General features: G+C 52.8%; 64 protein-coding genes and 1 tRNA gene. 29 read left to right on the top strand and 36 right to left on the bottom strand.

The features are described from left to right. Positions 1–258: 258 nt before the first annotated feature. On the top strand, positions 259–426 hold the full coding sequence (locus tag PMI17_RS25550) for a hypothetical protein (RefSeq protein ID WP_007891491.1): 168 nt from the start codon (positions 259–261) through the stop codon (positions 424–426). A gap of 99 nt (positions 427–525) precedes the next feature. Here PMI17_RS25550 and PMI17_RS18610 read toward each other — a convergent pair whose 3' ends face one another. From PMI17_RS18610 to PMI17_RS18590, 5 genes are all read right to left on the bottom strand, one after another. Beyond that, positions 526–1,026 (bottom strand): molecular chaperone Tir, encoded by a 501-nt coding sequence (locus PMI17_RS18610; RefSeq protein ID WP_007891490.1) that lies wholly within the window; start codon positions 1,024–1,026, stop codon positions 526–528. Between the two features lie 147 nt (positions 1,027–1,173). After that, positions 1,174–2,010, bottom strand: a complete 837-nt coding sequence (locus PMI17_RS18605; protein WP_007891489.1) for a macro domain-containing protein — start codon at positions 2,008–2,010, stop codon at positions 1,174–1,176. A gap of 326 nt (positions 2,011–2,336) precedes the next feature. Then, a tRNA-Asn gene (locus tag PMI17_RS18600) sits at positions 2,337–2,412 on the bottom strand. A 103-nt stretch (positions 2,413–2,515) separates the two neighbouring features. After that, on the bottom strand, positions 2,516–3,292 hold the full coding sequence (mtfA, locus tag PMI17_RS18595) for a DgsA anti-repressor MtfA (protein WP_007891488.1): 777 nt from the start codon (positions 3,290–3,292) through the stop codon (positions 2,516–2,518). A gap of 203 nt (positions 3,293–3,495) precedes the next feature. Next, complete coding sequence (locus PMI17_RS18590) at positions 3,496–4,170, bottom strand: hypothetical protein (protein WP_007891487.1); 675 nt, start codon at positions 4,168–4,170, stop codon at positions 3,496–3,498. 570 nt (positions 4,171–4,740) lie between these two features. Here PMI17_RS18590 and PMI17_RS18585 point away from each other — a divergent pair. Further along, positions 4,741–5,439, top strand: coding sequence for a phosphohydrolase (locus PMI17_RS18585; protein WP_007891486.1), 699 nt, complete (start codon positions 4,741–4,743; stop codon positions 5,437–5,439). A gap of 76 nt (positions 5,440–5,515) precedes the next feature. Continuing rightward, positions 5,516–5,764 carry a hypothetical protein gene (locus PMI17_RS18580; protein WP_007891485.1) on the top strand — a complete coding sequence of 83 codons (249 nt, stop codon included), beginning with the start codon at positions 5,516–5,518 and terminating at the stop codon, positions 5,762–5,764. Between the two features lie 41 nt (positions 5,765–5,805). On the opposite strand, the gene PMI17_RS18575 is transcribed toward PMI17_RS18580, so the two are convergent. From PMI17_RS18575 to PMI17_RS18565, 3 genes are all read right to left on the bottom strand, one after another. Next, positions 5,806–7,407 carry a methyl-accepting chemotaxis protein gene (locus PMI17_RS18575; protein WP_007891483.1) on the bottom strand — a complete coding sequence of 534 codons (1,602 nt, stop codon included), beginning with the start codon at positions 7,405–7,407 and terminating at the stop codon, positions 5,806–5,808. A 124-nt stretch (positions 7,408–7,531) separates the two neighbouring features. Next, positions 7,532–8,932 (bottom strand): DNA (cytosine-5-)-methyltransferase, encoded by a 1,401-nt coding sequence (gene dcm, locus PMI17_RS18570; protein ID WP_007891481.1) that lies wholly within the window; start codon positions 8,930–8,932, stop codon positions 7,532–7,534. A gap of 83 nt (positions 8,933–9,015) precedes the next feature. Further along, complete coding sequence (locus tag PMI17_RS18565) at positions 9,016–10,899, bottom strand: hypothetical protein (RefSeq protein WP_007891479.1); 1,884 nt, start codon at positions 10,897–10,899, stop codon at positions 9,016–9,018. A 410-nt stretch (positions 10,900–11,309) separates the two neighbouring features. On the opposite strand from PMI17_RS18565, the gene PMI17_RS18560 reads away from it, so the two are divergent. From PMI17_RS18560 to PMI17_RS18545, 5 genes are all read left to right on the top strand, one after another. After that, complete coding sequence (locus tag PMI17_RS18560) at positions 11,310–11,786, top strand: very short patch repair endonuclease (RefSeq protein WP_007891477.1); 477 nt, start codon at positions 11,310–11,312, stop codon at positions 11,784–11,786. A 70-nt stretch (positions 11,787–11,856) separates the two neighbouring features. Beyond that, positions 11,857–12,129 carry a hypothetical protein gene (locus PMI17_RS18555; RefSeq protein WP_007891476.1) on the top strand — a complete coding sequence of 91 codons (273 nt, stop codon included), beginning with the start codon at positions 11,857–11,859 and terminating at the stop codon, positions 12,127–12,129. A 14-nt stretch (positions 12,130–12,143) separates the two neighbouring features. Next, positions 12,144–13,046, top strand: a complete 903-nt coding sequence (locus tag PMI17_RS18550) for a DUF808 domain-containing protein (RefSeq protein WP_007891475.1) — start codon at positions 12,144–12,146, stop codon at positions 13,044–13,046. A 44-nt stretch (positions 13,047–13,090) separates the two neighbouring features. Further along, positions 13,091–13,225 carry a hypothetical protein gene (locus PMI17_RS25795; protein WP_255348773.1) on the top strand — a complete coding sequence of 45 codons (135 nt, stop codon included), beginning with the start codon at positions 13,091–13,093 and terminating at the stop codon, positions 13,223–13,225. Between the two features lie 181 nt (positions 13,226–13,406). Then, complete coding sequence (locus PMI17_RS18545) at positions 13,407–13,586, top strand: YodC family protein (protein ID WP_007891473.1); 180 nt, start codon at positions 13,407–13,409, stop codon at positions 13,584–13,586. Between the two features lie 46 nt (positions 13,587–13,632). Here PMI17_RS18545 and PMI17_RS18540 read toward each other — a convergent pair whose 3' ends face one another. The 3 genes from PMI17_RS18540 to PMI17_RS18530 all read right to left on the bottom strand — a co-directional run bounded on the left by PMI17_RS18540 (position 13,633) and on the right by PMI17_RS18530 (position 16,270). Then, entirely contained in the window at positions 13,633–14,853 is a 1,221-nt protein-coding gene (locus PMI17_RS18540; protein WP_007891472.1) for a glycosyl transferase, read from the bottom strand. A 26-nt stretch (positions 14,854–14,879) separates the two neighbouring features. Further along, a complete protein-coding gene (locus tag PMI17_RS18535; protein WP_007891471.1) occupies positions 14,880–15,677 on the bottom strand; it encodes a mannosyl-3-phosphoglycerate phosphatase-related protein in 798 nt (265 codons plus the stop codon). 359 nt (positions 15,678–16,036) lie between these two features. Continuing rightward, positions 16,037–16,270, bottom strand: a complete 234-nt coding sequence (locus PMI17_RS18530; RefSeq protein ID WP_007891470.1) for a DUF2525 domain-containing protein — start codon at positions 16,268–16,270, stop codon at positions 16,037–16,039. A gap of 313 nt (positions 16,271–16,583) precedes the next feature. Here PMI17_RS18530 and PMI17_RS24960 point away from each other — a divergent pair, with 313 nt between their 5' ends. Beyond that, positions 16,584–16,742, top strand: a complete 159-nt coding sequence (locus PMI17_RS24960) for a YqaE/Pmp3 family membrane protein (RefSeq protein WP_007891469.1) — start codon at positions 16,584–16,586, stop codon at positions 16,740–16,742. 68 nt (positions 16,743–16,810) lie between these two features. Continuing rightward, on the top strand, positions 16,811–17,005 hold the full coding sequence (gene dsrB / locus PMI17_RS18520; protein WP_007891465.1) for a protein DsrB: 195 nt from the start codon (positions 16,811–16,813) through the stop codon (positions 17,003–17,005). Positions 17,006–17,138: 133 nt separating this feature from the next. On the opposite strand, the gene PMI17_RS18515 is transcribed toward dsrB, so the two are convergent. From PMI17_RS18515 to fliF, 15 genes are all read right to left on the bottom strand, one after another. Continuing rightward, on the bottom strand, positions 17,139–18,842 hold the full coding sequence (locus tag PMI17_RS18515; protein WP_007891463.1) for a methyl-accepting chemotaxis protein: 1,704 nt from the start codon (positions 18,840–18,842) through the stop codon (positions 17,139–17,141). A 263-nt stretch (positions 18,843–19,105) separates the two neighbouring features. Next, positions 19,106–19,741, bottom strand: coding sequence for a transcriptional regulator RcsA (rcsA, locus tag PMI17_RS18510; RefSeq protein ID WP_007891461.1), 636 nt, complete (start codon positions 19,739–19,741; stop codon positions 19,106–19,108). 630 nt (positions 19,742–20,371) lie between these two features. Then, positions 20,372–21,160 (bottom strand): flagellar biosynthetic protein FliR, encoded by a 789-nt coding sequence (gene fliR / locus PMI17_RS18505; RefSeq protein WP_007891459.1) that lies wholly within the window; start codon positions 21,158–21,160, stop codon positions 20,372–20,374. Next, positions 21,160–21,429, bottom strand: coding sequence for a flagellar biosynthesis protein FliQ (gene fliQ, locus PMI17_RS18500; protein ID WP_007891455.1), 270 nt, complete (start codon positions 21,427–21,429; stop codon positions 21,160–21,162). The genes fliR and fliQ overlap by 1 nt, the downstream gene beginning before the upstream one ends. 40 nt (positions 21,430–21,469) lie before the next feature. Further along, positions 21,470–22,201: a flagellar type III secretion system pore protein FliP gene (gene fliP, locus PMI17_RS18495; protein WP_036621820.1), complete on the bottom strand. Its 732-nt coding sequence runs from the start codon at positions 22,199–22,201 to the stop codon at positions 21,470–21,472. 2 nt (positions 22,202–22,203) lie between these two features. Then, entirely contained in the window at positions 22,204–22,596 is a 393-nt protein-coding gene (gene fliO, locus PMI17_RS18490) for a flagellar biosynthetic protein FliO (protein WP_007891451.1), read from the bottom strand. A 2-nt stretch (positions 22,597–22,598) separates the two neighbouring features. Further along, positions 22,599–23,009 (bottom strand): flagellar motor switch protein FliN, encoded by a 411-nt coding sequence (fliN, locus tag PMI17_RS18485; protein ID WP_007891449.1) that lies wholly within the window; start codon positions 23,007–23,009, stop codon positions 22,599–22,601. Beyond that, complete coding sequence (gene fliM, locus PMI17_RS18480; protein ID WP_007891447.1) at positions 23,002–24,009, bottom strand: flagellar motor switch protein FliM; 1,008 nt, start codon at positions 24,007–24,009, stop codon at positions 23,002–23,004. The genes fliN and fliM overlap by 8 nt, the downstream gene beginning before the upstream one ends. A gap of 4 nt (positions 24,010–24,013) precedes the next feature. After that, positions 24,014–24,499, bottom strand: coding sequence for a flagellar basal body-associated protein FliL (gene fliL / locus PMI17_RS18475; RefSeq protein ID WP_007891445.1), 486 nt, complete (start codon positions 24,497–24,499; stop codon positions 24,014–24,016). Positions 24,500–24,629: 130 nt separating this feature from the next. Further along, complete coding sequence (locus tag PMI17_RS18470) at positions 24,630–25,895, bottom strand: flagellar hook-length control protein FliK (RefSeq protein WP_007891444.1); 1,266 nt, start codon at positions 25,893–25,895, stop codon at positions 24,630–24,632. Beyond that, complete coding sequence (gene fliJ / locus PMI17_RS18465; RefSeq protein WP_007891443.1) at positions 25,892–26,335, bottom strand: flagellar export protein FliJ; 444 nt, start codon at positions 26,333–26,335, stop codon at positions 25,892–25,894. The genes PMI17_RS18470 and fliJ overlap by 4 nt, the downstream gene beginning before the upstream one ends. 19 nt (positions 26,336–26,354) lie before the next feature. Continuing rightward, positions 26,355–27,719, bottom strand: a complete 1,365-nt coding sequence (gene fliI, locus PMI17_RS18460) for a flagellar protein export ATPase FliI (RefSeq protein ID WP_007891442.1) — start codon at positions 27,717–27,719, stop codon at positions 26,355–26,357. Continuing rightward, on the bottom strand, positions 27,719–28,420 hold the full coding sequence (fliH, locus tag PMI17_RS18455; RefSeq protein WP_007891441.1) for a flagellar assembly protein FliH: 702 nt from the start codon (positions 28,418–28,420) through the stop codon (positions 27,719–27,721). Before fliH ends, fliI begins: the two co-directional genes overlap by 1 nt. Beyond that, complete coding sequence (fliG, locus tag PMI17_RS18450) at positions 28,413–29,405, bottom strand: flagellar motor switch protein FliG (RefSeq protein WP_007891440.1); 993 nt, start codon at positions 29,403–29,405, stop codon at positions 28,413–28,415. Before fliG ends, fliH begins: the two co-directional genes overlap by 8 nt. Next, positions 29,402–31,126, bottom strand: a complete 1,725-nt coding sequence (fliF, locus tag PMI17_RS18445; protein WP_007891439.1) for a flagellar basal-body MS-ring/collar protein FliF — start codon at positions 31,124–31,126, stop codon at positions 29,402–29,404. Before fliF ends, fliG begins: the two co-directional genes overlap by 4 nt. A 233-nt stretch (positions 31,127–31,359) precedes the next feature. Here fliF and fliE point away from each other — a divergent pair, with 233 nt between their 5' ends. The 3 genes from fliE (at position 31,360) to PMI17_RS18430 (ending at position 33,281) form a co-directional block, all read left to right on the top strand. Then, positions 31,360–31,671: a flagellar hook-basal body complex protein FliE gene (gene fliE / locus PMI17_RS18440; protein ID WP_007891438.1), complete on the top strand. Its 312-nt coding sequence runs from the start codon at positions 31,360–31,362 to the stop codon at positions 31,669–31,671. Positions 31,672–31,948: 277 nt separating this feature from the next. After that, positions 31,949–32,317, top strand: a complete 369-nt coding sequence (locus tag PMI17_RS18435; protein WP_007891437.1) for a hypothetical protein — start codon at positions 31,949–31,951, stop codon at positions 32,315–32,317. 256 nt (positions 32,318–32,573) lie between these two features. Then, a complete protein-coding gene (locus tag PMI17_RS18430; protein WP_007891435.1) occupies positions 32,574–33,281 on the top strand; it encodes a YnfC family lipoprotein in 708 nt (235 codons plus the stop codon). A gap of 45 nt (positions 33,282–33,326) precedes the next feature. On the opposite strand, the gene PMI17_RS18425 is transcribed toward PMI17_RS18430, so the two are convergent. Both PMI17_RS18425 and PMI17_RS18420 read right to left on the bottom strand, forming a co-directional pair. Continuing rightward, the gene (locus tag PMI17_RS18425; protein ID WP_007891430.1) at positions 33,327–34,538 is read right to left on the bottom strand and encodes a diguanylate phosphodiesterase; all 1,212 of its coding nucleotides are present in this window, start codon (positions 34,536–34,538) and stop codon (positions 33,327–33,329) included. 120 nt (positions 34,539–34,658) lie between these two features. After that, the gene (locus tag PMI17_RS18420) at positions 34,659–35,306 is read right to left on the bottom strand and encodes a S24 family peptidase (protein ID WP_007891428.1); all 648 of its coding nucleotides are present in this window, start codon (positions 35,304–35,306) and stop codon (positions 34,659–34,661) included. Between the two features lie 144 nt (positions 35,307–35,450). Here PMI17_RS18420 and PMI17_RS18415 point away from each other — a divergent pair, with 144 nt between their 5' ends. The 4 genes from PMI17_RS18415 (at position 35,451) to PMI17_RS18400 (ending at position 37,142) form a co-directional block, all read left to right on the top strand. Continuing rightward, positions 35,451–35,840, top strand: a complete 390-nt coding sequence (locus tag PMI17_RS18415) for a hypothetical protein (RefSeq protein WP_007891426.1) — start codon at positions 35,451–35,453, stop codon at positions 35,838–35,840. Then, entirely contained in the window at positions 35,821–36,150 is a 330-nt protein-coding gene (locus tag PMI17_RS18410) for a hypothetical protein (RefSeq protein ID WP_007891424.1), read from the top strand. Before PMI17_RS18415 ends, PMI17_RS18410 begins: the two co-directional genes overlap by 20 nt. Before the next feature lie 82 nt (positions 36,151–36,232). Further along, positions 36,233–36,721: a hypothetical protein gene (locus PMI17_RS24540; RefSeq protein ID WP_052013367.1), complete on the top strand. Its 489-nt coding sequence runs from the start codon at positions 36,233–36,235 to the stop codon at positions 36,719–36,721. 154 nt (positions 36,722–36,875) lie between these two features. Continuing rightward, positions 36,876–37,142, top strand: coding sequence for a hypothetical protein (locus PMI17_RS18400; protein WP_007891410.1), 267 nt, complete (start codon positions 36,876–36,878; stop codon positions 37,140–37,142). Between the two features lie 20 nt (positions 37,143–37,162). On the opposite strand, the gene PMI17_RS18395 is transcribed toward PMI17_RS18400, so the two are convergent. Then, positions 37,163–37,402 carry a DinI-like family protein gene (locus PMI17_RS18395; RefSeq protein ID WP_007891408.1) on the bottom strand — a complete coding sequence of 80 codons (240 nt, stop codon included), beginning with the start codon at positions 37,400–37,402 and terminating at the stop codon, positions 37,163–37,165. A gap of 62 nt (positions 37,403–37,464) precedes the next feature. Between PMI17_RS18395 and iraP the strand changes: the two genes are divergently transcribed. Continuing rightward, complete coding sequence (gene iraP / locus PMI17_RS18390; RefSeq protein WP_007891406.1) at positions 37,465–37,758, top strand: anti-adapter protein IraP; 294 nt, start codon at positions 37,465–37,467, stop codon at positions 37,756–37,758. A 195-nt stretch (positions 37,759–37,953) separates the two neighbouring features. Here iraP and PMI17_RS18385 read toward each other — a convergent pair whose 3' ends face one another. The 3 genes from PMI17_RS18385 to PMI17_RS18375 all read right to left on the bottom strand — a co-directional run bounded on the left by PMI17_RS18385 (position 37,954) and on the right by PMI17_RS18375 (position 41,263). Beyond that, a complete protein-coding gene (locus tag PMI17_RS18385; RefSeq protein ID WP_007891405.1) occupies positions 37,954–38,277 on the bottom strand; it encodes a DUF6388 family protein in 324 nt (107 codons plus the stop codon). A gap of 140 nt (positions 38,278–38,417) precedes the next feature. Then, positions 38,418–39,707 (bottom strand): sugar ABC transporter substrate-binding protein, encoded by a 1,290-nt coding sequence (locus PMI17_RS18380; protein ID WP_007891404.1) that lies wholly within the window; start codon positions 39,705–39,707, stop codon positions 38,418–38,420. Between the two features lie 11 nt (positions 39,708–39,718). Continuing rightward, positions 39,719–41,263 (bottom strand): methyl-accepting chemotaxis protein, encoded by a 1,545-nt coding sequence (locus tag PMI17_RS18375; RefSeq protein WP_007891402.1) that lies wholly within the window; start codon positions 41,261–41,263, stop codon positions 39,719–39,721. A 220-nt stretch (positions 41,264–41,483) separates the two neighbouring features. Between PMI17_RS18375 and yedD the strand changes: the two genes are divergently transcribed. Continuing rightward, positions 41,484–41,945: a lipoprotein YedD gene (gene yedD, locus PMI17_RS18370; protein ID WP_007891400.1), complete on the top strand. Its 462-nt coding sequence runs from the start codon at positions 41,484–41,486 to the stop codon at positions 41,943–41,945. Positions 41,946–42,060: 115 nt separating this feature from the next. Here the strand turns inward: yedD and fliT (PMI17_RS18365) are convergent, their stop codons facing one another. From fliT (PMI17_RS18365) to fliD, 4 genes are all read right to left on the bottom strand, one after another. Further along, a complete protein-coding gene (gene fliT / locus PMI17_RS18365) occupies positions 42,061–42,354 on the bottom strand; it encodes a flagellar protein FliT (RefSeq protein ID WP_007891398.1) in 294 nt (97 codons plus the stop codon). A gap of 137 nt (positions 42,355–42,491) precedes the next feature. Next, positions 42,492–42,854, bottom strand: coding sequence for a flagellar protein FliT (gene fliT, locus PMI17_RS18360; protein WP_007891394.1), 363 nt, complete (start codon positions 42,852–42,854; stop codon positions 42,492–42,494). Next, positions 42,854–43,264 (bottom strand): flagellar export chaperone FliS, encoded by a 411-nt coding sequence (fliS, locus tag PMI17_RS18355; RefSeq protein WP_007891391.1) that lies wholly within the window; start codon positions 43,262–43,264, stop codon positions 42,854–42,856. Before fliS ends, fliT (PMI17_RS18360) begins: the two co-directional genes overlap by 1 nt. Positions 43,265–43,273: 9 nt before the next feature. Next, on the bottom strand, positions 43,274–44,713 hold the full coding sequence (fliD, locus tag PMI17_RS18350) for a flagellar filament capping protein FliD (protein WP_007891389.1): 1,440 nt from the start codon (positions 44,711–44,713) through the stop codon (positions 43,274–43,276). Positions 44,714–45,115: 402 nt separating this feature from the next. Here fliD and PMI17_RS18345 point away from each other — a divergent pair, with 402 nt between their 5' ends. From PMI17_RS18345 to PMI17_RS18300, 10 genes are all read left to right on the top strand, one after another. After that, positions 45,116–45,949: a flagellin gene (locus PMI17_RS18345; RefSeq protein ID WP_007891386.1), complete on the top strand. Its 834-nt coding sequence runs from the start codon at positions 45,116–45,118 to the stop codon at positions 45,947–45,949. A gap of 71 nt (positions 45,950–46,020) precedes the next feature. Further along, positions 46,021–47,226 (top strand): flagellin lysine-N-methylase, encoded by a 1,206-nt coding sequence (fliB, locus tag PMI17_RS18340; RefSeq protein ID WP_007891383.1) that lies wholly within the window; start codon positions 46,021–46,023, stop codon positions 47,224–47,226. A 259-nt stretch (positions 47,227–47,485) separates the two neighbouring features. Then, entirely contained in the window at positions 47,486–48,454 is a 969-nt protein-coding gene (locus PMI17_RS18335) for an HNH endonuclease signature motif containing protein (protein ID WP_007891381.1), read from the top strand. 143 nt (positions 48,455–48,597) lie between these two features. Continuing rightward, positions 48,598–49,320: an RNA polymerase sigma factor FliA gene (locus tag PMI17_RS18330; RefSeq protein WP_007891379.1), complete on the top strand. Its 723-nt coding sequence runs from the start codon at positions 48,598–48,600 to the stop codon at positions 49,318–49,320. A gap of 51 nt (positions 49,321–49,371) precedes the next feature. Continuing rightward, complete coding sequence (fliZ, locus tag PMI17_RS18325) at positions 49,372–49,875, top strand: flagella biosynthesis regulatory protein FliZ (RefSeq protein WP_007891377.1); 504 nt, start codon at positions 49,372–49,374, stop codon at positions 49,873–49,875. Positions 49,876–50,006: 131 nt separating this feature from the next. After that, positions 50,007–50,993: a D-cysteine desulfhydrase gene (locus PMI17_RS18320; RefSeq protein ID WP_007891374.1), complete on the top strand. Its 987-nt coding sequence runs from the start codon at positions 50,007–50,009 to the stop codon at positions 50,991–50,993. A 216-nt stretch (positions 50,994–51,209) separates the two neighbouring features. Then, a complete protein-coding gene (tcyJ, locus tag PMI17_RS18315; protein ID WP_036621803.1) occupies positions 51,210–52,010 on the top strand; it encodes a cystine ABC transporter substrate-binding protein in 801 nt (266 codons plus the stop codon). Continuing rightward, positions 52,010–52,678, top strand: coding sequence for a cystine ABC transporter permease (gene tcyL, locus PMI17_RS18310; RefSeq protein ID WP_007891363.1), 669 nt, complete (start codon positions 52,010–52,012; stop codon positions 52,676–52,678). The genes tcyJ and tcyL overlap by 1 nt, the downstream gene beginning before the upstream one ends. Beyond that, positions 52,675–53,427, top strand: a complete 753-nt coding sequence (tcyN, locus tag PMI17_RS18305) for an L-cystine ABC transporter ATP-binding protein TcyN (RefSeq protein WP_007891358.1) — start codon at positions 52,675–52,677, stop codon at positions 53,425–53,427. The genes tcyL and tcyN overlap by 4 nt, the downstream gene beginning before the upstream one ends. Before the next feature lie 236 nt (positions 53,428–53,663). Then, positions 53,664–54,752, top strand: coding sequence for an acyltransferase family protein (locus tag PMI17_RS18300; protein WP_007891357.1), 1,089 nt, complete (start codon positions 53,664–53,666; stop codon positions 54,750–54,752). Positions 54,753–54,820 lie beyond the last annotated feature (68 nt).

Raw genomic sequence — 54,820 nt, 5'->3', positions numbered from 1 at the left:
ACCTTAGCCCGGCCGCCGGCTTTACACATACTGAAACTGCCATAGGCTTAGCGGGCGGAACCCCCGCGGAGCCAGTGCGCTGCTTAACTGACGAGCATTACGCCATAAATGGCGACTTTACGGTTGTCTAAAGGGTGCGCTGTTATGCGCACTTTTTTTATATGCATAACCTGGCAAAGAAGCGCACAACTAATCATTTTGGTTATATCTCTGGGTGAGGTTTACTGTCAGCGTCAATCATTTTTGGAGAAGCTGGCAATGAAACACCTCTTGCAGCAGTGGTTTAACCAACTGGTCAATGGCGAGAAGCCGCGTGCAGAAGAGCGCGAATTCGATCTTAGCAACCATATCGACCTGCTGATTCCCATCAGCCAACTGTATGGCGTTGAATTCCATCCATCGGTGTATCGCTACTATGAGAGATGAGCGCCTACACCATGTAATACGCTACAGCTACTGGAATGAGCTGTGCGCTGAGGAATAAAAAACCCGCTGTTAGGCCAGCGGGTTTTTTTATAGCGGAAATTAATTGAGCGCGTTTTTAACCGCGAGGTAATCCCAACCGTGGGTTGAGCGCATAGCGGTATGCGTTCCGACACCCTTTAAGACGTCAGGACATTTGGATTTATTAATTGTGGTTGCATTGTACAGAACGATGATGTTTAAGTCGTCCTTCAAGGCTTTATCGCATTCATACTCAATATAACTTCGATGATCTACTGAGTATCCCCGGTCACATTGACTACTTAGACTATTGTAGCTATCACAGTATCGACAGCCGCCACTCCGTGCTGCCTTGGTATTGTTTCCGACGATGAGGACAAATGTTTTTGAGGCATTTAAGCGTGTTGCAAGGGACGATTTTATATTGCAATTTAAACTGCTATCTCTGGCTTGTGTTATATCGTGAGCGTCGGTGAAAGAGAAGTCCCAGTATTTGCTCTCATTCCAGGTATGTAATTGTTCAATGGCATCCTGATCGCCATCCCATTCACCCGCAATGTATGTTTTGGTACGGTATATCATGGTTTGTCACTCCTTTGTTGTGAAAAATCCTGCCTATACTTCAGTTGAAAGATGTCCCTTGTGTAAAGTCTTTTTCTCGACTTAAAACTATTTAATTATGAAGTTTAATAACTGTATGTGCCTCGCCTGTTAAATTTTGCAGGGAGTTTATAAGCCGCTTCTTGCCATCTGAAGCTCAAATAGGTTTACTTTACTAATCTTGTCTTCATGAATAATTATTGTTAATTTCGCAGGATGGGTAAATCGCATTTCACTGACCCTGAATGTCCATAACATGATTTTTAGCAACTCTTCATCACTGATCAGCTTATGCCCCTTAATTCGTGTTATACCCGAACCAAAAATCGGCACAGTAACACTTTGCTGGGCATAAACGCGGTTGACCTTATTCCAAAAGTTAATCAGGAACTCAAGATATTCAGGCATGGATAAATAAGCTTCGTTATACTTGTTGAATTTAGAAAAAGCCGTCAGCAAGTACTCATTCCAGACGCAAATTGTCCCAATTTTATAGCGTTGATTCTTACCGGATAACCGCGTTGAATTAATATCAGCAAAGTCTTCTGCTTCGTAGTTATATTCATCAATGTAGGTATCCAATTGTTGCACTGAGCAGGTGAGTTGATCCGTAACAAACTGGCCGTTGAGACTCTGATGAGCAATGACTATGTTATCCACTTTAGTATCAAAGTACTCATTAAAAGCAATCGCTTTTAATCCTTGCTCAGCGAAAATATTGCCAGTTTTAATAGTTACTGTGCTTCCTTCAACAGATAAGTTAATTGCTGTAAGTTTGTTGGCTTTATACCATAATATTAGATAAATCATTACTAAAACAGCTATGCAAGCCAATCCAGAGTAATGCTTATACTCTTTAGGGATATCCCAAAACAGAGCAGCCGCAGCAATGCTTGCCGTTGTGGCAGAAGCATATTTTAAAAAAAGGGTTCTGATTTTTTTATCGCAAAAACTAACCTTTAACATATCCTTCACTCCCTTTTTATAAAAGGCGCACAATTCCCTTTGGCATGCTTAATACTATGTTCCGGTAATTGAGGGTTAATCCTATTATCAATGATGGGTAATGCACAACGGTAAGAGGTTTAATTCTCGATTAAAATTACAAAACCATTAAGCATTTCACTAAAAAAATAATCGGCTAAATAAACGAGACATTTCTGCAATACTTAACGTTATTATCATAAGTAATGAGAGGGTTTTGAGCGGAAAGTATATTCACATCATGCAATTCTTGCGGAAGTGTAAAAGCAAAAAGCCCGCTTAGTTTCCTAAGCGGGCTTCTCTAAATATGGCTCCTCTGACTGGACTCGAACCAGTGACATACGGATTAACAGTCCGCCGTTCTACCGACTGAACTACAGAGGAATCGTGTGAACGAGGCGAATATTAATGGCGCCTCGTGGCGGTGTCAACAGCTTAAAACACATTTATATTCAACTGGCTAGCATTAGTACAAAGCGATCGCGATTTAAGCAGGTTTTGCTGTCAGTAACGCCAGGCGCGCCAGCGGATCCTGGCGATAGAACTGCTGCAGATGGCGATACATCACCGGGAAACGGTTAGCCAGTAAATCCGGTGCGCTGAAAAAATATTCCGACAGCACGGCAAAGCACTCTGCCGCATCGCTCGCAGCGTAGGGATCGATAGTGGCTGCCTGTTCACCCACTAGCTCCACTTCAGTCTCAATCTCTGCCATCGCGTGCTGCAGCTCCTTTTCCCAGTTGGCGACATCGCGCAATGGCATTACCGGAATACCGCTGGTGTAGCCGCTGCCGCGCGCATCAAGTTTGTGTGCCACTTCATGGATCACCAGATTGAAGCCGGAGAGGTCGAAACAGTCCTGAATATCCAGCGCATTCAGCACTACCGGGCCTTGCGTCCAGCTCTGTCCGGCGTGTACTGCCGGTGCGTGATGGACCAGGCCGTTATCATCTTCCCAGCGGTCATCAACGTTGAATGGCTCGGGATAGATCAGCACTTCATGGAAACCGTCGAGCCACTCAATGCCAAGCTTTAATACCGGCAGGCAAAACAGCAGCGCCAAACGCGCCAGCAGCAGTTCATTAAGTTGTAGGTCCTGCAGGGGAGAGATTTTTTTCTGCTGCAGGAAGCGCTGAGCCAGCGCAGTGAGAGCGGATTGTTCTTCCTGGTCGAGCAGGGAAAAGATCGGCTGCGCCAGCGCCTGTTGCCAGGGTAGCGCCAGTAATGACGTCTCTATTTGCGCGTGCCACGGCCATTTGAACATTGCGTCACTCACTCTTTGGCTGAAAACAGTATCCTGGCGCAGCGCAGTAGAAAGTGCCAGCGCGGAATCAAAGCCGGTTATTCAACCAGTTAGTAGGGGATTTGTCTGTGATTGACGTGGCAAAGCGGAAAAGTAATGGCGAGGAAATAAAAAGGTCGTCATGAATGACGACCTTACGATGACGGGCGTTGCAGCGCTTCGCGTTAGCGTTCAACACGCTGGAACGCAATCACCCATACCCACGGGTTCACTTCCCAACTGGTGGCGCCGTACTGTTTCTGCCACGCTTTGCGATAGGCTTCTTTCGGCGATTCGGAATTCATATTCATCGTAAAGAAGTTATTCAGGAAGTGCGTATCGGTCTGCACGCCTTCCGCCATAATGTCATCTTCACTGATATCCTGAATCTTCTCGGCACGTACCGAGGTTATTTGCAGATCGATGCGGCTAGCCCAACGCGGCATATGAATGGCGGTTTGCCAGCCAAACTGCTCGGCATTTTGCAAATTCTCATCCAGTTGCCCCAGCTCGTTGCTGTCGGCGCGATACTGGCAAAATGCCGGACTGCGGAACGGCAGCGGATCGCGTTCATACTCAGCCAACAACGCTTCCGGAACGATCGGGCCGCGCCAGGTTTCACGCACCCATAAACCATCGCCAGCCTGACCAAACGGACAGTGCGAGCTGACATCGGTCATCGACATTAATTTATAGCCGTGCAGATGATTAGCACTGACGTCAAAGGCATGCACGCCTTCGTGATGATCCTGACCAGGACCAAAGGCCTGAGTTTTCATAATGCGCCGGGTCTGTGTCTGCTGGCCAACCAGCAGGGCGCGCACCCGCTGTTCGGAAAAAAGAATCGGCCGTTCTTTCATTGCATACCTCTTATTGTGTCACAAACCCGAAAACTGCGAAGAATCCCCTCGCATCCGTAAATGTGAGCGTTAGCATAATGGGTTTGAATCAGTTTGCTTAATAATTTGTCGCCTTAGTATCAGGCTATATTTGCAATTTTAGGTTTTAAAAATGGTTCATAAGCAAAATGTGTGCTGAAAAGGGCTTCTAAAGGTTCAGAAGCCAGAATTTTTCCAGATACAGTACGTTATAAAGCCCATAATGGGAACCTTTTCAGATTATGTCGCGTTGATCTGCCCTCCCTGGAGCGGATAAATCAGCACATTTAACTAGAATAAATGGCTTAAGCGAAATTTGTACATTATTGAAATACATTACTCCTGTTAAACAGAGTTATTTAACTTAAACGGCAGTAAGGAAATGCCTAAATCGCTGCGCATGCTAGGCAACAGCTATTAACAGCGCTATAACAAGATCGGGATCTCATTTTTTCACTTTGCCCATCCAGGAAGGATGTAAAAAAAGTGTCATGACCAAGCCGCTATGATGTCCCGAGGAACCCAGATAACAGCAATAACAGGAGAAGCACGATGTCACTTACTCACTGGCAACAACGCTACGAGAACTGGCTGCAGCTGAACTGGCTGCATGATGATAAAGCCCATGATATCGCGCATCTGCGCCGCGTGTGGATGAGTGCCAAACGCATCATGCAGCACAGCGACGCCGATCCTATGGTGGTGATGACCGCCTGCTATTTCCACGATGTGGTTAACCTGCCGAAAAATCACCCTGAGCGTCATTTAGCTTCAACCTACGCGGCCGAAGAGACGCGCCGCATTTTGCAGCAGGATTTCCCTGACTTTCCCTTCGCATTGCTGGACGCCGTCGCGCATGCGGTTCAGGCCCACAGCTTTAGCGCGCGTATCGCGCCGCAAACCCTGGAAGCGAAAATTGTGCAGGATGCCGATCGTCTCGAGTCTTTAGGTGCTATCGGCCTGGCACGCGTTTTCTACACTGCCGGTGCGTTAGGAAGACCGCTGTTTGATAGCGACGATCCACTGGGCAAGGATCGCGAACTGGATGATGTGAAGTGGACGCTGGATCACTTCCAGAAAAAGCTGCTGGGATTACCACAAACCATGCAAACCGAAGCAGGGCGCTTGTTGGCTGAGCACAACGCTGATTTCCTGGTGCACTACATGGGCAAACTGTGTGCGGAGTTGCAGGGGAATTTGACCTCAATCGATGAATCGGTGTTAAGGGATTTCAGTCCCATACACTCCTAATATTAAATTTTTATGACACTCTGTTAACTTTCGTCGGCTTCCGCTACGTTGTTGTAAATCAAAAGGGAGTATGAAAATGACCGAGACCGTTAACTTAACCATTAAAATTGACCCGGCGCTGAAAGAACACATCAAACAGTTAGCCGCCGATAACCAAATCTCCATGAGCCAGGAGATCGTTAATCGCCTGCAGGCCAGTTTAGATGCGGTTGCGCAACCGGCCATTGATAGTCTGGATACGCAAGAAGCGTCATCGGATCAGCTCTCTGCCGCAGAACTGAAGCAGATACGTACGCTGCTGAAGAAAGGCAAGAAGAAGAAATAAGCCACAGACCCGTCAGATGACGGGTTTTTTGTGGCTGTGTTTTAACCATGACTGATGCGGAACTGCTGCGCGCGCTGCGCCAGCCGGTCCGATAACTCACGCAGTTGAACAGCGGACTGCACCTGATGCGCGTTCAACGCCTCGTTTTGCTGCAGTTGGCCACTCATCTCCACCACTTCTAGTGCGATCTTTTTCACCCGATGACTTTGCGCGGCGCTATTTTGCTGCAGCTCATTCAATTGCGTCACCACGCCGGAAACCGCAGCGCTGATTTGTCCGAACAGTACCTCGAGCGCTTTCACTTTATCGAAGCCATCATGCACATGCTGCTGCGTGTGCTGAATCAATCCATCGATCTGACGCGTAGACGCGCCGCTTTGCTGTGACAGCAAACCCATCTCTTTGGCGACGACCGAGAAGCTGCGGCCATAAGCGCCGGCATGAGCGGATTCAATCGCGGCATTGAGTGACAGCAGCCGCGTTTGCATGGACAGATCATCCAGCATGCCCACAATCCCGGCGATATCATCGGAAGCCGTAACAATCTGCTGCATCTGATTCTCCATGTTATCGACTTCCACCGCGCAGTTACGCATTAACGCATCGGCAGACTGTGCCTCCTGCGTTGCCTGCTGGGAGAACTGGGCGCCGATTTCCACCTCTTCTGAGACGCGATCCAAACGTTGCGACAGATGATGGAAACTGGCGTTCTGCTTCTGATGTTGCTGCATCACCTGCTCATTATGCTGCTGCATATCTTCAGCACCGGCGGCGACACTGACCGCCACGGTATTAATATCGCGAACGATCTGTTGCAGGCCACGACGCATGGTATCAATCGACAAAAACAACTGACGCGTTTCCAGTGATTGGCGGCGCGGGGTGTTATCGCAGGCCAGCAGATCACCGGTAGCGATCTGTGCCAGCTGCGTATTCGCACGCCGCAGCGGCAACAGCACGCCACGCATTAGCAAGCTGGAGGCCAGCACCAATAAGGCCATCAGTACCGCGCTGACCATCAGCGACATATTGCGGCTCTGTTTCAAGGTGCTGAGTGTGTTTTGGTTAACGCTGCTCAGTTGCTGGTTGGCCTGCTCGATTTCACTGAACCAGGCATCATTAAACTGCTGCTGGAATGCCTGCATCGGCACCATGAAAAAGGCGTTGATGTCGTTGGCTGCCAGTCCTTTCAACTGCTCCTGCAATCCTTGCGCCAGCATGGCGAAACCCTGCGCCAGCGGACTTTCGGCGTTAGCGTGGTAGGCGGCAAACTGTTGCTGCGCCTGTTGCAGCGAATCATCGGCCGCCGTGGCGAGGCTTTTCCAGCTGTCCACCGAGCCACTTTGTTGGTCCTGCATTAAATAGATGCCGGCGCGATGGCTGTTATCGCTGGCCGTAAGCAGTTCGATACGGGCTTTGTCCAGCAGGGCCAAGCGTTCACGCAGTTGATTCGCCTGTTGCAGCGAGGTTTGCGTCTGCTTGACGTGGTTGTTGAGTAGCAACACACCCGCAAATTGCAGCAGGCAGAACAGCAGAATGAACAGCAAAAACTGGCTACGTAAACTGGTGAGCCACAGCGGGATGCGCAGGGATAACCGCGCGCGCAGCCGATGCGGCAGAGAAAGAACGGACAGGAGTGACATCACACGCCTCCAAAAAATAAAACAGGAGTATTGGCAGCATGCGTGACAGTTTGGTGACAGCCGGCGCGATTAAGCGGAAAACAGCATAAAGCGCGGCCCTAAATAAAATTGTGGTCCTGAATAGCTAGGCTTTTTGCGTGGTGTATTGCTCAATCAGCGGCAATAACAGCTGCGCCACCGCAGCAAATACCGGCACCACCACCGAATTGCCAAACTGCTTGTAAGCTTGGGTATCGGATACAGGAATGCGGAACTGGCTTTCGCCAGGCGCTTCAAACCCCATCAGACGGGCACATTCGCGCGGCGTTAACCGGCGCGGGCGGCGCGCCATATTGTCGGCCTGCTGGAAATCCGCTTCGCCTTGCGCGTGATCCCAGCCGCGATCGATCAAAATTTCCGAGCCATCTTTGTAATAGCGCGCCGATAAGGTGCGCACGCAGATATTCTCAATACGCGGATCGTTCAGGCCAAAACCAAAACCGTTGCCTTTGGCTTTATGCTTCTTCGCATACTGATACAGATAGTTCCACAAGATGGGCGACAGCGTATATTTCGCCTCCGGCTGCGCTTCCAGCAGACTGTGCAGCGGCGGTACGTTTGGCGGATAGAGCGCTGGCAGGGCGCGCAGTGAAAAGCCGTTGCTGAGTCCGCTATCGCGTCGAATACCCACCAACACAATGCGTTCACGATGCTGCGGCAGGAAGTGGCGCGCATCAATAATCTTCGCATCCGGCAAGCCGCTGTCGTTGGCATCCGCTACGTCGTAGCCGAGTTCATCCAGCGTTGCCATGATGATGGCGAAAGTGCGGCCTTTATCGTGGCTCTTCAGATTTTTAACATTTTCCAGCACGAAGAACGGTGGCTTTTTGGCCGCGAGAATGCGCGCCACGTCGAAGAACAGCGTGCCTTGCGCTTCGCACTCAAATCCGTGCGCGCGGCCCAGCGCATTCTTCTTGCTGACGCCCGCCAGCGAGAAGGGCTGGCAGGGAAAGCCGGCCAGCAGCACCTGGTGATCGGGAATGGTGCGATCGATATGCTGATAAATCTCCTGCTCATTGCTGATGCCTGCCGGCTGCGTGACCAGGCGGATGTCACTATTAAACTGATGCTGCTGTGGATCGCTATACAGATTGGCTTTATAGGTGCGCACCGCTTCTTTATTCCATTCGCTGGTAAACACGCACTGGCCGCCAATCTGCTCAAAGCCGCGACGAATGCCGCCAATGCCGGCAAACAGATCGATAAACTGGAAGCGGGCATCGTCATAATGCGCCGGACGTGCAGGCAGCAGCGCTTGCAGGCTGGCCACTTCAGCGCTGGAGAGCGGCGGAGCAACACTTTTACCGGCACGAATACGATTCAAACGCGGCACGTTCCAGTCGCGGCCACCGGCCTCGCTAAGGGTGATCACCACATCACGTGCGGCATAGATATCGAGCACCTGCAATAACAGCGACGTCGCGTCATCCTGAGCGGTGGTTAACGGGGAGGGCGAGACGGGCGCGGCGGGGTCGATAGCAAGCATGCGTTTTTCCTTAACAGTGAAGCGGCTATGCTATCACTCCTCAGGCGCTGATGATATTGGCGGGACGTGCCCGCCAATCGGCATTACTTCTTCTTGCGCGCTTCCAGCGCGTATTCCACGCCATTGATGCGTACTTTCACCAGCTCGGGCGTTTCGTTGTACTCCGCCGCGTTGGCTTTGGCGGCGCGCAGCAGCAATTCACCGTTGTTGTTATAACCGAAACCGACGCTTTTATTGCCGGTCCAGTGCTGCTCAAACACCACCGGTGTTTTAACCGCTTCATCCAGCTCGGCGGCTTTTTCCTCCGCGCATTTGGTAAACACTTTACGATAGAGGAAATGCACGCCAGCGCGATGGCGATCCTCACCGTTGGTATCAAGCAGGACTTTGGTAAAGCCGCTATACACCGCCACTTTGACGTAGATACGACACTCGCCGGTTTTAATCTGCTCAATATGGACTTTGGTAATCGGGCAGGAACCTTCGCTATACCAGCTACAGGCAATCTGGCTATTCAGCATCTGGAAATAGATGTGGCCGACACCTTCGGCGGTGCGATCGCTGAAATCAACCTGGGTGCCGGACATGCTGTTGTATTGCGCATTGCCAATTACGCGCATATGCGCCTGCTGCGACTGCTTCAGCTGAATTTCGCCAACGCACCACCAGGCTTCTTTCGCACTACGGTTATCCATCGCATGCTGCGACGTGACGTAATCATAATTCAGCGAGCCGTTGATAATGGTGCCGCTACTATCAATCTCAATCGAACCGCGCTCATATTCCGACAGCCATTCGCTGTCGGTGGGACGCGGCGTGAAATCAAAGCCGTGGCTGCCCTGAATATTCTTTTGCAAAGTGATGGTGCGGCAATAGGCCATATTCAGCGGAGAGTCGCAGGCTTCGATATTCATCGCCTCAATAATCCACTGACCATTAGAGAGATCGCCAGGATCGCTGGAGTGTTCAATCCAGCCATTGCGAATCAGCGATTGGGTGCAGCGCGGTGCATAGATCGCCGGATGCGCGCTATTGCGCTGAATATTAAAGTTTGAGAGTTCGATAGCGGTGGAGTGATCCCACTTGCCGTTGGGATTATCCGACCAATAGGCATGAATCAGTGAGTTCTGACAATTGCGCGCATACCATTGGTCGATTTTGCAATCGAGCGTGTCGAGCAGATCCAATCCGCGGCCGCCTAAATAACGGAACTCCATGCTGCTGACGCGCAGGAATTGACCGGCTTCAATAATATTTTTAAAGAAGCCTTTGCTGTTGGCCGGCAGCGAATTTTGCAGGCTTTCGCCTTCGACGACAAAGCCGGAGATTTCAACATAGCGCGCTTTTACCGAGAACATCACTTCGTTATCTTTGCGATCCGAAAGCAGTGTTGTTGTGGGAAAATAGCCGAAGTTGACTGGCGCTCCCGAAAGTTTAAAGCGGTTAACTTCCTTAGCGGCAATATCAAATTTTGAGATAAAGAATCTGCCGGCGGTAAAACGAATGCCGGTGGCGGGATAATTCTTCTGTGACCAGTTAAACATGCGCGTTACGGCTTCAAGGCAATCGGTTTTGCCATCCGCCACCGCGCCAAAATCCAATACCGTGACGCTGTTATAATCAAAAACCACTCGTTTCCAGCGCGCGCCTTTGGCGGTCACAATATTCAACCCATAATCTTCAGGCGTGGTTTTATCGGTAATGTCGTAAACGAATAGACCGCCGCCCATCGCCGTACCGGTGGTGTACTCCAGTACGGAAGCGAGCTCACCGACTTTTTTCGGCTCGGTGGCACGCAGCGCCGCGACGTCGCGCAGCTGAATAAGCGCTTCGCCGCCACCGGCATTCGCCAGTTCAAGCACCACTTTACTGAATGAGAGCGGGTTGCCATTGGCATCCAGCACCTGAAGCGTATTACTGCTGCCAGTAGGCGTATCAAGATTGGCACTGTCCGGGTTTTTTACCATGGTCAATCCTATAAAATTGGAAAGGAAATTGAGCGCGCCACAGCAGTATAACTATTTGATTATTAATGTGTTTGTGAGTGCCATTGCTGAATTTAGTGAAATTACTGGCTGCTTTATAAGTCAAAAAAGAAGTGGATGATTTTGATAATAAAGCGCAGCGGCAGGATGTATTTTTACAGAATAATCGCAGCGTTATTTTATGCATGACTGGCACGAAACGGCGGTCAACGCGTTAATGAGCCCAATCGGTTATGCAAACGGATTAATTGAATCGCGCTCGCTTTAATGCGTTTCGCTAACGTGGCCGCTGAATGCGGCTGTGCCGATGCACGCCACACTCTTTGTCTCGCGTGCTTTCGCTTTTGTCCTAAACCGCTAAAGTTGAAGAAGCGCCAAAACAAGGAAACGCCATGGCAGACGTTCATTCGCAAGCTATTCGCAGCAAAAACATGCGCGCCATTCGCAATCAGGACACGGCAATTGAACAGCGTATTGCCTTAATTCTGAAAGATCGTGGTTTTACTTATCGTGTACAGGACAAAGCCTTACCGGGCCGACCCGATTTTGTCCTGCCCAGTGAGAAAGCGATCATCTTCGTCCATGGCTGTTTCTGGCATCGACATCACTGCTATTTATTCAAGATGCCCGCTACGCGTACTGAATTCTGGAGTGGCAAAATTAACAGCAACGTCGAGCGTGATCGGCGTTATATTGAGCAACTGCGTGAAGGAGGATGGAAAGTTCTGATTGTTTGGGAGTGCGCGCTGCGCGGCAAACTGCAGCTGGCGGATGGCGCGCTTATCGAACGTTTGGAAGAGTGGCTGTTGGCCGCGACCGACAGCAGTGAAATCGATCATCAAGGCTTGCATCACTATCGCGTTGAATAGTGCGAGATTGTTGCTTTTAGCCACCATAACAGTTTAGATCTCCCTTTTCTCTGGGACGCGGAATTGAGCCATGAGCAGCATCAAACTTACCGTTAAGCGCCTGTATCAACTCCGCGATGAGCGGATGGTGAATACCCAAGCCACGGCGCGCATTTATCTTGGCGACCAGCTGGTAGCCACCGAGGAGATCAGCGGCATGACGGAAAGTCCGGTGAGCAAGTATTTGCACGCCGGCGATCTGACGGGGCCGTTACGCGTCGAATGGGACTGTGCGGGCATCGCCGATATGTCAGTGACGGCGGTTGAGCGTTGCCCCTGTTGTCAGGATCATCAACCGGAATAATAAGGAATACCATTTTGGCAGGAACCAGTTTACTCACGCTTCTGGATGATATTGCGACGCTGCTTGACGATATCTCGGTAATGGGCAAAGTTGCAGCAAAGAAGACCGCGGGCGTATTGGGTGACGATTTGTCACTGAATGCGCAGCAGGTTAGCGGTGTCAAAGCCAATCGTGAACTGCCCGTCGTCTGGAGCGTAGCGAAAGGCTCATTTTTAAATAAATTAATCCTGGTACCGCTGGCGTTGCTGATCTCAGCTTTCGCGCCCTGGCTAATTACGCCGCTGCTGATGATTGGTGGTGCCTACCTCTGTTACGAAGGGGTAGAAAAAGTGCTGCATAGCCTGAATCACGACAAATCAGAGCAGAGTCCGGAAGCGCGTCAGCAGCGTCTGGACAAACTGGCGCAGCAGGACGCAGGTGCGTTCGAAAAGGATAAAGTGAAAGGCGCGGTGCGCACCGACTTTATCCTCTCGGCGGAAATTGTGGCGATAACGTTGGGCATTGTCTCCGAAGCGCCGCTGTTGAATCAGGTATTAATCCTGGCCGGCGTGGCGATTGTCGTGACCATCGGCGTTTACGGCATCGTGGCGATGATCGTGAAAATTGACGATCTCGGTTTTTGGCTGAAGGAGAAATCCTCCAGCGTGGCGCAGGCGATCGGCGGCGTGCTGCTGGCGCTGGCGCCGTGGCTGATGAAAGTGCTGACGCTGGTGGGCACCATTGCGATGTTCCTGGTCGGTGGCGGCATTGTGGTGCACGGCATCACGCCGTTACATCACGCCATCACCGAGTACAGCGCCGGTTTCAACGGCTTTATCTCGACGCTGCTGAGCAACGGCGCCAATCTGGTGATCGGCTTTATCATTGGGTCGATCGTGCTGTTGGGCGTAAATCTGATTGCTAAGCTGCGTAGCTAGCAGTTATAAAGCGCAGGAAATTTCTAATCACGGTCAGGAGAACGATGATGAACGACGATATGTTTGAATTTGATATCGATGCACAGTTGGAACAGGCTGAAGCCAAAGCGGCAGAAAAAGCCAACGAAGTCCCCGCAGAGATCAGCGACGAAGCGGACTGCGAAGGCTGCAAAATCTGATTTTCCTGCCCAGGACGCGTTATCAAAGCCGACAATAAATCTTGTCGGCTTTTTTTATTTACAGGATTTTTAACTGCTTATTCTGATTTGGTCACACTAATAGATTTATCGTATAGGAAAATATCGCGCACCGCTGCTATACCTAATATCGTTCATTCAACGGTTAAAGGAGGGTGCGGTTATGATCTTTGCAATCAGTGACGAAGTTCAGCACAAACAGGGCGGCCCCACGATGGTGGTGACCGGCTATGCCAGCGGAATGGTCGAATGTCGTTGGTATGATGGTTACAGCGTGCGACGTGAGGCGTTTCGCAGTGACGAACTCAGTCACCTATCTTCCGCGCAACAGCTGGCCAGTTAAACACATTCGGGACGGTTCTCGCCGTCCCGAATGTGGTTCCCCCGCATCAAACCTTGCCGTTATTATCCTCTTCAACTGCCTGATAAATTCGCTGCAGGATGTCAGGAAACGCCGATTGCACGCGACTCCAGCTTGGAATAAACGGTTTCTCGTTGGGACGTTCAATAAACGCCTGTCCGGCATCAAGAATCGCCTGAGTAAACATCTCCACCGCCGCTTCTTCAATGTGCTGGTCAAACTTGAGGCCGTTCATGGTGGCTTCATGGTTATAGACCTCCATCATATCCAGCGCATTGCGATAGTAGGTGGCTTTCAGCACGCGGAATGAATCGCTGGTCAGCGGAACGCCCATGGTCGCCAGCTTACGCAGCAGCGACTGCACGATGTCATTACTCATGCGCTTCAATCCGCCGGTTCCGTCATCCTCAGCCAGCGGCTGATGTTTATGATCGTAGTTGTCGGCGATCTCCACCTGACAAGTTTGGCGCGTGGTGTAGTTACGATAAATCTCCGACAGCACGCCAATCTCCAGTCCCCAATCGCCAGGAATCTTGATGCCGTTGAGGACGTGGGTGCGCATGGCGAACTCGCCGGAAAGGGGATAGCGGAAGCTGGTGAGGTAGTCGAGATACTCTGAGTGGCCGTAAACCTTCTGTAACGAGCGCAGTAGCGGGCCCACCAGCAAACGGCCGACGCGGCCATTCAGCTTGCCATCGGCCACGCGCGCATAAAATCCTTTGCAGAACTCATACTGAAACGATGGATTGGCTAACGGATAGAGCAGACGCGCCAGCATGCCGCGTTCATAGGTAACGATATCGCAGTCGTGCAGCGCCACGCACTGGGTGCGATCGGATGCCAGCGTGTAACCGGTACAGAACCACACGTTGCGCCCTTTGCCGGGCTGGCTCGGCGACAATCCCTCTTTATCCAACTCGGCGTCCAGCGCTTTCAGGCGCGGGCCGTCATTCCATAGAATGCGGTGGCGCTGGGGCAGGCGCGAAAAGAACTCACGGGCGAAGAGAAACTGATCGCGATCGGCGCGATCGAGGCCAATCACAATCTCGTCGAGATAGGGCACTTTCGCCAGTTCATTGACGATATTATCCAGCGCCGGCCCTTCCAGCTCCGAGAACAACGAGGGCAAAATCAGCCCCATTTTGCGTTTGCGCGCGAAGCGCACCATCTCTTTTTCCAGCGATTCGACGCTGCGGTGGGTGAGATTATGAAAATTAGTAATGACACCATTCTGGTAAAAATCACTCATCGTCTCATCCTTCAGGTTTTTGGTCGTTAATCGTTAGGTGCAAGAAAATAGTCCAGCCCTTCGCGCCAGCCTTGCGGGCCGACGTGCGCGGAGTAGTAAACATGCTCGCTATCCGTGCGTTGCAGTTCTACCGGCGTTTTGCTGAAGCCCTTAATCACTACGGCGTAGTCGACACGCTCTAACATCGGCACATCATTGGGGCCATCACCTAATCCGAGAGTGATGCGCGACTGGCCTTCTTGCTCGGCCAGATGCTGCTGGATTTGCGCCAGCGCAATGCCTTTGCCGGTGCCGACGGGCATGACGTGCCAGAAACGTCCGCCCTGTGTTAAGGCGAGGTGATGCTCGGCCAGCGCCTCACGGAATGCGGCTAAACGATGCTCGTCGTCGCGCCACAGCACCACTTCGGAGGCTTCGCGTAAGCGGCTCTGACTGGCTTCAGCCAGGGTTAATCCGGTAAAGCGTGCGACGTCGGCGTCGCTAAACTGGTGAAAACCATCGAAGCGGAACTGCGCTTGCAGAGTCTTCAGCGTCTGGCACAGCGTGCGATAGGCTGCGCCAGGCTCCGTTGCGAGGATTTGATCGCCGCCGAATACTACGCGTGCGCCGTTTTCCGCAATAAAGGGGGCACCGGCAATGCCCAGCCGCTTTTGCAGAGGAACAATCTCTGCTGCGGTTTTGCTGGAACAAATCACCAATGGGATTTGATGTTGTTTCAGACGCGCCAGCCATTCGCTGGCGGCATCCCAGTTGTAGTCATGATGATCCAGCAGTGAGCCATCAAGATCGGTCACGACCATCAGTGAAGAGTTAAGACTCAGCATCATCACACTCCTAACGCCAGTGGCATCCGTAAAGCGAAGAGTAATCAGTATAATAGCGGAATCGCGATCACACTTTTCCGCGGGGACAGGCGAGCGACAACCAGGATAATTCTTAAATGCTATTCACAGTAGATTTGTCCATGCACGGTTTGTGCACAGCAAATAATCAGTAGCGACGCGGTGCCTGCGGCGATTTAGATGAATGGTTATACGAAAATGTTCAATTTACATGCGGGGATAAGACTTGTCTTAAGTGTGCTAAGGCGTAATCTGGCTTGGTGTTAAGAATTCCCTGGTGTAACGAATTTACTGATTTACTTTACCCGGCCATCCCGCCGGGTATTTTTTTGAAATCGATTTCATCGGTTCACTTCGCTGATAGCGAAGTCGCGGATGTCGAGTTCGAAGGCTTCGGCTAACTCGGCGCAGGAGTCATAGGCCTCACCGTTTACCCTAACGCGATGAGCGTGCTCGGCTTCCATATACTCTTTCACCTCGCCCGACGTTCTCTTCTGAATCGCTTCCAGCAGCGCATCGACATCAATATTCACGTCGCGCTGCACATTCTCGCTGTACTCTTTTACAGTCGTCATGGCGGCCTCCCAGAGGCGTTCGGATGTATTACCAGTATAGACGGTGGTGGAGAGGGGGAGGGAAGCGGAATAGCAGGCAAAAAAAAGCCCGCGCTGCGCGGGCAAAAATCCTTGTTACTTTTAGGTTGACTGCGCCTTTGGGGTTGGTGCAGTAGTGAGAAGTGTACGAGCAGCCGATGTCAAAAGTCTCTCTGCGAAACGTTAAGAAAGTGAAAAGTCGCATCCTGACAAACTTTTACCTGCCTTTAAATGCAATGCGTGTAGCAGCGTCTATGCTTAGCGATTGATTGCTAAGTGTTATCAGGGAGAGAGTATGGACTTTTTACGTATTGTGATTGCGATTTTAGTGCCCCCGCTGGGTGTATTCCTGCAGGTCGGTTTTGGTGGTGCCTTCTGGCTTAATATCTTGCTAACGCTGTGCGGTTACATTCCAGGTATCGTGCATGCCGTGTGGGTTATCGCCCGACGCTGATCGCGATCAGGCGGTCATGATTATCTTCCGTTACACTGTGTCGCAGGACAATTTGTGGAGAGTAATCAATGAAGGTGAATGACCGCGTTACGGTAAAAACCGATGGCGGCCCACGCCGTGTGGGTACGGTGCTGGCCGTGGAAGCATTTAATGAAGGCACCATGTATCTGGTGGCGTTGGATGATTACCCGCTGGGGATTTGGTTCTTCAATGAAAGCGACCATGCGGAAGGGGTTTTTGTCGAGCCGTATGAAGGGGCTTGATTTGTTCTGGTCTAGTAAAAGTTGACACCCCACTAAGCCAGAACCGCTCGATCGGTTCCCTCTCCCGCTTGCGGGAGAGGGCTAGGGTGAGGGGCAACGCGCACCCAATTTCCAAACTGCACTTCCATTCAAATTAAAACGTTTCCCAATTATCATTTCCCGACGTCGCCAACGCCGGACGTGGCGCCAGATTCGGCGTGCGTAAGGCGGACTGCGCGGCTTTAGCAACCTGCGCCACCGGTGTGTCATTCAAGCGGAACACCGCCACCGCCTGCGTCAATCTACCGGCCTGATCTTCCAGCGAGGCCGCAGCCGAAGAGGCTTCTTCAACCAGCGAGGCGTTCTGCTGCGTCACGTTATCCATTTCGGTCACCGCCAGGCTAACCTGCTGAATGCCACGGCTCTGCTCATCTGAGGCGGCAGCAATTTCCGCCATGATGTCGGTAACGCGACGCACCGCTTCAACAATCTCACTCATGGTGTTACCGGCTTCACCGACCTGGCGCGAACCGTTGGTAATTAATCCCACCGATTCCGCAATCAGCGTTTCAATCTCTTTGGCGGCCTGCGCACTGCGCTGGGCGAGATTACGTACTTCGCTGGCAACCACCGCAAAACCGCGACCCTGTTCACCCGCACGCGCCGCTTCTACGGCGGCGTTGAGCGCCAGAATGTTGGTCTGAAACGCGATGCTGTTGATGACGTTGGTGATCTCGGCAATCTTCTTCGAACTGCCAGAAATATTGGTCATGGTCTGTACCACGCCGCTCACCAGGTCGCCGCCGCTGCGTGCTTTACCTGAGGCGTCTGCGGCCAGTTGGCTGGCATGATGGGCGTTCTCGGCATTCTGCTTCACCGTCGCGGTTAACTGCTCCATGCTGGCGGCAGTTTGCTCCAGTGCGGAGGCTTGTTCCTCAGTGCGCGAGGAGAGATCGGTGTTGCCGGCCGAGATCTCGCTAGAACCCTGGTAAATCGCCACCGCACCTTCACGCACCGTTCCCACGGTGCGCACCAGCGACGCCTGCATCAGCTGCAGGTTATGCAGTAAGCTGCCGATCTCGCTGCGACCGTAGGCCTGCTCCGGTGCCGTTAAGTCGCCTTGCGCGATGCGCTCAATACGATCAACCGATTGGCGCAGCGGTGTAATCACCACGCGACGCAGGAATACAAAGGTGAGCAGTACCAGCACCAGCGCCGCAGCAAAGGCAATCGCCATGGCGATAAAGCCGACGCGCGATTGGTGGGCGGCTTCAGCGTTAATCGTTTCTGCGCGGTCGGTGCGGATCTTAATCGCTTTCAGCAACACCGCGTTGTAGGCATCATCCAGCTTGCGCGTCACATCCGTTTCCTGCGCCACGATGCCCTCGAAGCTGCCTTGTTTGGCCGATTCAATCATCGGCTTCAAGCCTTTATCGATATAAGCATTAAAGCTGGCCGTCAGCGGCTCATCGAGCGCAATGTCGGCCGGTGTTTTCGCTTTGCGATCCATATACAGCTTGAAGCCTTCACGCGCCTGCTTAATACGTGTCTCGGTGCGCGCTAAATCAGCACGATAGCCATCCATCTCGCCAATACGCGCGGCGGCGCCAGATTGCAGCACATTCAGACGCGCGGTGCGCAGATGGTTTGAGCTGTTAGAAATGCCCATACGAATTTGAATTTCTTCGGTGGCATCATTGAGTGAATTGTTACTTTGAATCAAAAAGTAGCTGGCGAGTCCAATGCACAGGGCAAAAAGCAGCAGAATGCCACCAAAGATCATACTGAACAGAGGCATCAGGCGCAGGTTCTGCCAGATGCTGAGCTTATATTGCTCATCAATCGATGCTGTTTTCATATCCTTGCTCTCATGTAGGTAGGTGTTATGAGAGTAAGCATCGGCAGGTGAGGGGAAAGGATTAGGCAGGAAAGTGGGATCAAACCCGCAAAACGAAAAAAGGCCAATCCCGTGGATTGGCCCTTCACCCCTTCATACTTCAAGCTGCAGGCGCGTTGGCTGCAGGTGTACACCCAAGTCACTTATTTTAGTAAGCGCCGAGCGTTCACCGCTTTGTTGCCTGTCTGTAGCTCAAATTATTCCGGTAAATTAACGTTGAGAAATTATCGCACGTTAACATAAATCCCTGAGGTGACATTATCAGTCAAACGTACCACATGATAAATTACCTGCTTATTATGGGTTTTAATTTTACGTTTAATATTACCTTTGTGTGACGAAACCGTTTTGGCTTTAATTTGCATCTGATCTGAAATTTGAATGGTGTCATGACCTGACATCCACATTTTTAGCATATTCGATTCAGTCTGACTTAATGTCAGTGGATGCACGTCGAGCCCGGCAGAAATACGCGGCGAAGCGTTGAGTTTCTTTTGCAAGTAGGTTCCTAATAAGGAATCCAACGTCGAAGTTTTTATCGATTTTGATGTAATAATCAGGTTCTTACGAACGTAGAGGTATTCCTCAAAATGGATATTCGAGATCGCCATGAATATAAAGAATAAGGTATCTGGATGCTGCATAATAATGGCACGAATACGATCGCTAGAATCAGATTCGTGAATAAAGCACTCTTCGTTGATAAACACGACACCCGGCTTTATTTGCTCACATCTTTGTTGCAATTGTTCAATGTCAGACACAGGAGTAATATTTTTCTTTTTAACTCCTTTAGCTGCCATATAGTCAGACAATCCGAGGCGTGTGTAATTACATGAATCCATAATAATCGTTGGCATTATAGCGACCCTCACCAATTTGTTATCCGTTTAAATCAACGATGAATACGCGTTTGCGGTACGAGAGAAATTTCCAAAGACACTTTTTTATTCTGCTCAGCAGATTGGCGTTAGTTATCCATGCGCCATCATGACTCTTCCCTGAACCGTGCTGCGAAGTTATTTTTTATAGTACATCCACGTCACTCTGAACCCAGCCATAGTGGGAATGGCTGAGCATTTGCATTAAGTGTTTAATTCGCTCTGTTTTGAGAGCCCTGTCACTATCGCGCAGATCACAGACAAATCTGATAGGACAAATCTTAAAAACATTTGTAATGCGAAAGTGTGACGCTTTAGCGAGCGTTGACAATGCCGGAAAAAAGGGATTTAGACAAGAAAAATCGCTGTGAATTTTTTTTTGTTTAAAAACAGCCCTTTGAGCATTTAATCAACCAATTACCAAGGTTTAGCCCCTTAGGAATCGTCTGACTAAAATACGCGAAGCGCGGTTTAATAAGAATAATTTTCACCTAAAATGCGCACTTATCAGAATTTCCTCAGTTGATTTCTGAGAAATATGGTTCGAAAAATGCACTGACTGATTTTGATTGCTTAACTATTACTTAAGGACGCCTACAGAATAGTTAATCAACCAGCGCGGGAAAGTTCTGACATAAACTGGGCGAGTAAATCAAAGACTTCGCTGAACAGATGTTCACAGAAGGGAGCAAGCAGCGGCATCATCAACCCTACACTCAGGATGCCTACCGTTAAGGTAATCGGGAAGCCAACCGCGAAAATGGAGAGCTGTGGTGAAACACGGTTTAACAAACCTAGTGCCATGTTTAGCGTGAGGAGCAGAACTATTAAGGGCAGCGCTAACATCATGCCATTAAGGAAAATTAATCCGGCGGCTTTGACTAACGCCATAAAGGCGTTGGCGTTGAGAGGCTGATCGCTGATCGGCAAAGTATGAAAACTGTCCACCAACAACGAGATCAGCCAAAGATGGCCATTGAAGGTCAGGAACAGCAGCATCGCCAGCATATCGAGAAAACGCGCCAGCACCGGCATGTTTAACCGGCTACCGGGATCAAAGAAGGTGGCGAACGACAAGCCCATCTGCAAACCAATCACTTCACCCGCCATCCGTACCGCGGCAAAGGCGAACTGCATCGTTAGGCCCAGGCTTACGCCAATCAGCAGCTGCTGTAACAGTAACCAAAAGCCTGCAGGGGTAAATAGAGTGGCTTCAACCGGCGGCAATAGCGGAATGATGATCCAGGTGGTCACTACCGCCAGACCAATTTTGACGCGCTTGGGAATCGATTTTTCACTCAGCACCGGCGCGCTGGCAAACAGCGCCAGCAAACGCACCATCGGCCAGAAAAATTGCGCGACCCAATGAATCAGCTGGCTGCTATCGAGGTTAATCATCAGCCAATGATGTAAGGCAGGTTGTTAAACAGGGTACGCATATAGTCCAGCATCAGATTCAGCATCCATGGACCGGCGATCACCGCGGTGGCCGCAACGGCCAGAATTTTCGGGATAAAGGAGAGCGTTTGTTCGTTGATCTGGGTTGCCGCTTGCAACACGCTAATGATCAAACCGCTAATTAACGCGACCAGCAACATCGGTGCCGCCATCAACAGGGCGACACGCATTGCTTCCTGGCCCATAACCATCACTGATTCAGGTGTCATGCTGCACTCCTAAGGAAAGAAAGGTGAGGGCGATTGCCACTCAAGAGTAGAAGCTTTGCGCCAGCGAACCCACCAGCAGCTGCCAGCCATCCACCAATACAAACAGCATCAGCTTGAACGGCAGGGAGATGGTCGCGGGCGGCACCATCATCATCCCCAGCGCCATTAACACGCTGGCGACCACCAGATCGATGATCAGGAAAGGGATGAACACGGTAAACCCAATCTGGAAGGCGGTTTTCAGTTCACTGGTGACATAAGCCGGCAGCAGAATGCGCATCGGCACCGCTTCCGGGCCTTCAATTGGCGCGGTGTTGGCGAGACGGGCAAACAGCGCCAGGTCGGCTTCACGCGTTTGACGCAGCATAAATTCGCGCAGCGGCTGCGCGCCTTTATCGATGGCGTCAGCCATGCTGATTTTGTCCTGGCTGAACGGTAAATAGGCGTCGGAATAGATCTTGTCGAAGGTCGGCGCCATGATAAAAAAGGTCAGAAACAGCGCCAGGCCCAGTAGCACCTGGTTCGGTGGCGCGGAAGGCGTGCCGAGGGCGTTACGCAGCAGACCAAACACAATAATGATGCGGGTGAAGCTGGTCATCATCAGCAACACCGCCGGAATAAAGGTCAGCGAAGTGATGAACACCAGCGTCTGTACCGGCAGCGACCAGCTCTGTCCGCCATTGGCCAGCGGTTGGCTGATTAAGCCCGGCAGCTGCGCATGGGCAACCGGTGCCAGCAATAAAAGCGGCAGAAGAGCGAGTAATCGACGCATCATTAGGGTTTTCCGGGACGTTTAACCAGGTTCTGGAACAGCTGACGAAAATCTTGTGGTGCTATGCTGTTACCGGTTTGTTCTTCCGGCGGCAGCGGTGGCAAAGAGTGCAGATGGGTGATTTGCTGCGCGGTGACGCCCAACACCAGGCGTGCATCGGCGGTATCCACAATCACCACGCGCTCACGCTGGCCAACCTGCACGGTGGCGCTGACTTTTAATGCCTGGCCAGTTACCGTTTTCGGCGCAAAACCCAGGCGTTTAGCCAGCCAGCCGCAGGCCAGAATCAGCAGAACAATCACCGCCAGCACGCTGCTGACTTGTCCAATCACCGAACCGGTGGAGACCACCGGCTGGCTGTGAACCGGCTGTTCGCTTTGCGTGTTCTTCAACATGCTTAACGGCTCAGACGACGCATACGTTCAGACGGGGTGATGATGTCGGTGATGCGCACGCCATATTTGTCGTTTACCACCACTACTTCACCCTGGGCGATCAGATAACCGTTGATCAGAATATCCAGCGGCTCACCGGCGAGGCCATCCAGCGCCACCACGGAACCCTGCGTCAGACGCAGCAGCTCTTTGATGGTCATCTTGGTGCGGCCCAGCTCCACGGTCAGTTTGACCGGGATGTCCATAATCAGATCGATATCCTGCAGCGAACCGCTGATGCCAGGATTCTCTAACGATTTGAACACATTCTCGGTCGGATCAGGCGCGCTGGTCGCGGTCTGTTCGTTCATAGCTGCAGCCCACAGATCGTCCGCGGAGATGTCGTCATCGGACGGTTTCTTGCTGTCACTCATCGGGCTGTTCCTCGTTCAGCGAATTCAAAATCGGGTTAATCAAATGTTCTACACGCAGGGCATACTGGCCATTAATGGTGCCGTATTGGCTGGTCAGTACCGGTACGCCATCAACGTGAGCAATGATGCGGTCCGGCTTCTCAATGGGCAGGACGTCACCAGGTTTCAGCTGCAAAATGCGTGACAGACGCAGCGATGTTTCGGCGAAGTGGGCAATCAGCTCCAGCTCCGAGTGCTGCACCTGTTTCACCAGATTGTCGCGCCAGTGGTTATCTTCCTGACGTGAGTTTTCCAGCGGTGGATTGACCAACAGCTCGCGCAGCGGCTCAATCATCGAAAACGGAATACAGATATTGAATTCACCCACCAGGTTACCAATTTCCACCTGGAACGGCGTGTTGACCACGATATCGTTCGGGGAAGTGGTGATGTTGGTGAACTTCACCTGCATCTCTGAACGCACATACTCCACGTCCAGCGGATAAATCGCCTTCCAGGCGTCGCTGTAGCCATCCAGCGCCAGCTTCAACATGCGGCGGATGACGCGCTGTTCGGTATGGGTAAATTCACGGCCTTCTACTTTGGTCGGAAAACGTCCGTCGCCGCCAAACAGGTTATCGACAGCAATAAATACCAGGCTCGGTGAAAACACCACCAGTGCCGTACCGCGCAGCGGCTTCAGGTGGATCAGGTTCAGGTTGGTTGGCACCGGCAGGTTGCGGGCAAACTCGTGGTACGGCTGAATCTTGATCGCACCCACGCTGATATCTGGGCTACGGCGCAGCAGGTTAAACAGCGCCATACGGAATTGACGGGCAAAGCGCTCGTTGATGATCTCCAGCGCCTGCAGACGCTCACGTACCACGCGACGCTGGGTATTGGGATCATAGGGGCGGATATCGCCATCGGCCCCTTTGGAACTGTTCTCTACTTCCGCACTGTCACTGTCGCCATTAAGCAGCGCGTCAATCTCAGCCTGGGAGAGAATGCTATCGCCCATTAAATCACCTCAAAATGAAGGCGGTAAACAGCACGTCACTGACGGCCTGAGCCGGTTGACCTTTTACCAGCGGCGGCGCCAGCACCTGTTTGATCTGCTCAACCAGGGCCTGTTTGCCTTGCTCTGTTGCCAGTGCCGTCGCGTTTTGACGCGACAGCAGTAACAGCAGACGGCTGCGCACTTCCGGCAGGTAATCATTCAACCGACGACGGGTATCCTCATCGGGCAGACGCAGGGTGAACCCCACGTACAGCACGCGGTCAGGATCGTTGTCAGGATTGACCAGGTTTACTGTAAACGTATCCATTGCAAAAAATACTGGAGCAGCCGGTGGCTCGACTTTCGCCGCTTCCGGTTGGCTACCCTCGTGTTTATTCATCATTCGCCAGACTGCATAGCCTGCCACGCTGCAAGCGGCCAGCGTTACAATCAGTAACACCGGTAGTAGTAGTGAACGTTTGCGGCCTTTAGCTTTCGCGTTATCAGACATGTTTGCAGTTACTTCCTGTGAATTATGGGCAAGCCTCTCGGCTTACCTGGACAGATTATCCCGCGTCTTAAGTCAAACAATGGGAAGAAAAGACGCGGGTTTTACGCTTACCTTCAGCGTTTAGCGGCTGTCAGGCAAAGATATCGACAGCGCCGTTACCGGCCACGCGCGCTTGAAGGGCTGCCGGGACGGCAATAGGCGTTATCTCGTTGTCACTGTCCTGGGAGAGGGTAAAGCTGCCGTGCTGTCCGTCACGACGTCCTTCCTGTTGGCCCTGATAACTCTGGCCCTGTGCGAAGGCGTCGCTGCTGACGTTACTCTGTCCCAGGTTAATACCGCTCTCCGCCAGCGCTGTACGCAGTTGAGGGAGAGCCGCTTCCAGCGCGGCCCTCACTTGGCTGTGGCTGGAAACCATACTTAACTGTGCCTGATCCTTATCAAGGCTCAGGCTGATCTGAATCGCGCCCAGATCCTGCGGATGTAAGCGCAACTCGGCGTTCTGCTGCCCGTTGCGGCTAAACATCACAATCTGCTGACTCAGCGCTTGCTGCCACTCGTCGCTGCCGAGCTGCGCATTCAGCATCGGCGTCGACGGCGTGGTGCTGGTCGAGCCGGTGCTGGTCACCAGCGAACTGGTGCTGCTGAGCGGGGCGCTGGTCAACGGCGCAACCGGGTCATCACTGACCGGCGCGGCGCTGCGCTCTTCCGGCTTGCTCAACGCATTCAGCACCTGCTTAAAACTTTCATCCAGCGTCAAAGCGCCGTTATTGTTTGTCGATGTGCTGACGCTGCTGCTGGTTTGCGTGCTGGCAGCCGTTTGCGTTAAGCGCGTTCCTGCATCGCTGGCTTGACTCTTTGCGCTATCCGGCTGCGTTGCTTCTTCTTTTATTGCACTTTCCAGCGAACCACTTAACAGTGCTGAATTAAGCGAAGCGCGCGTGTCGGTTTTGCCGGCACTAACGCTTTCTGTTACCGCCGTCTGACTGCTGCGGTTCTCAACCGCCACCGGCAACATGGCAAATAGCGCCTGCACATTCTGTAAGTCGCTGGCAGTTAACGAACTTGCCTCAGGCTTATCTTTATCATCGGCTGATTTCAGCGTGGCTTTAGTGTTTTCCGGCTGTAAAAGTGCGTTTAACGCATCCGGTTTCTCCAGCGCCTGCAATAACGCGCTTAACGAGGCTTTGCTGGCGTCTTTTTCATCAACTTCTGCTGGCAGATCAGTTGATTGCGTGTTAACAGCTTGTTGCTTCGCCAGCGTTAGCAAGCGGTTACCCAGTTCGGTAATAAATCCCTGCGGCAGCGTATCCGTGGCCGCCAGCAGATCTGATGAAACTGAAGTGTCAGCGTCTCCCAAACCCGAGGTTTGCGTAGCAACTGTTGGCAGCGTAATCATTCGCCTTTCCTCAATGCGGCCCGTTGGGCAAATTCATCCATCCGTTTCTGATCGAGACGGTTTTCTTGTCGTAATGCATTTTCTTCAGCGCGGGTAATCAGCGTTTGATAGGCATTAAGTCGCTTATGCTTTTCGCGCCAGTTGCTCAGCGCGGTATCGAGACGCTGATTCCACTGTGAAAGCTGCTGGCGATGCTGATCGATGGCTTTTTCCAGCGTCTGAATAAACTGGTGATAATTGGTCCAGCGGGTGCTGGCGATGCCGCCGGACATATCCTGATTGAGCTTGTTGCGATACTCATCCTGATAATCCAGCAGCATGCTGAGTTGTTCGTCGGCCTGCTGCACGCCGCGGCGCATATCACCGAGGTGAATCACCGCACTCTCCAGTTCTTGCTCCGCCATATCGCGCAGCTTATTGATCGCACTGGTGGTTTTCATGGCTCAACCTCGCTTAGCGCTAACCGAACATCGCCTGCAGATGCAAACAGGCATCGTCGTAGTCGCTACGTTCGAAAATCCCCTGATGCAGGAAGGCTTCCATCTCTGGATAGAGCTTGATGGCTCGGTCCAGCATCGGATCGCTGCCTGCGGCATACGCCCCCACGCTCACCAGATCGCGGTTACGCTGGAAGCTGGAGAGCAACTGTTTGAACTGGCGCACGCGCGCATAGTGCGTCTCATCAATTAATGAGGTCATGGCGCGGCTAATCGAGGCTTCAATATCAATGGCCGGATAGTGACCGGCTTCCGCCAGGCGACGTGACAACACAATGTGGCCGTCGAGAATCGCACGCGCCGAGTCAGCAATCGGGTCCTGCTGATCGTCACCTTCGGTCAACACGGTATAAAAGGCGGTGATGGATCCGCCGCCGTGGGTGCCGTTACCGGCACGTTCCACCAGCGCCGGCAGTTTGGCGAACACCGAAGGCGGATAGCCTTTGGTGGCTGGCGGCTCACCGATCGCCAGCGCGATTTCACGCTGCGCCATGGCGTAGCGGGTGAGGGAATCCATAATCAGCAGCACATGCTGACCGCGATCGCGGAAATCTTCAGCGATGCGCGTGGCATAGGCCGCACCCTGCATACGCAGCAGCGGTGACACATCTGCGGGCGCGGCGATCACCACCGAACGCGCGCGACCTTCAGCGCCAAGGATGTTTTCAATGAACTCTTTGACTTCGCGACCACGTTCACCAATCAAACCGACCACGATGACATCGGCTTTGGTGTAGCGCGCCATCATGCCGAGCAGCACACTTTTACCGACGCCAGAACCGGCGAACAGGCCCATACGCTGGCCGCGACCCACCGTCAGCAGCGCGTTGATGGCGCGCACGCCGGTATCCAGCACATCTTCAATTGGCGTACGTTGTAGCGGGTTAAACGGGGCGGTGATCAGCGGGGCCCGATAGCCGGTTTCCGGCGATGGCAAGCCATCCAGCGGTTTGCCGCTACCATCGAGTACGCGACCGAGGAGCTCCGGGCCAAGCAGCATCTGTTTGCCGCTGTGGCCACTGTCGCCGCTGACGCGCGCATACACGCGGGCGCCGGGTAAGATGCCGTCCACTTCTTCCAGCGGCATCATTAACAGTTTCTGCCCATTGAAGCCGACCACTTCACTTTCAACTTCGGTAATCTTGCTGCCGTCGGTACGTTCAATAATGCAGGTGGCACCCAGCGGCAGCTGCAGGCCGGTGGCCTCCAGTACTAAACCGGTGGCGCGCGTCAGGCGACCGTAGCGACGCACGGTTTGCACCTGTGAAATGCGGTCTTCGAAGGCGTCGAGCGCGCCGAGCCAGCGTGAAAGGCGCGAGGAAGTCATTACAGTGTCCCCGGAGCGGCCAGACGGCACAGCTCCTGCCAGCGTGTTGCCACGCTGGCGTCGAGATCGCCATCTTCGGCGCTGAGTTTACAGCCGCCCGGATGCAGGGTGCTGTCCGCCAGCAAGCGCCAGCCGTGCAGATCCAGCGTTGGGCCAAGCGTCTGCTCAATGCGCTGCAAATCATCCGGATGCACGCGCAGCTGCGGTTTGCCGCTGAACATCGGCTCCTGCTGAATCAGCTGCTGAATCTGGCGCAGCAGGGCGCTGCCATCCACCTGCGTAGCCTGACCAATCACCGTGCGCGCGGCTTCCAGCGCCAGCTGCATCAGGCGCGAGGCAATCACGCTGTCCAGCGCTTCAAGCGTGTGATGGAACTCGGTTACCAGCTGCTGCATACGTGCCTGCAGCGGGGCTTGCTGCTGCTGCGCATCGGCTAAACCTTGCTGAAAACCGGCGTCATAGCCGTTCTGCTGCGCTTCGGCAAAACCCTTTTGATAGCCTTCGCTGTAGCCCTGCGTCTGCGCATCTTTGCGCATCTGCTGCTGCATACGTTCCAGCTGTTGTTGCTGTTCTGCTTCGGCGCTCAGCTCAACCTCGCTCTCCGCTTCCTCTGGCTGCGGCTCCGGTTCAGTGCGAAATGCGCTGCCTAAATCATCAGGCTGCCAGCGCTGCCACGCGCGGGCGGAAAAGGCATCAGACATAGGTTTCCTCGCCACCACCAATCACCATCTCGCCGGATTCTGCTAAGCGACGCACCACCAGCAGGATGGCTTTCTGTTCGTTCTCCACCGCCGACATACGTACCGGGCCGCGGTTGGCCAGATCGTCGCGCAGGATATCGGCCGCACGGGCTGACATGTTCTTGAGGAACTTCTCGCGCAGCGGTTGTTCGGCACCTTTCAGGGCGACCAGCAACTGCTCGGATTCCACTTCCTGCAACAGACGCTGGATGCTGCGATCGTCCACTTCCACCAGGTTTTCGAACAGGAACATCTCGTCGATGATCTTCTGTGCCAGCTCGCCATCGAAGTCGCGTACCGCTTCGATAACCGCCTCTTCCTGCTGAGTTTTCATCAGGTTGATAATTTCTGCTGCGGTTCTCACGCCGCCCATCTTCGCGCGCTTGAGGTTGGTGCCGTCGAGCAGGCCGTTGAGCACTTCGGTCAGCTCCGCCAGCGCCGCCGGCTGGACACCACCGAAGGTGGCGATACGCAGCATCACATCGTGGCGCAGACGCTCGTCGAACAGCGCCAGAATATCCGCCGCCTGGCCACGTTTGAGGTGGACCAAAATGGTGGCGATAATCTGCGGATGCTCATCGCGGATAAGATCCGCTGCCGCCTGCGGCTCCATGAAGTTGAGCGTTTCCATGCCGCTGGTGGTCTCGTTTTTCTCGAGAATATCTTCCAGCAGGCTTGAGGCGCGCTCTTCGCCCAGCGCTTTGATCAGCACTGAACGCAGGTAATCGTTGGAGTTGAGGCTCAGCGCAGCGAACTGTTCTGCATCAGCTTCAAACTCACGCAGCACTTCCGTCAGCTGTTTATGTGACACTTGACGCATTGCCGCCATCGCCGCACTCAGGTGCTGCACTTCACGCTGGTTGAGGTGTTTGAACACCTCCGCCGCGCGCTCTTCGCCGATGGTCATCATCAGAATGGCGCTTTTTTCTGTACCGGTCAGACTCATAGTTCTTTACTCATCCATTCGCGGATAACCAGCGCCACAACGCGCGGATCGTTTTCAGACATGTCGCGGATACGCTGGCTCATCACCTCGGCGCTCATGCGGTTAGTAGATTTACGCTCCTGATCCAACTCATCTTTGCTGAGCTGAACGTTAAAGGCTTCTTCCTCTTCCATCGCCGCAGAGCGAGCTGCCAGCGCTTCAGCGGCCGCTTTCTCTTGCTCTTTCTTACGCATCAGCTGTGGACGTACCAGCTTGCGATAGAGGATGAAGCCGACCAGCGCCACCAGCAGCCAGCGACCGGCGGTCATCAGCTGATCAAAGAACGCTTGCTGCTGCCAGAATGGCAGGTCGCCACCGCTTGGCTCGGTCATGTTGAACTGCGAGTTCACCACGTTGACGCTGTCGCCACGCGTTTGCGAATAGCCCATCGCTTCGCGGGTTAAATCTTCAATCTGCTTGATCTGTTGCTCGTTCAGCGCCACCGCTTTGCCTTTACCGTCATCGCGATAGTTGACGACCACGGCAACGGAGAGACGCTGCACATCGCCCACGTTCAGCTTGGTATGACGAATGGTGCGATCCAGCTCGTAGTTAACGGTGTCGTTACGGGTGGAGCTGCTTGGGCCGCTACTTTGCGCCGTGCTGGTGGTAGTGGTGCCGTTGTTCTGCGCGTTGGCGTTTTGACCGTTGGCGTTCTGACCATTGGCAGTATTGTTCTGCGGATTGGTCACTGGCGCGGTGTTGGCTGGCGCCGGCTGATTCGACAGCGCGCCCGGCACGCCGCCTGGATACGGGCTGCCGTTCTGTTCGGAGTTGCTGGTCTGGCGTGAACGCACCGCGGAGTTGTTCGGATTGGCGTTCGGCTGATATTTCTCGTCGGTTTGCTCGCTGCGGTCAAAGTTGATCTGCGCTGTCACCTGCGCATGCACATTGCCCTGGCCAACAATCGGGTTAAGGATGGCTTCGATACGCTGCTGGAAGCGCGCTTCCACTTCAGAGGCATATTTCAGCTGAGCATCATTCAGGTCGCGGCCTTCGCTATCCGAGCGGGTCAGCAGACGGCCGGTCTGATCGACCACCGTAACGTTGCCCGGCGGTAAACCCGCCACGCTGCTGGAAACCATATGCTGAATGGCCTGAATTTGGCCTTCATCTAATGCACGACCCGGCTGCAGATTCAGCGTCACCGAAGCGGAAGGGGACTTTTGCTCACGCACAAACAGCGTCGGTTTTGGCATTGCCAGATGCACGCGCACGCTCTTCACCGGTCCGAGCGTTTCAATGGTGCGCGACAGTTCGCCTTCCAGCGCACGCTGGTAGTTGATCTGCTCGCTAAACTGGCTGATACCGAACTTCTCTTTATCCATCAGCTCGAAGCCCACGTTGCCACCTTTCGGCAGACCTTGCTGGGCCAGACGCAGACGCAGTTCATGCACTTTATCGGCGGGCACCATCAGTGCGCCACCGTTGTCAGCAAACTGGTAAGGGATGTTCATTTGCGTCAGCTGGGTGACGATCGCGCCGCCATCCTCATCGGAGAGGTTGTTATAAAGGACGCGATAGTCTGGCGCCTTTGCCCACAGCACCAACGCAAAAACCACTGCGATGACGGCAGCGGCGGCAATAATTAAGGGAATTCGCGGATTGGCGCGCAGGCGGGCGAGATGGTCACTGAAGCCTTTCTTTGCTGTATCCTGTGTAGCGGCTGCACTCGCATTCATGACCGTTTCCTGCCTGACATAATTGACCGGGTGTGTGGTTGTGACAAAACTGACTCCCTGAATACGTCCAAAATGAAATTCCAAACTAATGCGGGCATTATTTGATGAATCGTGTCACTTCGATGGTTGGATAAGCCGGGTTTTTTGCGTTCATTTAGCGCCTTTGTCCTATTGACAGTGTGATAACTTTCTCATCGTGAAAATTTAATCCCTTCTTTAATGAGGAACAGGCAATGTCAATTCAGGCCATTGATGGTGTGTTGCAGCAGCTGCAGATGACGTCTTTGCAGGCCAGCGGTAAGCAGGCTGAGTCAGGCAATCAGGTGGATTTCAGCGCCACGATGAAAGCAGCGCTGGATAAGATCAGCGAAAGCCAGACGTCCGCACGCACTCAGGCGCAGGATTTTGAGATGGGTAAACCAGGCATTCAGTTAAACGATGTGATGGTCGATCTGCAAAAGTCTTCTATCTCTATGCAGATGGGCGTGCAGGTGCGTAACAAATTGGTGTCGGCTTACACCGATATTATGAGTATGCAGGTGTAGGTTCTCTGACGGATAAGTATTACTAAGTCGTGAATCAGAGCGCTTTGTTATGGGGCAGGGTTGGGCAGTCTCGTTACGTTTTGGCCCGGAATGCTCCTAAGCTATCAAGCAATTCTTTCCTTGAATGAGCCGCCAGCACCTAACATTTTGGACACATAACAAAATTTGCGTTACATCAACTCAGGATACAATTGCTAACAATAAATGACATTCCTGGTGCAAAACCAAGACAATTCTTATAACATAAGCCCATCTACTACAATGATGGATTATTACGGTGAAAATCAAAATTGCTGTTGTTGGAGCCTCTGTATTACTGACGGCTACCGTTGCTTTTGCTGGCATGGCATATAGTAACGACAAACCTGATTACGTTATCAAAGCTGAAAACTCGACCAATAACTTTTTAATGTACTCATACGGTCCGGGTAAATGCACGGCCTCGAAAGGCACCGCGCATCAGTGGGAAATGGAGTGCTCTTATGATGGTGGCGAAGATTTAGTCAAATATTCAGTCCTGCCTTCCAACGAACAGCGCCATGGTAAAAGTGGTAAGTTCCGTCTGGTCGCGCAAAACCAATTAGCGGCTGAAAGTGCGACCAAAGGTTTAACGCGTTATCTCAATATCACTACGGATAAAATTTAGCCTTTAAGCAATAACATTAGGCTGAATCATCCTTTCGACATCAAGACGCTATTTATTAAGTCGCCAACTGGCGACTTTTTCCGTTTTTCCGAATTAAACGCGGAAATGGCGTCTCCAAAGCAGGGGATAATTGCATGTCGTTTCGGGTATAGTTCATCCGGGTGATTATGTTCGAAGCGAGTGGCAAGGTGACTGCCAGAATTAAGCCCAATTTCCGACCTTATGCGCTGCATTATTTCGAGAAGAGGATTCTCACGTGAAGAAAACCCTGCTGTTTTGGAGCGCTATCGTCCTGCTTGCAGGATGCGATAAGGATGCTGCGACGTTTTATCCGCAAATGAAAAACTACGCTTACCTCTATCAATTTGAAGCGCTGCCTGGAAACGTCAAAAGCACCCATCAAACGCTGTTTACCGCAGATGGACAGCAAATCTTCGAGGTGAATGTCGATTTTGACCGCAACGGCTGCCTCACGCATGTGAAGTCTGTCGGTAAAGCGGGCGAAGTGATTGAAGTCTCGCGCGAGGGTGATGCATTAAAAGGCAGCGAAAACGGACAGGATGTGGTGGTGACGCTGGATAAAAACTGCGCCATGGTGAAGAAAGTCACGCCGACCATGACGGTAGATATTGCCTATAACAAGCAGGGTTTGGTTGAGCAGATTTCCTCTCCCGCCTCCGATGCAGCGTTTCACCTCGCGTATAACAGTGATGGCGAAATGGCGGTATTAAGTATTACTCAGGCCGGAACAGAAGTGTCGCGTGCTAGCGCGGTACGGGCAGAAGATAAGAATAAGATTTCGGATGTGGTCACTACGGTGAAGCGTAATGATCAAATCAAAACCGTGAGCAATGTCTGCCAATACAAAAACGCGGTGCCCTATTACTGCGACATTATTACCACCGATGCGGCAGGCAAGGTGGTTGATAAGCAGTATGGCAAAATCGACGTTAGCTATTATTAATAAAAAACGCCGTTCAATGACGGCGTTTTTTAATTTGGGCTGATGCTATTTAATTTCCGGCCACGCTACGGATGGGAAGCCATTTAACAACGGATGGGCAAACAGGAAACCCTGGAACTGGCTGATACCGGCAGCTTCCAGCCACATCCACTCTTCGGCTTGCTCCACACCTTCAGCAATAACCGCAATCTCCAGCGACGCACAGCACTTAATAATGGCGTGCATAATCGCCTGCTTCGGACCGCTTTTGTGGACATCGCGAATAATATCGCGATCGATTTTGATTTTGTCCGGCTGGAATTTAGATAACAGCGACAAACCGGCAAAACCGGCACCAAAATCGTCCAGCGCCAGACTGATACCGGCGGCTTTGAGCTTTCTCACTTCGGCGGCGAACTCATCGGAGCGCGAAATGATCTCATTTTCTGTCACCTCAACGATGATCTGCTGCGGCACCAGTCCACTGGCGGTGATCTCCTGCAGCAGAAAATCGACCGCATTCGGCACCGTCACCAGCGACATCGGCAGCAGATTGATCGACAAGCGATGCTCGCCAATCCCGAGTTTACTCGCCACGTTAAACGCCAGTTTTTTTGAGCGAATATCCGCGTCGTAAACCGCTTCGCCACCAAAAGTGGAGAAATACTCATCCGGTGAGCCGCCGGTGGGCGTGCGGATCAGTGCTTCAAACGAGGTGACGCGACGCGCGAAGGGATCGATGATCGGTTGAAAGGCAAAGCGGCAATCCTGCACGCTCTGGTCAAGATCATCCAGCTCATTTAACCAGGCTTCATCGGGAATAAATTCCCAGGTATTGGCCGGTGGGATTTCAAAGTAGTTCTCTTTGTCCCGTGCCACCACGAAGGTGCGTAAAAACTGCAGCGCACGATCTTTATAGGTGAGCTGGTAGCGAGAGGTGCCTTTATCCAGCACCGCTTGCAGCACGGTGTCTTTGTCGTGCTCGCGCAGATCGAACAACTCCATGCCGACCTTGCCAAAACGGCGTTCTGGCGCGAAGTCATGCATCAGTTCCACCAGATTATGGTGGCGCGCATCCTGGCAAATACGCTGATAAATGCCCTGTACCGCTTCGCGCGGTCCTTCCAGCAGCTGGAAAAAATGCAGGCCATCAAACAGTAAGATGCCAGTGACATCCGAATTTTTATTTTTGCTATTGGCTTTAGCAACCATATCTTCGAGCGTTTTAATCGGCACGTGGTCGTGCAGATGGCTGCGATAAAGAATTGTGGTAAGCATGGCGATTGTCCGACGAAATTATTATTTTGCGGCTACATTAACAGGCTTACCGCGGGGTCTGTCCATAGCTTCCCGCGCTTAGGCGAAACTTTTTTCAAAATAACAGCTTAAGCGAAGCGGCTAGCCGCTTCGATAACGCCGCAGCTCCATTAAAGTGCCGATAATTTGCAGGCCAGCGTCTGCCGAGTGTAGCTGCGGAAAATCATCGTTCAGCGGTCGTAAGACGAAATGTTGCCCAGCAGATTGCTGAGCTTGCTGACGATAAATGCGCACCAGCGCCACGCCATTTGCTAGCGCCAGCACCACATCGCCAGGCTGCGGCGGAACATTGGGATCAAAGATTAAGCTGTCCCCGGGGCGATAGTCGGGCTGCATCGATTGATCTTCCACCGTTATCGCTAAGGCGCCATCGCTGAGTGTGCTTTCACTGTAGAGAAAACGCGTCGCCTGTTGTTGCAGCAGTAAACGCTGTTCGCCCAACCACGCCACCGCTTGCGTCAGACTGATCAATGGCACCGTCGCAACAGGTACCGCGCTCGGCGCTGCTGAAAACACCTCGCCATCACCATCAATAATCCATGCCGCAGTACATTGCAGCCACTGCGCCAGCCGCAGCAGGTTTTCCCCACGCGGTACGGTTTCCTCTTTTTCCCATTGCGATACAGCTACATGCGAAACGCCGATGCTTTTAGCCAGCGCCTGCTGTGTTAACTGCAGTGCTTTACGTCGTGCCCGGATGCGTTCACCGGAAGATTCTTTTTTCATCATCTTGACATCTCCTGAAGGATTGACTTAAGTATACTTAAATCCATGAGATAAAGTAAACTTAAATTCAGGCGTTGACCGCGAAGCTGGCAAGGGTGGTCAGCGTGCTCTTGAGGCGCAACCCTTGCCAGGGGTGAGAGGTGAAGCATGGAAAGTAGTTTAGTCACCAGCGTAGGTGCGTTGCTTCTCGGCGGCGGCGCAGCAGCTGTGTTCTGGAAACCGTTAATGGCGGGGATTGCCGCTATCGTCACCAGCAATCGTGCCGGCGGGGAGATCATCACTAGCTACAAAGAACAGGTGATGCTGCTCAAAGAGGGTCATGCCTTGATGCGCCAGGAAAACGATGAGTTGCGCATCCGTCATGACAAAAACCTGCGGCGTATCTCTTCGCTGGAGACCGATCTGCGGCTGATTAAAAACGCGTTAAGCATTTTGCTGGCAACCACTGAAGCCGAGCACAGCGATAAATTTCGCAGTCAGGTCAATCAACTGATTACCACTCTGGAGGAGAGTCGTGATGACGCAGATAAACAGTGAGTACGTAGTGAAAAACCATCGGCGCCAGCTGTTTTTCGGCGGCTTTCTACTGATGCTGTCGCTGATGTGCGTGGCGATGACGGTGCTGTTCCTGTTCGTCAGTAACAGCGCCAATCAGCGGGTTGAGGAGATCCGGCAACAGTACCGCACCATCTCCGAGCGGCGTGAAGCCCGCGTGGCGGAGTTGACCAGCCAGTTGGTGGTGCTGCAGAACACACTTGATGGCATAAACAAGCATCCGGCCAGCGCACCGGCTGAGAAAGTGAAACCGGCTGAAGGAGAGAAGTCGCCACCTCAACCCAAGCGTTAAGGAGGGGATCATGCGCATTACCACGTGGATTGCAGCCAGTGTTGCCCGACTGCGGTCTTTATTAAGTCAGAAGGAGAACGTTATGAGCGATCAAATTGTTATCGATCCAACCACCACTGCTGCGGTAAGCGCTAGCGCAGCCACTCCCCAGGCTTCCTCACCCGCGGAGGATTTTGCCAACGAAGTCGCTACGCCAACAGCGCCAGCAGCTGCCGTCACCGCAGTTCCGGCTGCAGCGCCTGCGGCTGATGTCTCAACCGAGGCTGCCCCCGCTGCTGCGCCTGAAGCTGTGGCGGTTGCGCCTACTGAAGCTGTACCGGTCGCTGTACCGGAGGCGGTAACCGCTGCGCCAGCGGAAGAGGTGCCGCCCACGGCACCCGAGGTGGCGACTCCCGTTGCAGCCGCAGCGGCGCCGGCCACCGCAACGCAGGAGGCCAGTCATGCCAGCGAAGGATTCTCAGAAGGGGTGAAAGATTTTGCCCAGGCGTTCAAATTTGTCGAGCAGGGGGTGATCAAATTGGGGGATGCCGCCAAGGATGAGCTGATTGAACTGGCGAGGAAGTATCTGTAATGCAGGACGACTCGCCAAAGGGGACCGGGATGTCCCCTTAATTAACAGGTTTTAGACACTTCCGATTATTCCTAATGCGGCTTCGATATTTTGTACTACCTTTAATCATTCAAGCGTTATTTAAATCGTCTTATTAAGCGAAAAGGAAGATAGCATGAGTGATACAGAAACTGTAAAAACCAAAACTGACTACTTGCGTGATGTCACCTCCCAGCTTAAAGAGATGCGCCACTACGCGCAGACCAATACCGAGACGCTTTCTGCCCACTGGCTGGCGTTTGATGCGGGTGAGTACAAAGACCCGGAGTATGCGGGACGTTTTGACACCTTGCTCAACAAACAGGGCAAGCTGTTAGATGATATTGATGAGGCGATTCAGGACCTGGAAATCGCCATCAACCATGCCGAGCAGGAAAGCTAAGCTTGTCATGCACTGGTGGCCTAATCGGCCACCAGCCACATTTCCGCTTCATCGAACATCTCTTCAACAATCCGCGCAATCGTCGCTTTATCGTTCTTACTCATATCGGTATCAATCGCGTTCCGTTCCATTGGTTTGACGCGCACCTCAATATCGGGAAAGACGCGCTGTACACGCTTTTCCAACTCCTGCAAAATCATCTCTCGTGCGCCCGGTAATCCGGCCACATTGCGCTTATCGTAAATCAGTTCCACAAACATCAGGGCGTTCCATTCAGCGGATTGGGTGCGCCATGGTACTGTAAATAAAAACAGGGGTAAACATGCGCCAACTGGTTATCGATATCTTGCTGAAAATGGCAAAAATGGATGTGGAGGCAAAGGAGCTGGTGGCGCAGGTTGAGGCGCAGTCATTACTGATTGCGGCACTGCTGATTCAGGCTAAAGAGAACAACTCGCTGACCATTTCCGAAACGGTACAAGAGGCCATTGTGACGGCTTCGCGTGCATCGCAGGAGTTTCTACAATCGGATGTTGATCTGCTGCTCACCCACGTTAATCGTCTGCTGGCGGTGGCAAGCTATATTGAAATTAAAGGGATAGAGCGGGAAGGGTAGAAAAATATTACCTCTGGAAGTGGAAATCCAGCAACACTTCCAGAGGCGGTGCAACAGCACCATTCGTTCAAGGACAATCTACGACTTACGTCGTGATGAGTAAGTTATACAAGTTAGAACGACTTGTACAACTTTTTCCTGATCATTTTGAGTGGTTGGAGCTGTATCCTTGATGCATATTCAACAGCTTGAGCGTTAAAGCTCGTTCTTGATGCAGAACTCTTCCCACGTCATGCCCAATGCTTCGGCATGAGATTTCAGATATTTTTCAATGGCATCGGCGGCAACGGCTTTATCCGGTTCGGCCAACTGAATGGAAAACAGCATGCCATCCAGCTTCTTCTGACGCAGAAACGCGGCGTAGATGCGTTCAGCGTGCCACGCGCGTAATTGGGCCAGCGACAGGTTCGCCTGGCGCGCATCGCTCTCGGTGAATTCATCCAGTGCAGACTGAAAATCGGGGTGGGCGGCGAAAAACATGGTACGCGCCTGAGCGTAATACTCTTCTGGGGTTTTCATTCGGGGATTCCTGCGTATCAACTTGCGCGCTAGTGTAACGCGCGCAAGCTGCGTTGTCAGGATTACGCTTTCGGGTTCGATATCTATGGCGACCAGGTGCGCATAAATGCGCACCCTACAAACACCTTATGCGCTACCGATCAATGCAACTGCTGATAAATGCGCGTGACGTCCTGTTGATTCTTCGCCAGAGTTTCGTCCAGCGTCAGTTTGCCGCTCAGCATATCCGCCAGATTCTGCCCGACGGCATTACCCATCTGATCAAATCCTGGAATACTCACGTACTGCACGCCCTGATAGGGCACCGGATTAAGCGTTGGTTGCTCGACGGTGGCCGATTCAATCGCCGCACGCACCTGCGCCGCATACGGTGCCAGGCGCTGATAGCTTGGCTGCTGATAGGTTGAATTGCGGCTGCCCGGCGGCACCGCGCCCCAACCAACGGTATCCGCCACTTGCTGAATATACTGTTTTGACGTCGCCCAGCTGATAAAAGCGATGGCCGCATCGCGATTCGGCGTATGTGCGGGAACGGCCAGCGCCCACGACCACAGCCAGTTGGAACCGTTACGCGTGATGCCGCCCGGCGCAGGGGCAAAGGCCAGCTTATCCGCCACCAATGAAATCTGCGGATTAACCAGCAGACCGGCTGCCACCGTACTGTCGATCCACATCGCGCACTTGCCCTGTGCTGTCAGACGCAAAATCTGGCCAAAGCTGTTGTTCACCGTATCCGGCGGCCCGTCCTGTTTCACCATCTGCAAGTAATCGCCGAGCGCCTCGCGCCACTCCGCAGAGTTGAGCGTAGGTTGCCAGTTCTCATCGAACCACTGCGCGCCATAGGCGTTGGCCATGGTGGTGAGGAGCGCAACGTTATCGCCCCAGCCAGGCTGACCGCGCAAGCACAGGCCGTAAATGCCTTGCTGCTTGTTGGTCAGCTTCGCGGCGAAGTTTTTGATGTCGGTCCAGTCAGGATTATCGGGCATGGTTAGGCCTTTTGCCGCAAACAGGTCTTTGCGGTAATAGGTCATGCTGCTTTCGCCGTAGAACGGCAGGGCATACAGGGTTTGCTGCCACGACAGCGCTTTGCGTACCGGAGCGATGAGATCATCGCTATCGTAATCCGCCGGCAGCGTATTCAGCGGCGCCAGCCAGCCTTTTTCGCCCCACAGCGGCGCTTCATAGGTGCCAACGGTAATCACGTCAAACTGCGGCTGGCCGCTGTTCATCGCCGACAGCACCGCCTGACGCAGCGCGCCATCATCCATCACGTGCCACTGCAGTTTGACGTCGGGATGTTGCTGTTCATAACGCGTAGAGAGCTGCTGCATTATGGTCATATCGCCGTTGGCGATGGTGGCGATGTTCAGCGTGGTTGCCGCCTGACTCAGCAGCGGCGTGGCCAGTAACATCGCGAGAAGTTTACGCATGATGTCGCTCCTTAGCGCTGTTGCAGGCGGAAGAAGGCCATCTTCTCCACCAGCAATCCAGCATGCTCACTGACGGTTTGGCTGGCGGCGCTGGCTTCCTGCACCAACGAGGCATTCTGCTGCGTAGCGCCGTCCATCTGGATCACCGCAGTATTGACCTGTTCAATGCCGCTGGATTGCTGACGGCTGGCCACGGCAATTTCGCCGACGATATCCACCACGCGCGCCACGCCGTGATTGATGTCATTCAACATGGCCCCGGAACGCTGCACCAGCGCGCTGCCAGCTTCCACCTTGCCGACGCTGGCATCAATCAACGCTTTAATCTCGTGCGCGGCACCGGCAGATCGCTGCGCCAGCTGACGTACTTCAGCGGCCACTACGGCAAAGCCACGGCCTTGCTCACCCGCACGCGCCGCTTCAACTGCCGCGTTTAGCGCCAGCAGGTTGGTCTGGAAGGCAATTTCATCGATCACCCGGTTGATATCGGCGATACGCTTGCTGGAGGATTCAATCTCCTCCATCGCGCTGACCGCATCACGTAGCACGCTGCTGCCGCGTTCGGCCTGATGACGCACATCAGTGGCCAGTTCGTTGGCCTGCGCAGCGTTATCGGCGTTATGTTTTACCGTAGCGGTCATCTGCTCCATGCTGGCGGCAGTTTGCTCCAGCGAGCTGGCCTGCGAATGGGTACGCTCAGAGAGATCATCATTGCCGTCGGCCATCTGACGCGCGGCATCGCTGAGCGCGCTGGCGCTTTCGCCCACTTCGCGCACGATCTCAGCCAGACGCACGTCCATGCGCAGCAGCGATTGCATCAGTTCGCCCATCTCATCACGTGAAACGGTGCCGATATCATGATTCAGTTCACCGGCCGCAATCGACTCGGCGAGTTCGCGTGCCTGACCAATCGAGCGATTAATTGAGCGAATCAGCAGCCAGCCGAACACCAGCGCCACGCTTAAGCCCACCAGCAGAATGACAATCAGGCTATTGCGCGCCAGCTGGTAATCGCTGTTGCTTTGCTGATAGGTGAGTTCTGCATGCTGACGCATCAGCGCATCCAGCTGGTCAATATCCTGCTGCAGCAGCTGGCTGCCGCTGCGCAGGCGGGTTTCAATTACCACTAACGCCGCCGAAGGATTGCCGCTTTTCAGCAGTTCGCCGGCCTCCTTCAACGCCATTTGCCAGCCGTCGAGGTGGGTAATAAATTGCTGGCTCAGCGACTTGGTTTGCGCATCAAACGACAGTTGCTGCCAGGTTTGACGATCTTTCGCAATCTGTTCGCCGTAGTGCGCAATGCGTGCCAGACGTTTCTCCACTTCGCTGCTGTCGGTCCAGTAGCGCAGGGCATCAAACAGGGTAGAGGATTGTTCCTGCACCATGCGGTACAGGCGGGAAGAGTATTGCAGCGGTAACAGCTCATTCTGGTAGGCATTTTGCGCCCGCTGGTCGGCGGCACGCAGTCCGATGATTCCCCAGATGGCGGCAACAATCAGTAAAATGCACAGCAGGCCGACAATCGATGTCAGGCGCGCGCGAAGGGTTAATCGCATAACGGTGTTCTCCGTAACGAAGATGAAGTGTGTAGTGGGTAATTATTATTTTGTGCAGATCCGTTAACTCCAGGATGAGTTATCGGCGCATTAATGAGCGGCTTGAGTTTTTTATGGCGTACGCTGCGGGGAAAAACGCGCGGCATAACGTAGATACCTTGCGCAACTGACGGGAAAAATTATAACGTAGCCGCCATTGATGCGAGTGTAGGGAACGAGAATGAAAAAGTGGATGATACTGGCCGCGCTGGCGTTGAGTGGCTGTGCGCAGATCAGCAATTATGACCAGGCCGTGAAAACCCCGGCACCGCTGGAACTGCAGGGCAACTGGCAAACCGTTGGCCCGCAGAGCAAGTTGATCAGCAAGCAGGCGATGGGCAGCCTGATTATCAGTGCCGAAGGCGATACGCTGGATTGCCGCCAGTGGCAGCGCGTGATTGCTAAACCGGGCAAATTAACGCGCCTGGGCGATGATTGGGTCAACGTGACGCGTCAGGTGCGCGTGATGCCGCTGAAGCTGGAGAACGGTGAGCTGCGTTACGACGGTTTGCGCCTGCGCAAAGTAGACCGCCCAACCGTTGAGTGCCAGCAGGCGCTGGACGAAGTGGCGAAGCGCCCGAATGACGCGGTGATTCAGGATATTGAGCCGGAAATTATGCGTCCGGTGGTAGTAGAGAAGTAATCGCGTGTTAACGCTGTTAGCGCGTAAAAAAAGGGTAAGAAGTGAAATCTCTTACCCTTTTTATAGATTAAAACCTAACTTTCTTGAAAAATCCCACGTGTTGAAGCGTGAAACTTTATTGCATAGCAACATAAGGCTGTGAACGTATTTCATCCATGCGTGAACTCAGTAAATTTTTGAGTTCATCTTCATTAGCTAATACTTTATTTAATAACGAGCGAATTTCTTTCCGGGATGAAGACCTATATCCGTTATTCGCCTGTTCTGATGAGATGACTTCGACACTTTGTAAATAAATCATTTCACTTTCAATTAACGCTTCCCACTGACCATTTTTGGCCTGCACGATCATAGTGTTACTCTGTGACAGCAATTGCTCGTACCATCCTAACAACTCATTAAATTTCATCGGTAGGGTTCCTGCTGGTAAAAATTCCAATTAACTATATTTATTTTAGCTGCATAAACATATTTTATTGGCGAAAATAACAGGCTTAATCTGCCTCTTATTCCCGCTTAATTTCTACTCGTGCGGGGCGAAAAGTATTATGGCATGTCGCGCGGCAGCAATATTTTTCCCGATAACTGACTGTAGGCGTTCATGACGGACTTTTGTTGAGAATGACGGCTTAAGAGCTGTCGCAGTTCGCCCTGGCGCAGAAGCACTAATTTCTTCAACGCTTCTTCATTGTCCAGTAACTGACTTAATAATGGCCGCAATTGGTGCAACGCAGTAGCAGGTGGCGGCGTTTGCTGCGATTCACGTTGAATATCGTTAATCGCAGTAAAATAGTTCTGCTGCAACGTCAGCATTTCATCCCAGTTCTCACTGCGCGCTAAGCGCAGCAAGGATTGGCTCAACTCCAGTACATGGCGATAACGCATTTGCAGCGTAGGCAAAGTATTCATTATTCGGCTTCCCTTTCCGCTGCAACCATTTCCAGCGACTGCTTCCAGGCATCCGCAATATTGCGCAGTAAGCCTTCAATTTCTTCCACTGCCTCAACATCATTGTGACGATTGGCATGCGTGATTCTGCGCTGCATGTAGGCATAGAGCGCGAGCAGGTTATCACTCAGCTCATCCGTGCCTTCTTTAGCCAGACTCAGTCGAAGACCGTTTTCGATAATATTGCTGGCTTTTGCCAGTGCATTACCTTTACCTTCGATGTTGCCGTCCTGCATAAACAGGCGACCACGAATTAACGCGCTGAGCGCCCCGTCAAACAGCATGGTCATCAGCTGTTCCTGACTGGCGCTCATCACAGAGCTTTCCAGCCCGACGCGGGCATAGGCGTTAGCACCAGACTGGTTATACATAACGTTTCCTTAGCTGCTGGATGAAGAGGACGTTGAGCTAAATTGCTGTGTCAGATAGCTCGACGTGCTGTTCATCTGGGTGATCAATGTATTGAGGGCGGTGAACTGTGATTTGTAGCGCGCCATCGTGGTATCAATCGTGGTTTGCATTCTTTCGTAGCGGTCGCCTAATTCATCCAATTGATTGTTAAATCCATCAATGGCGTTTTTCATCAGGCCTTCTTTTCCCACCGAGGTGCTCAGCATATCGGTGAGTTTGGTATTGATTTGCGTGCCCAAACCTGTGGTTTTACCGTCGCCGACGAAGAACTGCGTTACCGCTTGTGGGTTGTCAGTTAAAGCTGCGGTCAGTTTGGTGCTGTCCACTTTCAGGTTGCCGAGCGAACCATCGGAACCTTTGTTGGGATCGATGGTGACACCCATCTGCGCCAGAATGGCAAAGCTGCCGCCACTTTGTACTTGGGTGATCATGCCGCTGAGCTGAGATTGCACTGCTCGCACCGTGCTGTCGCCAACTAGCGCGCCGTTCGACGTGTCTTGATCGTCACCGGTTGCCACGCTGGTGTATTTGGTGACGCTGGCAATCACCGAATTCACTTTGTTATACGCAGTAACGAAGTCAGTAATCGCCGTTTGTACCGCGGTGGTCGATTTACCCACCACCAGGCTTTCATCAGCGGTGGTCGCCGATTTGAGCGTCAGCGTTACGCCATCCGGTGCGCCAGTAATAACGTTGCTGGCACTTTCAACATCAATACCGTTCACTTTCAGCTTGGCGTTTTGTGAAGCGGTTTGCACCGACATCACGCCCGTGCCGCTGCTGCTGTCAAAACCGATGACGCCTTGCAACGTTGAGTCGTTATTTACGCTCAGTGTAATGTCATTCGCTGTGCCGGTCTCTTTTGAGGTAATCAGCAAACGGAAGTTGCCATCACTGCCTTTAATAGTGGTGGCTGAGACGTTTGCACCGCTGGCATTGATTGCTTTGACGACGCCGCTCAAGGAAAGTTGACCATCGTCAAGCTTTATGGTGACGGGATCGCCGCTACCTTGGGTCAGCGTGATAGTTCTACCGGTCGCGCTGCTGTCACCGACATTAGCGGCATCCACGATGGGTTGAGAAATCAGGCTCTGCGCCGTCGCGATCTGCGTAACGGATACGTTGTAGCTACCGGCAACCGCGCTGCTATTGGTCGTGGCGCTAAATGCGGTGTTGGTGCTGGTTACGGCGGTGGCGTTAAACGTATCGGTGCTTTTCAGCTTGGCAGCGGCGGTTTGCAGCGATGCCAGTGCACTCTGCAGTTGGCCCAAGGCGGTGACTTTGCTTTGCGCTTTAGTTTGCTGAGTGGTGATTGTAGTCAGTTTGGTATTTTCTGCGGTTTCCAGCTGCGTATATAGGGTGCCGAGTTCAAGACCCCCACCCACGTTTAGGTTACTAATTCCAGCCATGACAGATCCCTCGGGCAGTTAAATGTTCTGCTGTTATCGGCAGGTCAGCCAGGAAGTTTACGCCGCTTTTGCTTTTCTAATCGCCGAAGGTTGCAGGTGATCACACTGTGTTTCTGCCGTTAAGCCGCCGCGTGTTAACGCGTATGATCATATAAGGAAGAGAAGTCATAAATGATTCACTGTGCGCCTTAAGTGAAATACGCACGGCGTAATCGCCCTGTTCGAGCGAGAGGTGGGGAAGGAAGGGAAAGGATGTGGTATTTAGTTGTTTGATTGAAAAGATAAAAATGATTTTTTTGCTTTTTTTCTAAAGCTCCTAAAAACCGTGCCGATACCCTTTTTGACTGCGAGATGTGCCACAGCGCTTCTCACGAAACCTAAACTTTATTAAGGACTGTAATCATGGGCGTTATTAATTCAAACATTCTGTCACTGACCACTCAGAACAACCTGAACAAATCAGCGTCCTCTTTGGGCACTGCGATTGAGCGTCTGTCTTCTGGTCTGCGTATCAACAGCGCGAAAGACGATGCTGCTGGTCAGGCGATTGCCAACCGCATGACTTCAAACATCCGTGGTATGAACCAGGCTGCACGTAACGCTAACGATGGTATCTCAATGGCGCAGACCGCTGAAGGCGCGCTGAACGAAATCAACAACAACTTGCAGCGTATCCGTGAGCTGACTGTTCAGGCGAACAACGGTACTAACAGCGACTCTGACTTGACTTCACTGCAGGACGAAGTCAAAGCACGTCTGGACGAAATTAACCGTGTTGCAGACCAAACTACCTTCAACGGCACCAAATTGTTGACTGGTACTGCTGGTGCAGCTTCAGATGGTAAAGTAGCTATTCAAGTTGGCGCTAATGATGGTGAAACAATCACTTTGGATCTGAGCACTGCTAAAGCAGATACCGATACTTTAGGTGTTAAAGACATCGACCTGACAGCTGTTACTACAACTGACCTGGATACCATTGACAAAGCTATCGCTAAAGTTGACGTTGCACGTAGCGGTCTGGGTGCGGTTCAGAACCGTTTCGAATCAGCTATCACTAACCTGAACAACACTTCTACCAACCTGTCTGCTGCTCAGTCTCGTATTCAGGATGCTGACTACGCGACCGAAGTTTCAAACATGTCTCGTGCACAGATCCTGCAGCAGGCTGGTACTAACGTACTGGCTAAAGCGAACCAGGTTCCACAGTCTGCACTGACTCTGCTGCAGGGCTAATTAGCCGCAGCACAATGATAAAAGGCGACGCGATGTCGCCTTTTTCTTTATTTTTACTCAGGAGCCGGGCAATGAAAGAGATTGCGATAACTGAACCCGTATTTGTCACTGCTTTTCAATGTGTCGGTAGCAGTTGTCGCGAGCATTGTTGCGGTGGCTGGGGAATCACCCTTGATAAACCCACGGTGAGCCGGTATCTGAACAGCACGAAAATCGAAATTAAACAGATCGCCGCCGAGCATATTGATGTCCACAAAAAAGGACATGCCAATTGGGGCGTGATGAAACTCAATACGGAAGGCAACTGTGCCTTTATTGATGAACAGAAGTTGTGCAAAGTGCACAAGCAGCTAGGCGCAAAAGCGCTGAGTCCAACCTGCGCTAATTACCCGCGCGCACAGATCACCAGCAAGCGTGAAGTGAGCAAAACCTTAACGCTCTCTTGTCCTGAAGCGGCACGCTTAGTATTAACCGATCCCGAAAGCATGGCGTTGCAGCAGCGCACTGAACTGCAAAAACAGTTCAATCCCGAGCAGGAAATAAAAGATGAGAAGAAACTGCTCAATATAATGTGCGCCACCTTGATGAGACAGAGTGATATTCGTGTCGAGCAAGGGCTTTATAGCCTGGCGATGCTATTTTTAATGCTGGATAAATTACCCGCAGGCGCAGCCGATAATTTTAATCGGCTGGAAAATGTGTTTGTTACCTTATTACAAGGATTAGAATGTAACGGCACAGAGAATAACATGCAGTCATTGCAGCCTAACGTAGAGTTGCAATGGGCGCTATTGCTGCATCTGCAAAGTTTTATTCGTCAGCGTGGTGCGACGCGCGGGCGCAATACCTTAGGCCGCTATATTGATCCGCTGCACCATTTCCAGGCTGACGTCACGAGTAAAGCGATTAAAGCGAGTAAACTCGCCGAGCTTGACCAGCTTTGGCAGCAGCGCGTAGCGCCCTGGCTGGCGCAGCGTCCGTGGATCGTTAATAACTATCTGCAATATCGCATTTACAATGATGCATTCCCAGGTTATGCCGCACGTACACCGCTGGCATGTCTCTACTTATTAACCGCCGAGTGGCGACTGCTGCGCGCAATGATTGCACTCAGCGTGATCGATCGCAGTGAGCCGGATGAGCAAGACATCATTAATATCATCTACAGCTTCCACGCGGTCACTAAGCATAATAAAGCCATCATGGATGTGTTTTATCAGTGCATTGATGAGTTCAAGATGAATGATGATTTGTCGCTGCTGTGTTTGCTGAATTAATGCGGGCAAGCAGGAAATTGTTCCGGGTGCGCAACAGTATGCACCCAGAATAATCGCGCCATTTTAAGAATGAATCTTCATCCAGGTTATTTCGCCTGATTTAACGCAAATTACCCGAGCGCTACCGGTACAATTTCCCTCAATACTTCACATCCTGAGAAAAGTAACCAACCTGTTACAGTCCGCCCGCCAATTGCCGATAACTCCCTTCAGAATCCTTCCAATTTTTGAACCACATTTTTCTATTTCTGGGGTGTCTATGCGCTTCAATTATGACTTGTTACCGGGTGAGCTACTGACCTTCGAAGAGATTGCCCTGCGCTACACGCAGCAGCATCCTGACGAGAAAGAGCTTACCGCCCGCGGGTTGCTGAGCCCGTCGACCAGCTTTCGCAATTTGGTGATCCGCGCGTTGTTCGCCCAGGAGGAGATCAACAGCCCGATTGAGGATCTGCTGTTTGTCTCCGACGACAACGAGCGCAAAAATTATCTGCGTCGCTTTGAACACTATTTGAAAAATCAGCAGGCGTTTCTCTATTTCCGTCGTGACGATGCGGCGCGCAAAGAAGGGCGCTGGAAAGTGGTGGGGGAAACCCAGGTGTTTGCCATGCTCGATCCCAATTCGGCGGCGGCGCAGAATCTGCTCAACAGTCGCGGCTATAAGCTGGTGCTGATGCGTCAAACCGAAGAGGAGGAGTATTGGCAGCTGTTTGATGCGCAGGCGCATCCCTGCTTCCCGCTGTCGCGGAAGATTCAATTTCTCGTGGTACTGAGCACGCCGCAATATAAAGTGCCGAGCGGCGTGATGCCCGGCACCGAAGTGGGGCGACGGGTGAAAGCCAAAGTGTTGCAGCGCACCAGCCAGGCGGAGTTCACCTCGGCGGTGAAAGCGCGCTATGGCGCCTGCATCATTACCGGTACGCAGCTAACCGAGCGGCACAGCTGGCCGTGGGTGGAAGCCTGTTACATCGACACGCAGGAGAATGAAGAGGGGTTTCTGGCCGATAACAGCGCCGATAACGGGTTGTTCCTGCGCAGCGATCTGCAGCGGCTGTTTATCAACAAAATGATAAGCATCAACGCCGAAACCGGTCAGGTGCTGTTTAATCCGGCGCTGGAAACTGAAGCGTTGATTACGCCTTTTTATCAGGCACTTGAGGGCAAAGTTTGCGCATTATGGGATGCGGTGCCGCCTGGCACGCGGGAGCGCCTGCGTAACTTGCGCTAGTCGCTACGCGGATGGCGGTGCGATCCACCGCCATCCATAACAAATTTGAAATAACCTCGCTTTTGCCCGCCTATTCTGCCAATCAAAACCCCTACAGAATTGGATAATCATGCCGATAACTTTATTAACGCAGGGTAGTCAACGTGAACGATCTCTATACCGCCGATGGCGTGATGGATAAACATTCGCTCTGGCAGCGCTACGTTCCTCTGGTGCGGCATGAAGCGCTGCGCTTGCAGGTACGTTTGCCAGCCAGCGTTGAGCTTGACGATCTGCTGCAGGCCGGTGGCATTGGCTTATTAAATGCCGTGGAGCGCTACGATGCGCTGCAGGGCACCGCCTTTACCACCTACGCCGTGCAGCGAATCCGGGGCGCAATGCTGGATGAGCTGCGCAGTCGCGACTGGGCGCCACGCAGCGTGCGCAGAAATGCGCGCGAAGTCGCTGGGGCCATGCATCAGGTAGAACAAGCGTTGGGGCGCTCGGCTACTGAGCAGGAAGTGGCTGAGCGACTGAATGTTTCGCTGGAGGAGTATCGGCAGATTCTGCTCGATACCAACAACAGCCAACTCTTCTCTTACGACGAGTATCGGGAAGAACACGGCGACAGTGCGGAGCTAGTGACGGAGGGGCACGAGGAAGCCAACCCGCTTCATCAGTTATTGGAAGGAAACCTACGTGACCGCGTGATTGAAGCGATTGAGGCGTTGCCTGAACGTGAAAAACTCGTGCTCACACTGTACTACCAGGAAGAACTGAACCTGAAGGAGATTGGCGCGGTGCTGGAAGTGGGGGAATCCCGCGTCAGTCAACTGCACAGTCAGGCGATCAAACGCCTGCGTGCCCGATTATCGGGGGCGCGCTAACAGACTCAGTTCCTGGCGATCGAAAAAAACAATAAAACCGGGGACTCAGCAATGGGAGCCAAAGTTAAAGCCAGACCTTTAAGTCGCTATCTTAAAGACTATAAGCACAGCCAAAGCAATTGTTCACACTGTGGCAAAGTTTTAGATCGTATGGCGTTAGTCTTTCGCGGCCAGATCATCAATAAAGAGGCCATCGCACGCATGGACCAAATGATTGACGATCAGGTGTGGATGAAACTCCAGCCAGAATTGACCGCGTTGTGTCGTTTCTGCAGCGATATTTTTTGTAATACCCATCCGAATTACTTCGACATTATGGCGTTTAAGCAATACCTGTTTGAGCAGACCGAGATGAGCCACAGTACCATACGTGAGTATGTGGTACGTTTGCGTCGGCTTGATGACATGCTGAAGGCGAAAAACTTCCCGGCAGATCGTTTGCGCGGAAACAGCTGGCATGAGTGTCTGGAGAACGATTTGCCCGATGCGGGTAACAATAACTACCGCATTGCACTGCGTAAATATGACCAGTTTTTAGGCTGGCAGCAGGGCTGAGGGTGATCCCACCCTTGTTGTTGTCGAGCATGACAGCAACAAGGGCAGCACACGTTGAATTCCGGGTGCGACTTTTCTCATCTTCTGCAACACTGTATGGATAACTGCACATTGCCCGAATGGAGGCTGCATTGTCCTTACATCTTCTGCACCAGTTCCCCCGTCTTGAATTACTCGGTGCACCCACGCCGCTTGAGCATTTGCCCCGGCTTTCTGATTATCTGGGTCGCGATATCTTTATTAAGCGCGATGACTTCACGCCGGTGGCGCTGGGCGGTAACAAGCTGCGTAAACTCGAATTCCTAGCGGCCGATGCGCTGCGCGAAGGCGCGGATGTGCTGCTGACGGCGGGCGCCATACAATCCAACCATGTGCGGCAAACCGCAGCGGTGGCGGCGCGTCTCGGCCTGAAGTGCGTGGCGCTGCTGGAAAACCCGATTGGCACCACCTCTGAAAACTACCTCAGTAACGGTAACCGCCTGCTGATCGATCTGATGGACGTGGAAATCGTCATGGTTGATGCGCTGCACAATCCCACTGAACAACTGGCCGCTCATGCCGAACAGCTCGAAGCGCAAGGGTTCCGCCCCTATATTGTGCCGGTCGGCGGCTCTAATGCGCTGGGTGCGCTTGGCTACGTCGAGTGCGCGCAGGAGATCGCCCACCAGAGCGAAGGCGTGGTCGATTTCGCCGCAGTGGTGGTGGCGTCCGGCAGCGCGGGCACGCACGCTGGCCTGGCGATTGGTCTGGAGCAGCTGCTGCCGGAAACCGAGCTGGTGGGCGTTACCGTTTCACGTAAAGTCGCCGCGCAGCTGCCGGTGGTTGAGCGCATCCGCAGCGCGCTGGCTGAACAGCTGGAAGTGCAGGCTAAAGCGCCGATTACCTTGTGGGATGACTACTTCGCGCCGCGCTATGGCGAGCCTAACGATGAAGGAATGGCGGCGGTGAAACTGCTGGCGCGCCTGGAGGGCATCATGCTCGATCCGGTGTACACCGGCAAAGCGATGGCGGGATTAATTGATGGTATTGCGCAAAACCGCTTCCGTCGCGAAGGGCCGCTGCTGTTTGTGCATACCGGCGGATCGCCTGCGTTATTTGCTTATCACCCTTCGGTCTGAGAAAGATTTTAAAAACGGTTTATAATCCGGCGGTTATTAACAAACGGTCGCCATTAATGGCAATATCACAGCATCCTCGTATCGTAGCGGCGCAATTTATTGCGCGATAAATCGCGCCGCTACGGAATGTGCGGTGATTGAATCATGGTAGTCGTAAGGCGCGCATCTATGCGCAGCAAAATAAGCACACAACACATCACAATAAATGGGGTAAACATGACTTTCTCTCCGATTCGTCGCCAGATGGTGATGGGAATGATGGCGGTAGCGCTGGTCGCGGGCGTCAACGTGAAATCTTTCGCCGCAGACGATCTGCTGGCGCAGGTAAAGAGCAAAGGTGAGCTGCGCGTCGGGCTGGAAGGCACCTATCCGCCGTTCAGCTTCCAGGATGAAAAAGGCCAGCTGACCGGCTTTGAAGTTGAGTTCGCACAGGAGCTGGCAAAGCACCTCGGCGTGAAAGCCGATCTGCGTCCGACCAAATGGGACGGCATGCTGGCGTCGCTGGACTCTAAGCGTATCGATGTGGTGATCAATCAGGTGACCATCTCCGCTGAACGTCAGAAGAAGTATGACTTCTCCACGCCGTACACCATTTCTGGCGTGCAGGCGCTGACGCTGAAGCAAAACGCAGCGGGCATCACCAAGCCGGAGGATCTGTCAGGCAAGAAAGTTGGCGTCGGCCTTGGTTCCAACTACGAGCAGTGGCTGCGTGACAACGTTAAAGGCGTGGATATCCGCACCTATGATGACGACCCAACCAAATATCAGGATCTGCGTTCTAAACGTATTGATGCCATTCTGGTGGATCGCTTAGCGGCGCTGGATCTGGTGAAGAAAACCGGCGATACCATGGCGGTAGCGGGCCCGGCATTCTCCCGTCTGGAATCCGGCGTGGCGCTGCGTAAAGGCAACGACACCTTGCTGAAAGCCATCGACGCGGCCATCGCCGATATGCAGAAAGATGGCTCGCTGAGCAAACTGTCTGAAAAATGGTTCGGCGCGGACGTCACTAAATAATGCAGGAAAGCTTACAACTGGTGCTGGATTCAGCACCATTTCTACTCAAAGGCGCGCTGTTCACGCTGCAGCTGAGTATCGGCGGTATGTTCTTCGGCCTGATACTCGGCTTCGTGCTGGCGCTGATGCGCCTGTCGCACTTCTGGCCGATTAACTGGCTGGCGCGTATCTACGTGTCGATATTTCGCGGTACGCCGCTGATCGCCCAGCTGTTTATGATCTATTACGGTCTGCCGCAGTTCGGCATTGAGCTGGATCCGATTCCGTCGGCGATGATTGGCCTGTCGCTGAATACCGCCGCCTATGCCTCTGAATCACTGCGTGGCGCGATTGCCGCCATTGAGCGTGGACAATGGGAAGCCGCTGCCAGCATCGGCATGACGCCGTGGCAAACGCTGCGTCGCGTGATCCTGCCACAGGCGGCGCGCACCGCGCTGCCGCCGCTGGGCAACAGCTTTATCAGCCTGGTGAAAGATACTTCGCTGGCCGCCACCATTCAGGTGCCGGAGCTGTTCCGTCAGGCGCAGTTAATCACCTCACGTACGCTGGAAGTGTTCACCATGTATCTGGCGGCATCGCTGATCTACTGGGTGATGGCGACCGTGCTGTCGGCGTTGCAAAACCGGCTTGAAGCGCATGTGAATCGTCAGGATCAGGAGGGCAAATGAGTGCAATTGAAGTCCGTCAGCTGGTGAAACAGTTTCACGGCCAGACAGTGCTGCACGGCATCGACCTCGACGTGGCACCTGGCGAAGTGGTGGCGATTATTGGGCCGAGCGGTTCCGGTAAAACCACGCTGCTGCGCAGTATCAATCTGCTGGAAGTGCCGGAAAGTGGGCGCATCAAAGTGGGTGATATCGCTATCGATGCGGCGCTCGGCCTCAATAAGCAGAAGCAGCTGGTGCGTCAGCTGCGCCAGCAGGTGGGATTTGTCTTCCAGAACTTCAATCTGTTCCCGCACCGTTCGGTACTGGAGAACATTATTGAAGGGCCGGTGATCGTCAAGGGCGAGCCGAAGGCGGAAGCCATCGCACGTGCGCGCAGTTTGCTGGAAAAGGTTGGTTTGCACGGCAAGGAGCAGAGTTTCCCACGTCGTCTCTCCGGCGGACAGCAGCAGCGCGTAGCGATTGCCCGCGCGCTGGCGATGCGTCCGGAGGTGATCCTGTTCGATGAACCGACCTCGGCGCTCGATCCTGAGCTGGTAGGCGAAGTGCTCAACACCATCCGCGCGCTGGCGCAGGAGAAACGCACCATGGTGATCGTTACCCATGAGATGAGCTTTGCGCGTGACGTCGCCGATCGCGCCATCTTTATGGATCAGGGACGCATTGTGGAGCAGGGCGCGGCGCAGGCGCTGTTCAGCAATCCGCAGCAGGCCCGTACCCGGCAATTTCTCGACAAGTTTCTTAACCAATAATCGTAAGCGTCGTCAGAAAATGGCGACGCTTGTCTTAATTTTCCGCACATTGCTCCTCTAAGTATCTTCTGAAAGTATTTTTACCCCGTTGCGATAACTATATGTATTTAATGGAAACATTAATCTTAAAAAACCTAAGGCAATACGCCAGGTCTTTTTTAAGAGAGTCCCGATTGAGACATCTTTGTAAATATAAATAATTCTTTACAAATTCATGGCGCAATTAGGACATCGCAATGACAACTGCCAGGAAAGAGGTCCTCTGGATCAATACCCTCAAAGGGGGCTGTATTTTGATGGTGGTATTACATCACTCCATCATCACCACCTTCGCCCCTTCGCTGCATCATCTCACCGCCGGTCTGCTGCCTGCGCACTGGTGGGTGGCCTTTAATACCTACCTGTCGCCGCTGCGTATGCCAGCGTTCTTCTTTGTTTCGGGCTTGCTGGCGGCGAGTTCGATCACCAAAAAAAGCTGGAAAGAGGTGTTCACCAAGAAGTTCAGCAACATCGTTTATCTCTACCTGCTGTGGGGCGTGATTCAGTGGCTAAGTATTCATTACATCTCCACGCATTTGGGGGAGAGGCTTTCCAGCACTAAAAACGCCGCCTATGCCGACACACCATTTGAGTTCATTAAGCTGCTGATGACCTCAATGACCAGCCTGTGGTACCTCTACGCGCTGGCTGGTTTCTTCCTGTTCACCAAGCTGTTCCACCGCCAGAAGCTGGCGCTGCTGGCGTTAGGCGTGGTTGCTACCTACGCCGCGCAGTTCAGCCTGATTCCCGGCTGGGGACCTGCCAGCGTAGCGCAGAACTACCTCTACTTCCTGATTGGCGTGTTCTTTAGTCAGGCATTGATTGAGATTAGCGAACTGAAGCGTCAGCACTGGCTGCTGCTCGGCGCGATTGCGCTGATCGGTATCCTGCACCACGTCGGCGGTATCTATAAAAATCCGTTCTACAGCTTGCTGACCATCGTGTTTGGCATTGTGGTGTGCCGCTTCCTCAATGAGCGCTTCAATATGGCGTGGCTGAACTGGATTGGGCGTAACACGCTGCAAATCTACGTGCTGCATCGTATCTTTATTGAATTGCTGGGGCTGAGTGCGATTGCGCTGGCGCTGCATTACGGCTGGTTTGGCAATGCCGCCTTTAGCTGGGCTTGGGCACTGTTGATGCCGATTACCGGCGTCGCGCTCTGTACCAGCATCTCACTGCTGGTGTGGACGCTGCTCAACCGTGGGCCGGGCCGCATGCTGTTCCTCTATCCGCGCCTGCTGCGCAAATCTACGCTGGAAACGAAAAGCGCACCGCTACAATAATAAACCTGCCGGGCCAGTTCGCTGGCCCTAAAAGCTTTGATAGCAGGTCGCCATGAATGGCGACCCTA

Source organism: Pantoea sp. GM01 (genome assembly GCF_000282675.1).
GTDB lineage: Bacteria > Pseudomonadota > Gammaproteobacteria > Enterobacterales > Enterobacteriaceae > Pantoea > Pantoea nemavictus.
The sequence above is the reverse complement of the archived record's forward strand: the minus strand, read 5'-3'. Positions and strand labels throughout refer to the sequence as shown.

Bases quoted from the DNA above. Each gene is read 5' to 3' on its own strand.
- PMI17_RS25550 (WP_007891491.1), top strand. From the start codon at position 259: ATGAAACACCTCTTGCAGCAGTGGTTTAACCAACTGGTCAATGGCGAG.
- PMI17_RS18610 (WP_007891490.1), bottom strand. From the start codon at position 1,026: ATGATATACCGTACCAAAACATACATTGCGGGTGAATGGGATGGCGAT.
- PMI17_RS18605 (WP_007891489.1), bottom strand. From the start codon at position 2,010: ATGTTAAAGGTTAGTTTTTGCGATAAAAAAATCAGAACCCTTTTTTTA.
- mtfA (WP_007891488.1), bottom strand. From the start codon at position 3,292: ATGTTCAAATGGCCGTGGCACGCGCAAATAGAGACGTCATTACTGGCG.
- PMI17_RS18590 (WP_007891487.1), bottom strand. From the start codon at position 4,170: ATGAAAGAACGGCCGATTCTTTTTTCCGAACAGCGGGTGCGCGCCCTG.
- PMI17_RS18585 (WP_007891486.1), top strand. From the start codon at position 4,741: ATGTCACTTACTCACTGGCAACAACGCTACGAGAACTGGCTGCAGCTG.
- PMI17_RS18580 (WP_007891485.1), top strand. From the start codon at position 5,516: ATGACCGAGACCGTTAACTTAACCATTAAAATTGACCCGGCGCTGAAA.
- PMI17_RS18575 (WP_007891483.1), bottom strand. From the start codon at position 7,407: ATGTCACTCCTGTCCGTTCTTTCTCTGCCGCATCGGCTGCGCGCGCGG.
- dcm (WP_007891481.1), bottom strand. From the start codon at position 8,932: ATGCTTGCTATCGACCCCGCCGCGCCCGTCTCGCCCTCCCCGTTAACC.
- PMI17_RS18565 (WP_007891479.1), bottom strand. From the start codon at position 10,899: ATGGTAAAAAACCCGGACAGTGCCAATCTTGATACGCCTACTGGCAGC.
- PMI17_RS18560 (WP_007891477.1), top strand. From the start codon at position 11,310: ATGGCAGACGTTCATTCGCAAGCTATTCGCAGCAAAAACATGCGCGCC.
- PMI17_RS18555 (WP_007891476.1), top strand. From the start codon at position 11,857: ATGAGCAGCATCAAACTTACCGTTAAGCGCCTGTATCAACTCCGCGAT.
- PMI17_RS25795 (WP_255348773.1), top strand. From the start codon at position 13,091: ATGATGAACGACGATATGTTTGAATTTGATATCGATGCACAGTTGGAA.
- PMI17_RS18545 (WP_007891473.1), top strand. From the start codon at position 13,407: ATGATCTTTGCAATCAGTGACGAAGTTCAGCACAAACAGGGCGGCCCC.
- PMI17_RS18540 (WP_007891472.1), bottom strand. From the start codon at position 14,853: ATGAGTGATTTTTACCAGAATGGTGTCATTACTAATTTTCATAATCTC.
- PMI17_RS18535 (WP_007891471.1), bottom strand. From the start codon at position 15,677: ATGCTGAGTCTTAACTCTTCACTGATGGTCGTGACCGATCTTGATGGC.
- PMI17_RS18530 (WP_007891470.1), bottom strand. From the start codon at position 16,270: ATGACGACTGTAAAAGAGTACAGCGAGAATGTGCAGCGCGACGTGAAT.
- PMI17_RS24960 (WP_007891469.1), top strand. From the start codon at position 16,584: ATGGACTTTTTACGTATTGTGATTGCGATTTTAGTGCCCCCGCTGGGT.
- dsrB (WP_007891465.1), top strand. From the start codon at position 16,811: ATGAAGGTGAATGACCGCGTTACGGTAAAAACCGATGGCGGCCCACGC.
- PMI17_RS18515 (WP_007891463.1), bottom strand. From the start codon at position 18,842: ATGAAAACAGCATCGATTGATGAGCAATATAAGCTCAGCATCTGGCAG.
- rcsA (WP_007891461.1), bottom strand. From the start codon at position 19,741: ATGCCAACGATTATTATGGATTCATGTAATTACACACGCCTCGGATTG.
- fliR (WP_007891459.1), bottom strand. From the start codon at position 21,160: ATGATTAACCTCGATAGCAGCCAGCTGATTCATTGGGTCGCGCAATTT.
- fliQ (WP_007891455.1), bottom strand. From the start codon at position 21,429: ATGACACCTGAATCAGTGATGGTTATGGGCCAGGAAGCAATGCGTGTC.
- fliP (WP_036621820.1), bottom strand. From the start codon at position 22,201: ATGCGTCGATTACTCGCTCTTCTGCCGCTTTTATTGCTGGCACCGGTT.
- fliO (WP_007891451.1), bottom strand. From the start codon at position 22,596: ATGTTGAAGAACACGCAAAGCGAACAGCCGGTTCACAGCCAGCCGGTG.
- fliN (WP_007891449.1), bottom strand. From the start codon at position 23,009: ATGAGTGACAGCAAGAAACCGTCCGATGACGACATCTCCGCGGACGAT.
- fliM (WP_007891447.1), bottom strand. From the start codon at position 24,009: ATGGGCGATAGCATTCTCTCCCAGGCTGAGATTGACGCGCTGCTTAAT.
- fliL (WP_007891445.1), bottom strand. From the start codon at position 24,499: ATGTCTGATAACGCGAAAGCTAAAGGCCGCAAACGTTCACTACTACTA.
- PMI17_RS18470 (WP_007891444.1), bottom strand. From the start codon at position 25,895: ATGATTACGCTGCCAACAGTTGCTACGCAAACCTCGGGTTTGGGAGAC.
- fliJ (WP_007891443.1), bottom strand. From the start codon at position 26,335: ATGAAAACCACCAGTGCGATCAATAAGCTGCGCGATATGGCGGAGCAA.
- fliI (WP_007891442.1), bottom strand. From the start codon at position 27,719: ATGACTTCCTCGCGCCTTTCACGCTGGCTCGGCGCGCTCGACGCCTTC.
- fliH (WP_007891441.1), bottom strand. From the start codon at position 28,420: ATGTCTGATGCCTTTTCCGCCCGCGCGTGGCAGCGCTGGCAGCCTGAT.
- fliG (WP_007891440.1), bottom strand. From the start codon at position 29,405: ATGAGTCTGACCGGTACAGAAAAAAGCGCCATTCTGATGATGACCATC.
- fliF (WP_007891439.1), bottom strand. From the start codon at position 31,126: ATGAATGCGAGTGCAGCCGCTACACAGGATACAGCAAAGAAAGGCTTC.
- fliE (WP_007891438.1), top strand. From the start codon at position 31,360: ATGTCAATTCAGGCCATTGATGGTGTGTTGCAGCAGCTGCAGATGACG.
- PMI17_RS18425 (WP_007891430.1), bottom strand. From the start codon at position 34,538: ATGCTTACCACAATTCTTTATCGCAGCCATCTGCACGACCACGTGCCG.
- PMI17_RS18420 (WP_007891428.1), bottom strand. From the start codon at position 35,306: ATGATGAAAAAAGAATCTTCCGGTGAACGCATCCGGGCACGACGTAAA.
- PMI17_RS18415 (WP_007891426.1), top strand. From the start codon at position 35,451: ATGGAAAGTAGTTTAGTCACCAGCGTAGGTGCGTTGCTTCTCGGCGGC.
- PMI17_RS18410 (WP_007891424.1), top strand. From the start codon at position 35,821: ATGACGCAGATAAACAGTGAGTACGTAGTGAAAAACCATCGGCGCCAG.
- PMI17_RS24540 (WP_052013367.1), top strand. From the start codon at position 36,233: ATGAGCGATCAAATTGTTATCGATCCAACCACCACTGCTGCGGTAAGC.
- PMI17_RS18400 (WP_007891410.1), top strand. From the start codon at position 36,876: ATGAGTGATACAGAAACTGTAAAAACCAAAACTGACTACTTGCGTGAT.
- PMI17_RS18395 (WP_007891408.1), bottom strand. From the start codon at position 37,402: ATGTTTGTGGAACTGATTTACGATAAGCGCAATGTGGCCGGATTACCG.
- iraP (WP_007891406.1), top strand. From the start codon at position 37,465: ATGCGCCAACTGGTTATCGATATCTTGCTGAAAATGGCAAAAATGGAT.
- PMI17_RS18385 (WP_007891405.1), bottom strand. From the start codon at position 38,277: ATGAAAACCCCAGAAGAGTATTACGCTCAGGCGCGTACCATGTTTTTC.
- PMI17_RS18380 (WP_007891404.1), bottom strand. From the start codon at position 39,707: ATGCGTAAACTTCTCGCGATGTTACTGGCCACGCCGCTGCTGAGTCAG.
- PMI17_RS18375 (WP_007891402.1), bottom strand. From the start codon at position 41,263: ATGCGATTAACCCTTCGCGCGCGCCTGACATCGATTGTCGGCCTGCTG.
- yedD (WP_007891400.1), top strand. From the start codon at position 41,484: ATGAAAAAGTGGATGATACTGGCCGCGCTGGCGTTGAGTGGCTGTGCG.
- fliT (WP_007891398.1), bottom strand. From the start codon at position 42,354: ATGAAATTTAATGAGTTGTTAGGATGGTACGAGCAATTGCTGTCACAG.
- fliT (WP_007891394.1), bottom strand. From the start codon at position 42,854: ATGAATACTTTGCCTACGCTGCAAATGCGTTATCGCCATGTACTGGAG.
- fliS (WP_007891391.1), bottom strand. From the start codon at position 43,264: ATGTATAACCAGTCTGGTGCTAACGCCTATGCCCGCGTCGGGCTGGAA.
- fliD (WP_007891389.1), bottom strand. From the start codon at position 44,713: ATGGCTGGAATTAGTAACCTAAACGTGGGTGGGGGTCTTGAACTCGGC.
- PMI17_RS18345 (WP_007891386.1), top strand. From the start codon at position 45,116: ATGGGCGTTATTAATTCAAACATTCTGTCACTGACCACTCAGAACAAC.
- fliB (WP_007891383.1), top strand. From the start codon at position 46,021: ATGAAAGAGATTGCGATAACTGAACCCGTATTTGTCACTGCTTTTCAA.
- PMI17_RS18335 (WP_007891381.1), top strand. From the start codon at position 47,486: ATGCGCTTCAATTATGACTTGTTACCGGGTGAGCTACTGACCTTCGAA.
- fliZ (WP_007891377.1), top strand. From the start codon at position 49,372: ATGGGAGCCAAAGTTAAAGCCAGACCTTTAAGTCGCTATCTTAAAGAC.
- tcyJ (WP_036621803.1), top strand. From the start codon at position 51,210: ATGACTTTCTCTCCGATTCGTCGCCAGATGGTGATGGGAATGATGGCG.
- tcyL (WP_007891363.1), top strand. From the start codon at position 52,010: ATGCAGGAAAGCTTACAACTGGTGCTGGATTCAGCACCATTTCTACTC.
- tcyN (WP_007891358.1), top strand. From the start codon at position 52,675: ATGAGTGCAATTGAAGTCCGTCAGCTGGTGAAACAGTTTCACGGCCAG.
- PMI17_RS18300 (WP_007891357.1), top strand. From the start codon at position 53,664: ATGACAACTGCCAGGAAAGAGGTCCTCTGGATCAATACCCTCAAAGGG.